This is a genomic window from Sphaerisporangium sp. TRM90804 (assembly GCF_029846175.1).
Classification (GTDB): Bacteria; Actinomycetota; Actinomycetes; order Streptosporangiales; family Streptosporangiaceae; genus Sphaerisporangium.
On sequence record NZ_JARWAC010000001.1, the window covers coordinates 115,344 to 173,014 of the forward strand.

Here is a 57,671-nt window from a genome sequence, read left to right on the forward strand (position 1 = left end):
GCGACGCCGACGGTCGCCCACGCCTGTGCCGTGCGGTGGAACTTCTCGTAGTGGAAGCCCCAGCCGTCGCCCAGCTTGGGCACGCGGATCTCGGTGATGATCTCGCCGGGCGCGAGCGCCGTCTCCAGGTAGTCGACGAAGAAGTCCCGCGCCGCGACGATCCGCTCGCCGGAGGAGGAGCGGATGACGAACTCCATGTCCAGCGCGACCGCCACGGCCGGCAGGTCGCCGGCCGGGTCGGCGTGCGCCAGGGAGCCGCCGAACGTGCCCCGGTGCCGGACGGCCGGGTCGGCGACGGTCGCCGTGGCGAGCGCGACCAGCGGGCACTCGGCGTTGACCAGCGGCGACCTGACGACCTCGTCGTGCGTGGCGGCGGCCCCGATGGCGAGGTGGCCGCCCTCGTCACGGATGCCGCGGAGCTCCTCCAGCCGGCCCACGTCGACCAGCACGCTCGGGTAGGAGAGCCGCATCCGCAGCAGCGGGAGCAGCGACTGCCCGCCCGACAGCACCTTGGCCTCCTCCCCGGCGCCGTCGAGGGCAGCGACGGCCTCCTCCAGCGAGGCCGGGCGGACGTAGTCGAACGACGCCGGGATCACGAGCCACCTCCGTGTACTGCGCGCCACACCCGTTCGGGGGTGCACGGCATGGGAACGTCCTTGACGCCGAACGGCCGCAACGCGTCGACGATCGCGTTCACCACGGCCGGCGTCGAGGCGATCGTCCCGGCCTCGCCCACTCCCTTGACGCCGAGCGGGTTGCTGGTCGCCGGGGTCTCGGTGCGGTCGGTGGTGAACTCGGGCAGGTCGGCGGCCGACGGCAGCAGGTAGTCGGCCATCGTCGTGGTGAGCAGGTTGCCCTCGGCGTCGTACACCGCCTCCTCGAACAGCGCCTGCGCGACGCCCTGGGCGATGCCGCCGTGCACCTGACCCTCGACGATCATGGGGTTGACCACGTTGCCCACGTCGTCCACGGCGACGTACTCGCGGATCCTCGTCGCGCCGGTCTCGGTATCGACCTCCACCGCGCACAGGTGGGTGCCGTGCGGGTAGGAGAAGTTCTCGGGGTCGAACGTCGCCTCGGAGTCCAGGCTGGCCTCGACGCCCGGCGGCAGGTCGTGGGCGGCGAACGCGGCCAGGGCCACCTCCTGGATCGTCTTGGCGGCGTCGGTGCCGCGCACCCGGAACGTGCCGCCGGCGAACTCGACGTCGTCGGGCGACGCCTCCAGCATGTGCGCGGCGATGTGCCGGGCCTTCTCCTTGACCTTGTCGCACGCCTGGACGACGGCGATCCCGCCCACCACGAGCGAGCGCGAGCCGTAGGTGTCCATGCCCTTGTGCGAGGAGGACGTGTCGCCGTGGATCACCGACACGTCGTCGAACGGGACGCTGAGCGCGTCGGCGACGATCTGGCTCCAGGCGGTCTCGTGGCCCTGCCCGTGCGGGCTCGTGCCGGTGACGACCTCGACCTTCCCGGTGGGCAGCATGCGCACGGACGCGTGCTCCCAGCCGCCGGCCCCGTAGCTCAGCGAGCCCAGCACCCGGCTGGGCGCCAGGCCGCACATCTCGGTGTAGGTGGACACGCCGATGCCGAGCTGCACCGGTTCGCCGCGCTCGCGCCGGTCGGCCTGCTCGGCCCTGAGCTTGTCGTAGCCGAACACCGCGAGCGCCCGGTCGGTGGCGGCCTCGTAGTTGCCCGAGTCGTAGGTCAGGTTCGCGACCGTGGTGTAGGGGAACTCCTCGTGGCCGATCCAGTTGCGCCGCCGCAGGTCGACGGGGTCGAGGGACAGCTCGTCGGCCAGCTCGTCCATCAGGCGCTCGATCGCGAACGTCGCCTCCGGACGTCCGGCGCCGCGGTAGGCGTCGGTCGGCATCTTGGTGGTGAACACGCCCGTGCACGTGAAGTCGTAGGCGTCCATCTTGTAGATGCCGTTGTACATGAACGCGCCGAGGATGGGGATCCCCGGCGTGACCAGCATGAGGTACGCCCCCATGTCGGCCAGCAGGTCGACCCGCAGGCCCCTGAGCCGGCCGTCGGCGTCCGCCGCGAGCGCCAGGCGCTGGATCTGGTCGCGGCCGTGGTGGACGGTCAGGTTGCCCTCCGAGCGCGACTCGGTCCACTTGACCGGCTTGCCGAGCCGCCTGGCCAGGAGCAGCAGGATGACCTCCTCGGCGGTCACCTGCAGCTTGGAGCCGAACCCGCCGCCGACGTCCGGGGCGACCACGCGGAGCTTGTGCTCGGGGATGCCGGTCACCTGGGCCAGCATGATGCGCAGGATGTGCGGGATCTGCGTGGAGGAGTGCAGCGTGAAGAAGTCGCCGTCGGTCTCGGCCACCACGGCGCGCGGCTCCATCGCCGAGGGGATCAGCCGCTGCTGCACGTAGGTGCGTTCGATGACCACCGGCGCGTCGCGGAACGCCGCGTCCACGTCGCCGGTCCCGAACTTCCACACGTACGAGCGGTTGCCCGCCTCGTGCACCTTCGGGCTGCCTTCTTCGAGGGCTTTCACCATGTCGAGCACGGCCGGGAGCGGCTCGTAGTCGACCTCGACCGCCTCCAGCGCGTCGGCCGCCTTGTACCGGTCGGTGGCGATGACGCAGGCGACGGCCTCGCCGGCGTACCGCACCTCCTCCACCGCCATGGGCGGGTGGTCGGGCAGGACGATGTCCTCGGTGACCGGCCAGGCGCACGGCAGGCTGCCCTGCTCGCCTGCCAGGTCGGCGCCGCTCAGCGCGGCGACCACGCCGGGCATCGCCCGCGCGGCCGAGGTGTCCACCCTGGTGACGCGCGCGTGCGCCATGGGGCTGCGCACGAACGCCACGTAGAGCATGCCGGGGAGCTGGATGTTGTCGGTCCACCTCGTGCGCCCGGTGACCAGGCGGGCGTCCTCCTTGCGCCGCCGCGCCGCGCCGACCTCGTTCCTGCCGGGGGCCGGTTCGCTCAGGTCGCCGTCCTCGGCGATCCGGCGCGCCACCATTCCGGCGTCGATCTCCTCCGTCATAGCTCCTCCGCCGATCGTGCGCCCGCCGCTGCCGCCTCGGGGTCCTGGCTCATGCTGTGCGCGCCGCGGCGTACGGCGCGGACGATGTTGGTGTAGCCGGTGCACCGGCACAGGTTGCCCTCAAGGCCCTTGCGTATCGCCTCGTCGGAGGGGTCGGGGTCGTCCTTCAGCAGGTCGATGGCGGCCATGATCATCCCGGGCGTGCAGTAGCCGCACTGGAGGGCGTGCTCCTCGTGGAAGGCCCGCTGCATCGGGTGCCAGTCGGTGCCGCCTGAGGCCAGGCCCTCGACGGTCACGATGTCCTGGCCGTCCACCTGCACGGCCAGGACCGAGCAGCTCTTCACGCTCCGGCCTTCGAGCATGACCGTGCAGGCGCCGCAGTTGCTGGTGTCGCAGCCGATGGGGGTCCCGGTCCGACCCAGCCGATCTCGCAGCAGATGGACGAGCAGCAGGCGTGGCTCGACGTCCTCCTCATAGGTGACGCCGTCGACGGTGACGTTGATACGAGTCATTCGTCCCTCCATGCGCGCGGGCTGGCAGGCTCGGTGGCGTGCGCCGGCCGTGCGGGCCTCGCGGAGGCGGAACGTGCGTCAGAGGGGATGGTGACGAGGCGAGCGCACTGACGGCTGTGGTGTGAGTGGAGTGAGAACCGACAAATGCGAAAGTACGCCCCTGATGTACGGGGTCAACCCCCGTGGCGCCAAAACACGGCCGCCTTTCACCGCGGAGACGCGCCGGGTCAGCGCCTGCGGATGGCCTTGGCGATGATGGCGACGAACCCGGCCAGGCCCAGCCCGAAGACCAGGATCAACCCCATCACCAGCGTGTCGGGGGGGTCGTCGACCAGGTAGCGGATGCCCAGGCCGATGAACAGCAGGCCCGCGAGCAGCGACAGCCAGTCGGTCCTATGCGGCACGGCGCACCTCGACGTCCCCGATGCCGGCCTTGAGGTGCAGCTCGATCACCGGCGCCCCGCCCGGCGGCGGCCCGCCCCGCGGTGTCACGTCCGGTTCGAGCACGGCGATGTGCTCGATGTCGGTGCCGCCCTTGACCTTGTGCTCGATCTTCACCTCACCCACCCGCGTGTAGCCGGAGACCTCCACGCGGGCCGACCGCGGCACGATCACCTTCAGCTGGCCGACCGACACCGAGGCGTCGAACCGCGTGCGCGAGCCGGGGACGAACAGGGTGTCGCCGAGATCGAGCGTGCCGTCCCCGATGTCCACCGAGTAGGTGCGTACGGCCTGCGCGGCGTCCATCGGGTGCCAGACGTAGGTGCCGACGTTGCGCGGCAGCCCGGTCGTGGCGGCGGTCGTCCCCGCGGCCGCCACCAGCACGAGCGCGACGACCGTCCCCGCGGCCACCAGGCCCGTGCCCCGCCCGAACCAGGTCGCCACGAGCAGCCCGGCCCCGATCAGGATGAGCACCACCCCGCCGACCAGCGGAAGGCTGGCCGATGTGGGTGGTGACTGCGTGGCGACCATGATTCCTCCGACCACGAACGCGATGAGAAGCGTGATTCCCCCGATGCGGGGCCCCGGCCGCCTCTCGCTCGCCGCCCCCGCCGTGCTCTCCTCGGGAACTCCCGGCCGCCTCCACGGGTAGGGCTGTGGGGCGTACGCCCGGCGAGAGCCGTCCGGGTCGTGGCCGGGTGGCCTGCTGTACGGGCCGCGGGGGGCGAACGGCTCCCCCGAGGAGTCGAAACCGGCCGGGCCGTACGGCCCCCGGCCGTACCCTCCCTGGTCTCGCTCCGGCTGGTCCTGGATCCGGGTGTTCGGGGTCCGGGAGTCCATGCGGTTGTGGGCCGCCTCGATGAGGTCCGACAGGCGCCGGTACTCCGAGGTGGGCGGTGCCGCCCCCGCGTCCGCGAAGGGCCTCGTCTCCGCGTCGCGGGGGGTCTCCATGGCCGGGCCCGTCGCGGCCGGCGCGCCGGCCTGGGCCGGCGTGTCCACGGGCGGGGAGGTGTCCGCGTGCGCTGGCGCGCCGGGGGGCGAGAAGGTGCTCGGGCCGGTGGCGGGTGAGAAGGCGCCCGGGCCGGCTGGTGCGGTGAACGCGGCCGACGGGGCTCCCGCCCGGGGGTCGAACGGCCGGTACTCGCCGGCCGGCGACGCCGCCTCCGCGGAGCCGAACGGCTGGTGGGCGCCGGCGACGCTCGCCCTCTTGATGCGCTCGGGCAGCGTCTTGGCCAGCTCCAGCAGGTCGGCGCCCCGGGCGTGCGCCGCGAGCAGGGAGACCGCCAGCAGCGTGCCGACGATCACGGTGGCGGTGCTGATGCCGCCCGCCGCCAGGTTGACGATGAGGCCGAACGAGAAGACCGCGGCCAGCAGCCCCAGGACCGTGTCGGCGTCGAAGAGCCGGCGGGTCCACTGCTCGACGTAGCCGGGCCCGCCGTCGGTGGCCCGCATCAGCAGGATCGCCGCGATGTACAGCATGATGCCGATGCCCGAGCCGACGACCAGGGCGGCGAAGCCCACCCGGAAGATCACCGGGTCCATCCCGGTGTAACGGCCCAGCCCGGCGCACACGCCCGTGAGCATGCGACCGTCGCTACTACGCTTGAGTACGCGCTCCTCATCCACGGGAGCGAACGTACCCGGTGCCGACGTGGTGCCGGCTTCGCCCGCTTCGGTCATGTTCTCATCGTGGCCGTGGGCGTCCCGTCCCGCCATCCGGGACACCCCTGACTCTTCCCCGACCGGTCAGGGCAGGAGTCAGGGAGCGCCCTGATGCGCGAAGGCCCGTTCACGTGTGACGATGCGAGAGATGTCTGAGTCCCCGACCCTTCCCGAGGCGTTCCCCCGGATGATGCGGCCCATGCGAGGCCGGCTCGTCGCGGGCGTCGCCCAAGGCGCCGCCGCCCAGCTGAGGCTGGATCCCGTCGTGCTGCGCCTCGCCTTCGTGCTGCTCAGCGTGCTCGACGGCCTCGGCCTGCTCGCCTACGCCGCCCTGTGGATGTTCACCCCGCGCGAGGCGCACGAGGGCCCGGCCCCGGGCCGCGACTGGGGCCAGGTGACCGCGTACGCGGTGCTCGGCATGGCGCTGACGGCGTTCGGCTGGCTCACGGGCGCCTCCACCGGCGGGGTCGGCACCTGGTCGATCGCCGTCGGCGGCATCGGCACCCTCATCCTGTGGCAGCAGGCCGAGCCCGGCCGGCGCCAGCGCTGGATGACCGACGCCGTCCGGCAGGTGCGGCGCTCGTGGGTGCGCACCGCCATCGGGCTGCTGCTCGTGGTGGTCGGCGCCATCGGCTTCCTGGCCGCCCAGGGGCAGCTCGCCGACGCCCGCCCGGGCCTGGTCTTCACCGCCGTCGTCGTCGGCGGCCTGGTGCTGATCGCGGCCCCCTGGCTGACGGCCCTGTGGAAGGAGCTCCAGAAGGAGCGCAGGGAGCGCATCCGGCAGGAGGAGCGCGCCGAGATGGCCGCCCACGTGCACGACTCCGTGCTGCACACGCTGACGCTCATCCAGCGCAACGCGCAGGACCCCTTCGAGGTGACCCGCCTGGCCCGCTCCCAGGAGCGCGAGCTGCGCAACTGGCTCTACCAGCCCAAGGCCGACGCCGACGCCTCCATGGCCGCCGCCGTGCGGCGGGTGGCCGCCGAGATCGAGGACGAGCACGGCATCCCCATCGAGATCGTCTGCGTGGGCGACTGCGAGCTGGAGGACAACCTGCGCGCCATGCTGCAGGCGGTGCGGCAGGCGATGGTCAACGCCGCCAAGTACGCCGGAGCGCCGGTGATCTCGGTCTACGCCGAGGTTGAAGCGGACGAGGTTACCCTTTTCGTCCGAGACCGCGGCAAGGGGTTCATCATTGACGATGTTCCGGAAGACCGCATGGGTATCAGCCAGTCGATCATCGGCCGGATGGAGCGCCACGGCGGCTCGGCGCGGATCAAGACCGCGCCGGGCGAGGGCACGGAAGTGATGCTGACGATGAGGCGGGAGAAGTCGTGATGGTCTGTCCGAGGTGTGAGGCGACGTGAACATGGTCAAGGTCCTGATCGTGGACGACCACCGGCTCTTCCGGTCGGGGGTGCGCGCGGAGCTCGGCCCGCGGATCGAGGTGATCGGCGAGGCGGAGGACGTCGAGTCGGCGGTGTCGGCGATCGCGGAGCTGAAGCCGGACGTCGTCCTGCTGGACGTCCACATGCCCGGCGGCGGCGGCCAGGAGGTGCTGCGCCGGGTGCTCGGCGCGGGGGCCCCGGTGCGCTTCCTCGCGCTGTCGGTCTCCGACGCCGCCGAGGACGTCATCGGCGTGATCCGCGGCGGCGCGCGCGGCTACGTCACCAAGACGATCAGCGGCACCGAGCTCACCGACGCGATCGTCCGGGTCTCCGAGGGCGACGCGGTCTTCTCGCCCCGGCTGGCCGGCTTCGTGCTCGACGCGTTCTCCTCCACCGAGGCGCCGTCCATCGACCCCGAGCTCGACTCGCTGACCACCCGCGAGCGCGAGGTGCTGCGGCTCATCGCCCGGGGGTACGCCTACAAGGAGATCGCCAAGGAGCTGTTCATCTCGGTCAAGACGGTCGAGACCCACGTGTCCTCGGTGCTGCGCAAGCTCCAGCTCTCCAACCGCCACGAGCTGTCCCGCTGGGCCACCGCCCGCCGGCTGGTGTGACCGTCCCCCGCCGGGGCGTCGTCCCTCGCGGAGGGACGGGCCCGCGCGCGCGGCGGTGCGGTCCGCCAGGATGAGGGGGTGACCCGACGCGCCCTCCTGCCGCTCGTGCTCGCAGCGGTGTTCGCCGCGAGCTGCTCCTCCCTCGACTACTGGAAGGACCAGTTCTCCGCCCCCAGCCCACGCACGCCCTCCGAGGGGGGCTCGGCCGAGCCCGCCGGGCAGACGTTCGAGGAGGACGTCGAACTGGCGCGTGCGCTCACCGAGGACTACTGGCGGCAGACCTTCCAGGCATCGGGCAGGGAGTACCGGCCCCTGCAGCGGTTCGTGCCCTACTCCGGCCAGGACGGGCCCGACTGCGGCGGCCAGCCCGCCGTGCCGGAGAACGCCTTCTACTGCCCCGTGGGCCACTTCGTCGCCTACGACCAGGAATGGATGCGCAAGCTGTACGAGGAGCTGGGGGACGGCTCGGTCTACCTGATCATCCCGCACGAGATCGGGCACGCCGTCCAGGCGCAGCTCCAGTCCGGCTTCGACCTCAGCATCCAGCGCGAGCTGCAGGCCGACTGCTACGCCGGCGGCGCGCTCAGCGGGCTCATGAAGAGCAACCGCATCGAGGCCGAGAGCGGCGACGAGGCCGAGCTGCTGGCCAACCTGGCCGCGGCCGGCGACCCCACGGAGGCCTGGTGGCGCGAGGACGCCCACGGCACGCCCGCCCAGCGCCAGGAGGCGTTCGCCGGCGGCTACAACAACGGGGTCGACGCGTGCTGAGGCGGGGGAGGTCCGGGCCGCGCGGCATGCTGGTGCCGGCCGTCGCCGTGCTGGCGGCGGCGAACGTCGTCAACAACCGGGTCGCCCCGCGGCTGGGGCCGGTGACCTCCGCGGCCGCCACGGGCGCGCTTGTGCTGCTGGCCCGGCGGTCGGGGCTGTCGTGGGCCGAGATGGGCTTCGAACGCCGGCGGCGCGGCGCCGTGATCGGCGGCGCCCTCGCGACGGCGGTCGCCGCCGCCTACGCCGGGGGGCTGGCGACGTCGCGCACCCGGGCCCTGCTGCTCGACGACCGGGCTCTGGCGCTGTCACGCGCCCGGCTGCTTGAGGAGATCCTCGTCCAGGTGCCCATCGGCACGGTGCTGCTGGAGGAGGTCGCCTTCCGGGGCGTGCTCCCGGCCGCGCTGGGCCGCGCCTACGGGCCGGTGGCGGCGGTCGCGGGGTCCTCGGCGCTGTTCGGGCTCTGGCACATCCTGCCGTCCCTCGACATGGCGGACGCCAACCCGGCGCTCGGCCGGCTCACCGCCGGGGAGAGCCCGGGCCGGGCGACGGAGACGGCCCCGCCCGGGGAGGCGGGGACGTCCGGCGGGCGGGGGGTCCCCGCGGCGGCCGTGGTCGTCGGCTCGGTGATCTCCACGGGCGTGGTGGGCGTGTTCTTCCAGGAGCTGCGCTGGCACGGGGGTCTGCTGGCGCCGTCCCTCACCCACTTGGCGACCAACTCGCTCGGGTACGTCGCGGCGCGCGTCGCCCGGCGCGTCTCCCGCGCGAAGGAGGGGAAGGCGGCGCAGGCGAAGGCTCAGGCCGTGGTGACGACCTGGAACGCCTCGGCGTAGGCGCCGTCGGGCAAGCCCGCTGCCTTGGCGTTCGTGCCGAGGAAGGCCTTGACGAACTTCTCCAGGCCGTCGTCCATGTGCGAGGTCTGCGTGACGTGGGCCCGCAGCGCCGCGAGCTTGCGGTCCAGGGTGGCGGTGACGTCGACGTAGTGGTCCGACGCCTGGCCCCCGGTCAGCCACACCTCGCGCACCGTCCAGGCATCGAGCCCCTCGTCGGCCAGCAGCTCGGGGAAGGCGTACGGGTTGCGGGCGTCGGGATAGACCGCGTCGAGCGTGGCGGAGCCGACGGCCCGGTGGTCGGGGTGGCTCGGCCCGATGCGCGCGTAGTTGCGCTCCGGGGTGGAGGTGATCACCCGGTCGGGGCGCACCTGGCGGATCACGCGGGCGATGTCGCGGCGCAGGCCCAGGGTCGGCTCCAAGGTGCCGTCCCCGTAGCCCAGGAACCGCAGGTCGAAGACGCCGACCCGCTTGGCGGCCTCGGTCTGCTCGGCGCGGCGCAGCGTCGCCATCGAGCCGTTGTCGACGCCCCGGTCGAACCCTCCGGCGTCACCGTCGGTGACGACGCAGTACACCACTTCGATACCCTTGTCGGTGAACGTCGCGACGGTCCCCGCCGCGCCGAAGTCCACGTCGTCCGGGTGCGCGGTCACCACGAGCACTCGACTGATCTGTGAGTCGTCCAGCGCGGTCACGATTGTCCTCCTCGGTTCACAGGGCGGTGAACAAAGGGCATTGTCTCGATATTTCCACCCGGACGCCGTCCGGCCACGCCGGTCGGCCCGGCCCGCCCGGCGGCCCGGTGCCCCGGTGGCGCCGAAGAGGCGCCCACTGTCGGTGGCGCGCCATAACCTAGGGGCGTGTCGAGCCGCGCCGTGAACCCCACCGTTGATCACCCCCTCCTCGACGGCCTCAACCCGCAGCAGCGGGACGCCGTCGTCCACGAGGGCACCCCGCTCCTGATCGTCGCGGGCGCGGGCTCGGGCAAGACTCGGGTGCTCGCCCATCGCATCGCCTACCTGCTGGCCGAGCGCGCCGCGCAGCCGCAGGAGATCCTGGCGATCACCTTCACCAACAAGGCCGCCAGAGAGATGCGCGAGCGGGTCGAGCGGCTGGTCGGCCCGAGGGCCAAGGCCATGTGGGTGCTCACCTTCCACAGCGCCTGCATCCGCATCCTGCGCCGCGAGGCCAAGCGGCTGGGCTTCACCCCGAGCTTCTCGATCTACGACCAGGCCGACTCCCAGCGCCTGATGGCGATGGTCTGCCGCGAGCTGGAGCTCGACCCCAAGCGCTACCCGCCGCGCTCGTTCTCGGCGCAGGTCAGCAACCTGAAGAACGAGCTGATCGACTACGAGACGGCGGCCGGCAAGGCGCAGACCCACCTGGAGCGCACGCTCGCCGAGGCCTACCGCACCTACCAGCAGCGGCTCACCGAGGCCGGCGCGATGGACTTCGACGACATCATCATGCTGACCGTCACCCTGTTCCAGCTCTTCCCCGACGTCGCCGAGCACTACCGGCGCCGCTTCCGGCACGTGCTCGTCGACGAGTACCAGGACACCAACCACGCGCAGTACATCCTGATCCGCGAGCTCGTCGGCCGTCCCGAGCTGCGCACCGCCGACGGCGACCTCGTGCGGCCGGGCACGGTCGCCCCGGCCGAGCTGTGCGTGGTGGGCGACGCCGACCAGTCGATCTACGCCTTCCGCGGCGCGACGATCCGCAACATCCTGGAGTTCGAGCGCGACTACACCGACGCCCGCACCATCCTGCTGGAGCAGAACTACCGCTCCACCCAGACCATCCTGTCGGCCGCCAACGCGGTGATCGCGCGCAACGAGAGCCGCAAGCCCAAGAACCTCTGGTCCGACCAGGGCGCCGGGCCCAAGATCATCGGCTATGTCGGCGACAACGAGCACGACGAGGCGATGTTCGTCGCCCAGGAGGTCGACCGCCTCACCGACGAGGAGGACGTCACGCCGGGCCAGGTGGCCGTGTTCTACCGCACCAACGCCGCCTCCCGCGTCTTCGAGGAGATCTTCATCCGCACCGGCCTGCCGTACAAGGTGGTCGGGGGCGTGCGGTTCTACGAGCGCAGGGAGGTCCGCGACCTGCTGGCCTACCTTCGTGTGCTCGCCAACCCCACCGACACCGTGTCGCTGCGCCGCGTGATCAACGTCCCCAAGCGCGGCATCGGCGACCGCGCCGAGGCCATGGTCGAGGCCTTCGCGGCCCGCGAGCGCGTCCCGTTCTGGGAGGCCATGCGGCGGGTGGAGGAGGTCCCCGGCATGGCCACCCGGTCGGTGAACGCCATCCGCGAGTTCGTCACGCTGCTCGACGAGCTGCGCGGAAAGGAGCTGCAGATCTCCGAGGTCGCCGAGGAGGTGCTGGCCGCCACCGGCTACCGCACCGAGCTGGAGACCTCCGGCGACCCGCAGGACGAGAGCAGGCTGGAGAACCTCAACGAGCTGATCTCGGTCGCCCAGGAGTTCGAGGAGGCCAACCCCGACGGCACGCTGGTCGACTTCCTGGAACAGGTCTCGCTGGTGGCCGACGCCGACCAGATCCCCGAGGGCGAGGATCACCAGGGCATGGTCACGTTGATGACGCTGCACACCGCCAAGGGGCTGGAGTTCCCGGTGGTGTTCCTCACCGGCCTGGAGGACGGCGTGTTCCCGCACATGCGCTCCCTGGGCGAGCCGCGCGAGCTGGAGGAGGAGCGCCGGCTGGCCTACGTCGGCATCACCCGCGCCCAGCAGCGCCTGTACGTCTCGCGCGCGGCGGTGCGCAGCTCGTGGGGCGCCCCGGCGTTCAACCCGGCCTCCCGGTTCCTCGCCGAGGTCCCCGCCGACCTGCTCGACTGGCGCGGCGACCCCGCGAAGACCGCCTGGGGCGCGGCCACCTCCCGCCAGAGCCGCGCCTCCGCCCCCGCCCCGAAGAAGACCGGCGGCCGGGTGATCCCCAACCTCACCCCCGGCGACCGCGTCTCCCACGACTCCTTCGGCCTGGGCACCGTCGTCACCGTGGAAGGCATGGCGGAGAAGACCAAGGTCAAGATCGACTTCGGCTCCGGCGGCGAGAAGACCCTCCTGCTCGCCTACGCCCCGCTCGAAAAGCTCTAGGCGAACCACCTGCCCACCCGCCTGCGAATGGTGCCTTCGGCGCAGCCTTATCAAGGGCGACCCCCTCGCTCGCCTTCCACCCCACCGTCGCGCAGGCAACCGCCTCAGCCACCCTCCACCTGCACGGTCCCTGTTATCGGCGCCGCGTCGGTGGGAGGTAGTGCGGCGAGTACGGCGCCGCCGTACGGCGCGCAACCCTGCGAACGTCCGGGCTGCCAGGGGACGCCCATGGATCCAGCGAGGATCCGCGGGCTCACCCCAGCGGTGAGCGTCGGCCCTCCGCCCGCCTGCGAAATGGTGCTTTCGGCGCAGCCTCACCAAGGGCGACCCTCACCGGCCCAACTCCCACCATCGCGCGCACGACCGCCCGCAGCCGTTCACCGGGTTGCGCGCCGTAGGAAGGCGCCGACTTCGCCGCACTACTTCTCACCGACGCGGCGCCGCAAGGCACTCCATCGGGCGGGGAGGGTGGTGCAGGGTGCGGGTGGGTGGCCCCGGTGTCGCGCGCCGTGTGGCGGCGCCGTTTTGGCCGTGCTACGTCTCACCGACGCGGCGCCGCAAAGGACACTCCATCGGGCGGGGGAGGATGACGCCGGCTGCAGGTGGGGGGTCCCGTTGTCGCGTGGTGAGGAGCCGCGGCCACTCAGGGGGTAAGACGAATCAATCGCCCTGCCTCCCTGCCCTTCAGCGGCTTAGGACAGCCACTCGCGCCACCATGGGGGACCGGGCCCGAGGGGGCCCTTGAGAAAGCGCGCCGAAGGCACCATTTCCTCGGCGGTGGCGATTTCCTCGGCGGCGGTGGCGAGTCGGCGGCAGCGGTGACGAACCGGCGGCAGAGGCATCGTGAGCCGTGCTGACATGAGGATCATCGTCGGCCGGACATCTTCGAGGCCGACCCCGAGGGCGCTTGGATCCGATGCCTGGGAAGCGGGCGCCGTCGTAGGGAGGCTTGCTCGGGGCGTTCAGGTGGGGGCAGGGGGAAGCCCCGGGCTCAGGCGGGAGCCCGGGGCTTTGGCGGGGGAGTCAGAGGCGGGTGGTGAGGACGGAGTCGGGGGTGATGACGAAGGTGGGGTCGGCGGGCGGGGCGTCCTCGGGGAGGTCCTTGATGTCGATCACGTCGGCGGGGGTCTTGATGGCGACGCTGGAGCCCCAGCCGCTGTAGGTGGAGGTGTTCGACACCCGCACGTCGCCGAGCGACTCCACCCGCGCGTCGTGGGCGGTGGAGAAGCGGCGGGGGAGCAGGTCGCGCCCGAGCCAGAGGCTCCAGGCGACCTTGGTCGCGGAGGCCGACCGGCTGAGCCCGTCGGCCTTCCCGCGCAGGGCCGGCGTCAGCCCGTACAGCTTGCCCAGGCTGATCGTGCCGGAGTAGCGCGTCGTCGAGGCGCCGCCGACCGTGCCGCCGGCCCTCTTGGACGCGGCGGTGGCGAGCAGCCCCTGGTAGGCCGTGCGGACGGCCAGGTCGATCTCGGGCGCGAAGGACCTCTGGCCGAAGAGCACCCCGCCGTCGAGCTTGACCCACCGCACGCCCGGAGGGATGCGCGCGTCGTAGGAGCCGCCGTGCGCGTAGGTCGCGTCGCCGGCGGCGATGCGGCGCACCGGCTTCAGGCCCGGCTGCTCGGCCACGAGCGAGCGGGCGACGAGGTCGGAGGTGACGACGCCCGAGCGGTCGAACCCGAGCTTGCCGGAGATCGCGCTGCCGCCCACGACCGCGCCGTCCTTGGCGATCGTCGAGCTGTGGCTGATCTTGACTCCGTGGCCGGCGACGAACTGCCGCGCGAGCGCGGAATGGGCTCCGGAGGGCGCGGCGTCGGCGCTCGCCGCCGGAGCGCCCGGAGCGATCAGGGTGGCGGCCACGACGCCGGTGATCGTGGCGATCCATCGCCTCATTTGGGGGGTCCTCCTTGTCGGGCCCCCGATGCGGGGCCAGGGTGCACGCGAGCTGGAGGTTACCGGGTTCTCCATGGGGCTATGGGGACTTTTGAGGCTTTTGGCGAACTTGGTGGAATTTGCCGTACCCCATTGCCCCGCCGCACGGAGTACGGCCCCCCCGGCGGCCGTTGTCGGTCCTGGTGGCGGCTAGGCTTCTGGGGCCAGGTTTCCGGTCGAGTGCGGGCACTCCGAGGCCTGGTCCTCAACGTAGAGAAGAAGCAAGCCGGACAAGCAAGGACGGACCCTCGTGGACCTGTTCGAACATCAGGCGAAGGAGCTCTTCGCGGAGTACGGCATCCCGGTGCCGCGCGGCGTGGTCGCGCACACCGTGGATGAGGCGCGCGCGGCGGCCGAGGAGCTGACCGGCCGCGTCGTCGTCAAGGCCCAGGTCAAGACCGGGGGCCGCGGCAAGGCGGGCGGCGTCAAGCTCGCCTCCGACGCCCCGGACGCCGAGCAGAAGGCGACCGAGATCCTCGGCATGGACATCAAGGGTCACACGGTCCACAAGGTCCTGGTGGAGGAGGCCAGCGCGATCGCGGAGGAGTACTACTTCTCCTTCCTGCTCGACCGCGCGAACCGCACCTTCCTCGCCATCTGCTCCGCCGCGGGCGGCATGGACATCGAAGAGGTCGCGCACACGGCGCCCGACAAGGTGGCCAAGGTGCCGGTCTCCCCGCTGACCGGCGTCGACCGCGAGCACGCCCGCGAGATCGCCAAGGCGGGCGGGCTCCCGGAGGCCGCGCTCGACGGCGCCGCCGACCTCATCGAGAAGCTGTGGGCCGTCTTCGTCGACGAGGACGCCACCCTGGTCGAGGTCAACCCGATGATCCTCACCGCCGACGGCGAGGTGAAGGCCCTCGACGGCAAGGTCACCCTCGACGACAACGCCGGCTTCCGCCAGGCCGAGCACGAGGGCTACGCCGACAAGGCCGCCGAGGACCCCCTGGAGGCCCGGGCCAAGGAGAAGGACCTCAACTACGTCAAGCTCGACGGCTCGGTCGGCATCATCGGCAACGGCGCGGGCCTGGTCATGTCCACGCTGGACGTCGTCGCCTACGCCGGCGAGCAGTTCGGCGGGCAGAAGCCGGCCAACTTCCTCGACATCGGCGGCGGCGCCTCGGCGGAGGTCATGGCCAACGGCCTGGAGATCGTCCTGTCCGACCCCAGCGTCAAGTCGGTGTTCGTGAACGTCTTCGGCGGCATCACCGCCTGCGACGCGGTGGCCAACGGCATCGTCTCGGCGTTCAAGCTGCTCGACGAGCGCGGCGAGACCGTCACCCACCCGCTGGTCGTCCGGCTGGACGGCAACAACGCCACCCTCGGGCGGCAGATCCTCTCCGACGCCGCGCTGAGCGGCGTCGAGCTCGTGGACACCATGGACGACGCGGCCAAGCGTGCCGCCGAACTCGCGGCGGTGGGTGCGTAATGGCTATCTGGTTGACCGAGAACAGCAAGATCATCGTGCAGGGCATGACGGGTTCCGAGGGCTCCAAGCACACTCGCCGCATGCTCAAGGCGGGCGCCAAGGTCGTCGGCGGCACCAACCCCCGCAAGGCCGGCACGACCGTCGACTTCGACGGCGTGGAGCTGCCCGTGTTCGCCACCGTGGCCGAGGCCATGGCGGCCACGGGCGCCGACGTCACCGTGATCTTCGTGCCCCCCGCGGGCACCAAGACGGCCGTCATCGAGGCGATCGACGCCGGCATCCCGCTCGCCGTCGTCATCACCGAGGGCGTGCCGGTGCACGACAGCACCGAGTTCTGGGCGTACGCGGAGTCCAAGGGCAACGCCACCCGCATCATCGGCCCGAACTGCCCCGGCATCGCCTCGCCCGGCGCCTCCAACGCCGGCATCATCCCGGCCGACATCACCTCCGCGGGCCGCATCGGCCTGGTGAGCAAGTCGGGCACTTTGACGTACCAGTTGATGTACGAGCTGCGTGACGTCGGGTTCTCCACGGCGGTGGGCATCGGCGGCGACCCGGTGATCGGCACGACGCACATCGACGCGCTGGAGGCGTTCCAGAACGACCCCGGCACCGAGGCGATCGTGATGATCGGCGAGATCGGCGGGGACGCCGAGGAGCGCGCGGCGGCCTACATCGAGAAGCACGTCACCAAGCCGGTCGTGGCCTACGTCGCGGGCTTCACCGCCCCCGAGGGCAAGACCATGGGGCACGCCGGCGCGATCGTGTCCGGCTCGGCCGGCACCGCGCAGGCCAAGAAGGAAGCGCTGGAGAAGGTCGGCGTCCGCGTCGGCAAGACCCCCAGCGAGACCGCCCGCCTCATGCGCGAGGTCATGCGCTCCCGCTGACCGCGAGCCTCACCCCTCCGGGGCCGCCCAGGCGGCCCCGGAGAGGCGCTCGTCGTCCGGGCATCCGGGTCGTCCGGCCGCTCCTGAGGGACAAAGAGGGCGACACGCGGGCGGGGTGTGCCCGTGCCGGGCGGGGATGCTGAGAACATCGACTACTGTGACGGCCCTTTTCGACCAGCTCCGGGCGGCCCCCCGCTCCGTGCTCAGCCGCATCCCCCTCACCGGCGCGGGTGACGACGACGAGGCGCGCCGTCCGCTACCCGTCTCCGGGATGCTCGCCGCCGCCTGGACCCTCGGCGTCGGCATCGCCGTCCTGACCACCATCACGCTGATCGGCTGGATCGCCGCGCCGCGCGGGGCGTTCGGCCAGGGCATCCCCGGCGTGTTCCGGGCCGCCTGCCAGGTGTGGCTCGCCGCCCACCACGCGGGCTTCGCGATCCCCGGCGGCCGCATCGGCCTGCTCCCGCTGGGCCTGATGGTGCTGCCCGCCACCCTGCTGTACCGCGTCGCGCTGTGGATGGCCCGCGACGCCGACCTGCGCCTGCGCCTGCCCGCCCGGCTGCCGAAGGGCAGCACCAAGGACCTCGCCAACGCCCGCCGCCGCGCCCAGCTCGTGCTCATCGCCCAGGCGGGCATCTCGCTGGCGGCGCCGTACGCCCTGCTGGCGGGCGTCATCGCGCTCGTCGCCCGCAACAACCTCACCCAGCCGTTCGTCGGCGAGGCGCTGGTGAGCCACTTCCTGCTGGCGTTCGTCGCCGGTTCGGCCGCCACCGCCCGCACCATCGGCCCCTGGCGGTCGATGGTGCGGCTGATCCCGCAGCGGCCGAGGTCGGTGGTCGCCGGCACCGGGGTCGCGCTGCTGACGCTGCTGGGTGGCGGGCTGGTGCTCGTCCTGGTGGCGGTCGCCACGAACCTGGAGCAGATCCAGCGGCTGTCGGAGCCGCTGGCCCCGGGCTTCGTCGGCGGGCTGCTCCTGCTGCTGGTGCAGGGGCTCTACCTGCCGAACTTCGTCGTCTGGGGCATGTCCTACCTCAGCGGCCCGGGTTTCGCGCTCGGCACCGGCACGCTGGTCGCGCCCACCGGCGTCCAGCTCGGCACGATGCCCGCCCTGCCGGTGCTGGGCGCGCTGCCCGGGTCGGGGGTGACGTCCCCGTGGCTGATGAGCGTGCTGGCGCTGCCGTTCCTCGCGGGCGCGATCGCCGGGGTGGTGGTGGCGCGGGTCGCCCCCACGCCGCAATTCGAGTCGGCGCCGCTGTGGGGCTTCGTCTGCGGCCTGGCCACCGGCCTGTCGGCGGGGCTGCTGGCCGCGCTCGCGAGCGGCCCGCTCGGCGGGGCCCGCCTGTCGGCGGTGGGGCCGTCGGCCTGGGAGGTGGCGCTCTCGGTGGCGCTTGAGGTCGGCGTCGCCGCCGGCATCTCGGCCGGGCTGGCCAACTGGTGGCTGATGTACCGCGGCGCCCGCGCCCCCGCCCCCGTGTGGAGGGCCGGTGAGGCGATCGTCAAGGCTGCGGCCAAGGTCAAGCCGGCCGCCGCGCCCGCCGGCGGCCTTCCCGGCCACTGGATGGACGCCACGGAGGCCGACACCCAGCCCATCCCGGTGGTCCGGGCCGACTGGAGCGACGAGCACGCCTCGGCCGTGGAGACGTTCGACCCGGCGCCCGGCCCGCGGAGGGCGGCGGCGTCCCGGGCGGCGGCCGGCAGGGCCGGGGCCCCAGGCGCCGGGACGCGCCGCGACATCGTCGACGAGACCGACGACCGCGGCGGTCACGTCATCTACGTGGACCCCTACGCGTGGGACCGCGATCCCTGACCGCTGGGCGACGGCTCCAGCAGCAGTTGGTCGGGGTAGCACCACGCCCAGTCCTCGCCGGGCTCGAAGGACTCGGCGAGGGGGTGGGCCTCGGTGGCGTAGTGGCCGCTGGCGTGCCGGTTCGGCGAGGAGTCGCAGCAGCCGACGTGCCCGCAGGTGAGGCAGGTGCGCAGGTGGACCCAGCGTGACCCCATGGCGAGGCACTCGTCGCAGCCGATCGGGTTGCTGGGCTGCACGTCTTTGACCAGTTCGAGGTGGTTGCAGGTCACAGGTATCTCCTTGAGCTTCACGGGCGGATGCGGGGACGCTCGCGCGTCCCCGGGCGAGGTGCCAGGGCCCGACATCGACATGTCTGCTTACCAGCAGAGATATGTCCGTTGTTGCTGGTTACATTCCCTGGTCAGGGTGCGAAGGGCAGGCGCAGGCTGTTCGGCGGGATGAACGGGAGCTTGCGCTCCATCGCCCGTTCGAGCTCGCTCAGGCACACCTGCTGGGACGTGGTGGTGCCCGCGCCCTTCATGCACTCGGTGTACCGGGTCAGCTCGCCGCCGAAGTAGCTCTGGAACCACGTGACCGCGGCCGCCAGCACGATGGACACCACGGAGACGAGGAACCCCGTGATGGGCATGATGATCGGCATGCGCCTGCTCGACAGCGCACGCCACGCGCGCACGCTCACGACCGCCGCGACGACCCCCAGGGCCAGCCCCATGACCGGCACCAGCATGGTCAGCGCCAGGGCGCCGATGGAGAGCAACAGCGCCCGGCGCCCGATCTCGACCCCCGATGTCTCGGCGGGTGGTAGCACCTGACCTCCTCTGCGTCGTGGAGCGAGAGCGGGCCGATACGCTGACAGCCGTACCCGTCAACATCGCCCGAAGGAGAGCAGCCCTGTCGGCTCGGCTCGTGGTCCTCGTCTCCGGTTCGGGGACCAACCTACAGGCCCTCATCGACGCCGCCGCTGATGAGGCATACGGTGCCCGCATCGTCGCGGGCGGCGCCGACCGCGACGGCATCGAGGGCCTGGCGCGGGCCCGCCGCGCGGGGATCCCCACCTTCGTCGTCCGGCTGGCCGACCACCCCGCCCGGGCCGCCTGGGACGAGGCGCTGCGGGCGGCCATCGCCGCCCACGAGCCCGACCTCGTGGTCTCCGCGGGTTTCATGAAGATCCTCGGCGCCGGGGTGCTGGCCGCCCACCCCGTCGTCAACACCCACCCGGCGCTGCTGCCGTCCTTCCCCGGCGCCCACGCGGTCAAGGACGCTCTGGCGTACGGCGTCCGGGTGACCGGCTGCACGGTGCACCTGGTCGACGCGGGCGTGGACACCGGCCCCGTCATCGCCCAGACGGCGGTGGACGTGGAGGATGGGGACGACGAGGGGTCGCTGCACGAACGCATCAAGATCGTGGAGCGCGGCCTGCTCGTCGAGGTCGTCGGCCGCATGGCGCGCGAGGGCTGGGCCGTCAGCGGCCGTCACGTCCGCCTCGGCCACCGGCCCAACGGAGAGTCGCGACCTCCGGGTCGTCACGAAAGCACGGACGGTCCGGATACAGGGAGGAGCACGAAGTGACCCGCATCGCCATCCGGCGCGCGCTGATCACGGTTTATGACAAGTCCGGGCTGGAGGAGCTGGCCCGGGCTCTGGACGCCGCCGGCGTCGAGATCGTGTCCACGGGCGGCACGGCGTCGAAGATCGCCTCGTTCGGTGTGCCGGTGACCCCGGTGGAGTCGCTGACCGGCTTCCCCGAGTGCCTCGGCGGCCGGGTCAAGACCCTGCACCCGCGCGTCCACGCGGGCCTGCTGGCCGACGGGGCCAACCCCTCCCACGTCAAGCAGCTCGAAGAGCTGGAGATCGAGCCGTTCCAGCTCGTCGTCGTCAACCTGTACCCGTTCCAGCAGACGGTCGCCTCCGGCGCCTCCCCGGACGAGTGCGTGGAGCAGATCGACATCGGCGGCCCCGCCATGATCCGCGCGGCGGCCAAGAACCACGGCACCGTCGCCGTGGTCGTCGACCCGCGCGGGTACGGCCAGGCGCTCACCGCGATCGCCGAGGGCGGCTTCACCGAGCAGGAGCGCCGCCGGCTCGCCGCGACGGCCTACGCGCACACCGCGTCGTACGACACGGCGGTGGCCTCCTGGTTCGCCAACGTCTACGCCCCCGAGGAGGACACCGCCTGGCCGTCCTTCATGGGCGCCTCCTGGGAGCGCCGCGCCGTGCTGCGGTACGGCGAGAACCCCCACCAGCGGGCCGCGCTGTACTCCGGCGGAACCGACGGCCTGGCCAACGCCGAGCAGCTGCACGGCAAGGAGATGTCCTACAACAACTACGTCGACGCCGACGCCGCCTGGCGCGCCGCGTGGGACTTCGACGAGCCCGCCGTCGCGATCATCAAGCACGCCAACCCGTGCGGGGTGGCGGTCGGCGCGGACGTCGCCGAGGCGCACCGCAAGGCGCACGCCTGCGACCCGGTGTCGGCGTACGGCGGCGTGATCGCCGTGAACGGCGAGGTCACCGCCGAGCTCGCCGAGCAGATCGCCCCGGTCTTCACCGAGGTGGTGGTCGCGCCCTCCTTCGCCCCCGAGGCGCTGGAGGTGCTGACCGCCAAGAAGAACATCCGGCTGCTGCGCTGCCCGTCGGGCCCGTCGAACGCCGCCGAGTTCCGCCGCGTGGACGGCGGCCTGCTGGCCCAGACCGTCGACCGGGTGGACGCGCCCGGCGACGACCCGTCCTCGTGGGAGCTCAAGGTGGGCGACCCCGCCTCCCCGGAGGTCCTCGCCGATCTCGCGTTCGCCTGGAAGGCATGCCGCTCGGTGAAGTCCAACGCGATCCTGCTGGCCGCCGGCGGCGCCACCGTGGGCGTGGGCATGGGCCAGGTCAACCGCGTCGACTCCGCGCGCCTGGCCGTGGCGCGCGCCGGCGACCGCGCGGCCGGCTCGGTGGGGGCGTCCGACGCGTTCTTCCCGTTCGCCGACGGCCTCGACGTGCTCGTCGAGGCCGGGGTGAAGGCGATCGTCGAGCCGGGCGGCTCCGTCCGCGACGAGGAGGTCGTCGAGGCCGCCGCCAAGGCGGGGATCACCCTGTACTTCACCGGCACCCGCCACTTCTTCCACTAGAGCCGCGCGGGGGGACGGCGGCGCCTGCCGCCGCCCCGCGTGCCGCCGCCCCGCGTGCCGCCGCCCCGCGTGCCGCGGGGCCGCCGGGGTGCGGCGTTCGGGAGTAGTACGCGGCACGCCGGGGCGTCACCCGCCGCCGCCCGGCCTGGGCGGGGTGTGGAGCCGGGCGAGCACCGGCGGCACCCGGCGGCCGTCCGCCTTCACGCTGCTCACCCCGTGCGCGGAGCGCTTTCACGGCCCTCACCCCGCGCGGAGCGCTTTCACGTTGCTCACCGCGCCCAGAGCGCTTCAACGCCGCTCACCCCGCACGGAGCGCTTCCACGTTGCTCACCGCGCCCAGAGCGCTGCCACGGCGCTCACCCGGTGCGCGGAGCGCGATCGGACCCGGGTGTGCCGCCCCCCGCCCCCGCCCCCGCCGGGTGAGTGACCCACACCGCGGACGTTCGCCGTACCGACAGGTGCCTATCCCGCTTTTTCCGTACACATACGGATGTCACTACGGATGTTCAACCACTGAGGGCGGTTCTAGCGTCACGGCAGGCCGGTTCACCCGTCCCCTTCGCCCCAGGAAGGAGCGCCCGCACGTGACCTCTCCCGACTCACCGCCGTAGCGGCTTTCCGGCTCTCGGGTAAGTCCCGCCGGATGACCGGGCCCTCTCCCTGGCCCGTGACGGCGCCAGCACCACTCGTTTCTCTTCTCTCACCACCCCCCGATCCCACCGTGCCCGCCGACGGACCCCCTCCGCGGCGAGGCCGCCGCACCCCGCACACCCCGGCGGAACGCGGCGTGGGAGGCAGAGAAAGGAAGACGCCCATGAGGCGCAGAGCACTCCTGATGGCGGCAGCCGTCGTCACCACCGTCGCCGTGGTGGCACCGGCCACTCCCGCGGCCGCCAAACCACCGCCCGGCGCCGAACGCGTGCAGGCCACCATGGCCGACCCGCCGCAGGCCGCGGCGCTGGCCGCCGACCGCGCCGTCGCGAGCGGCCTCGACGACCTTCGCAAGGGCCCGAGCGAGAGCTACCGGCGCACCGGCGTGAACTCCGGCACCGGCGGCATGTTCTACGTCACCTACGAGCGCTCCTACAAGGGCCTGCCCGTGGTCGGCGGCGACGCGGTCGTCGTCACCGACGGAAGCGGCAACGTTCGCGACACCACGGCGGCCTCCGGCGCCATCGCCGACGGCGTGCCGACCGCGCCCACCGTCACCGCCGAGCGCGCCACCGAGACGGCGAAGACCCGGCTGGCACGGGTCGACGACACCGCCGCGCCGCGCCTGGTCGTCCTGGCCTGGGGCGCTCAGCCGCGCCTGGCCTGGGAGGCGACGGTCTCCGGCATCGCCGCCGGCAAGCCCAGCATCCAGCACGTGTTCGTCGACGCGCGCACCGGCGAGATCGCCGACGCCTACGACGACGTGCGGGCCGGCACCGGCACCGGCTTCTACAACGGCCAGGTCACCATCGCCACCAGCGGGTCCGGCTCCTCGTACTCGATGACCGACCCCACCCGCACCGGCGTGCGCTGCGGCGGGCAGAACGGCTCGGCGTACACCGGCACGGACGACGTCTGGGGGACCGGCTCCGGGACCAACCTGGAGACCGCGTGTGTGGACGCGCTCTACGCCGCCCAGCGCGAGTGGGACATGCTTCGCGACTGGCTCGGCCGCAACGGCTTCAACGGCAACGGCGGCGGCTTCCCCGCCCGCGTCGGGCTGTCCGACGTCAACGCGTACTGGAACGGCAGCTACACCAACTTCGGCCGCTCGCAGGACGGCGCCCGCCAGGCCACGCCGATCGACGTCGTCGCCCACGAGTACGGCCACGCCATCTTCCAGACCACGCCCGGCGGCGCGGGGTCCGGCAACGAGAACGGCGGCATGAACGAGGCCGCGGGCGACGTGTTCGGCGCGCTGACCGAGGCGTTCACCAACAACCCGAACGACCCGCCGGACTACCAGGTCGGCGAGGAGGTCAACCTGGTCGGCGACGGCCCCATCCGGTACATGTACCAGCCGTCCCTCGCCGGTGACCCCAACTGCTGGTCCACGTCCATCCCGAGCACCGAGGTGCACGCGGCGGCCGGGCCGTTCAACCACTGGTTCTACCTGCTGGCCGAGGGCTCCTCGCCCGGCGGCGGCAAGCCGAACAGCCCCATCTGCTCCGGCGGGCCGTCCTCGGTGACCGGCATCGGCATCCAGAAGGCCGGACGGATCTTCATGGGCGCGCTGCTGCGCAAGACCTCCTCCTGGCGGTACGCCAACGCCCGCTCGGCGTCCCTCGCCGCGGCGGTCGAGCTGTACGGCGCGGCCAGCGTCGAGTGCGCCACCACGAAGGCCGCCTGGAACGCCGTGAGCGTTCCGGTGCAGTCGGGCGAGCCGACCTGCAACGCGTCGGGCAACGACTTCTCCCTGTCGCTGAGCCCGACCGCCGGTTCGGTACAGCCGGGCCAGTCGACCACCGCCACGGTCGGCACCGCGACCACCTCGGGCAGCGCGCAGACGGTCACCCTGTCGGCGTCCGGCCTGCCCTCGGGCGCCACGGCCAGCTTCAGCCCGGCCTCGGTGTCCTCGGGCTCCTCGTCCACGCTGACGATCAGCACCAGCTCCTCCACCCCGACCGGCACCTACACCGTGACGGTCACCGGCTCGGCCACCTCCGGCTCGCACACGGCGACCTACTCGCTGACGGTCGGCACCTCCGGCACGCGGACCTTCCGCAACGACACCAACTACACGATCAACGACCTGAGCACCGTCACCAGCCCGGTCACCTCCACCGCGACCGGCACCGCGACGTCCCCCGTGCGCGTCACCGTGACGATCTCCCACACCTGCGCGGAGGACCTGCGAATCCGCCTGCGCGGCCCGAGCGGCACCTGGTACACGCTCGACACCGCCGGCGGCTCAAGCTGCACCTCCTACGGCACCAGGAACTACACGGCCACCGTCAGCCAGCAGGCCGCCGGCACCTGGACCCTTGAGGTCTACGACGCCTACCGCCTCGACACCGGCTTCCTGGACTCCTGGAGCATCACCGTCTAACCGCCTGACCGTCTGCCCCGCCCAAGGGCGCGAGCACGACCCCGACCCCCGGGACCACCGCCCCACGGTCCCGGGGGTCCCTCATGCCCCCACCGCGGTATGGACCGCCGAGGGTCGCCCTGAAGAAGCGCGCCGAAGGCACCATGGGCGGCGGGTGGGGTCAGGCGGGGGGTGCTACCTGGGTGCGGGAGCGGACGCCCAGTTTGCGCAGGACGGTGGCGACGTGGCTCTCGACCGTGCGGGTCGACAGGAAGAGGACGTCGGCGATCTCGCGGTTGGTGCGGCCCAGGGAGACGAGGCGGGCCACCTCCGTCTCGCGCTGGGACAGGGCGCCGGCGGTTCGCGCGCGGGCGCGGGGGACCTGGTGTTCCAGGCCGATGTCCCTCAGGACGCGGCGGCAGCGGGCGGCGTCGTGGGTGGCGCCGAGCCGGCCGAAGCGCTCGGCCAGCTCGGCGAAGGCCGGCGGGGCGCCGCCGTCGCCCAGGGCGAGCCTGGCGCGTGCCTCGCACTCGCCCGCCCTGGCCGCCGCGTACGGCTGGGGCAGCGCGGCGTACGCCCGGCGGGCTCGGCCGAAGGAGCAGGCGGCGTCGGCGTGCCGTTGCTCGGCGGCGGCCAGCGCGCCCCTGGCGGCGTCCAGGGCGGCGTGCGCGGCGGGCGCGACGCGGCCGGCGATGCCCCGGGCGTAGTCGGCCACCAGCCCGGCCGCCGCCCGCACGCGCCCGGCGCAGGCCAGGGCGGTGACGGCGGACGGCACCAGGTGCGCCCCCCACACCCACACGCCCTTGCGCCGCAGCCGGGCCGCCGCCCGTTCGGCCTCCACGACCGCGCCGTCCATCGCGCCGCGCGCCAGGTGCAGGTCGATCAGCCCTCCCGCCGCGGCCAGCATGATCGGGACGTACCGGGTGTCGGGCGCGTCCATGCCCGCGCTGTGGAAGTGCTTGACGGCCTCCGCCCACTCGCCCGTCGCCAGGGCAAGCCCTCCCAGCACCAGCCAGACGTCCATCGCGATCAGCGGCGTCTCGGTGGCCAGCCCGCCCAGGGTGGCCGCGCGGGCGCCGAGGGACTCCCACCGCCCGGTCAGCCAGTCTCTGCGCACCGTGGACACGTCCAGCAGGTAGGCCGGGTACTCCGCCCCGGTCTCCAGGGCGAGCCGTCTGCCCTCCTCGGCGAACCGCTCGGCGGCGGCGTAGAGGCCGAGTGTGGTCGCCGAGTCGTGCAGGTTGCAGTACGCCCGCGCCACCTCGCGCCGGACGCCCGCGCGCGGGTCGTCCACCGGCAGCCTGGCGGCGATCGCGAACGCCTCCGGGGAGCCGGTCGTCATCTCCAGGGAGGCCCGGTTGGCCAGCACCGCGACCGCCAGCTCCGGCGTGTCGGCGCCCACCACCAGCGCCTCGGCGCGGGCCATCCACGTCCGGTGCTCCGCCAGCGACTCGGTGCCCCACTCGGGCATGGCCAGGCTGGCCCAGCCACGGGCCGCCTGTGTCGGGCGGTCGCTCAGCTCGGCGAGCGCCGCCCTGATCTCCGACCGCCCGGCGGCGGTGTCGCCCGCCTGGTTGGACAGCACGACGCCGAGGTTCAGCCGCGCCTCGCCGCGCGCGTCGGGGGACAGGAACCCGTCGCGCAGCACGTGGCGCAGCAGCCGCACCACCCGCTGGTAGGACAGGCCGGTCGCGGCGAAGCGGCTCAGCGTCAGCGCGAGCGGCCCGCGCTCGGACGCCGGCAGCCCGGGGTCGTCCAGCATGCCGCCGATCACCTCGATGGCCAGGGCGGTGTCGCCCAGCGCCGCGGCCTGGTGGGCGGCGGCCGTGCCGTGCCGCAGCCAGGCCTCGACGTCCCCGGCCTGCCGGGCATGGAACGCGAGCTGGACCAGGGGCGGCGCGTCCGTCTCGCCGAGCGCGGCCATCGCCCGCTCGTGCGCCGAACGGCGGTCGGGGCCGGGGATGGCGTCGTAGACCGCCTGCTGGGCCAGCGCGTGGCGGAAGCCGTACCGGTCGCCGGGGTGCTCGTGCAGCACCCCGGCGCGCAGCGCCTCGCCCAGCCCCGCGGGGTGGCCGCCCACGGCGGCGATCAGCCGCTCGGCAGCCGGGAGCCGCAGCACCGCGGCCGCGTGCACGGCGCTCACCCCCGCCTCCGACAGGGACGTCATGCGCTCGGCCATCGCCTCGCGCAGAAGCGCCGGCACGCCCGCGCGGTCGAGGGCGTCGGGCTCCTCCGCCTCGGCCAGTGACCGGACGACCTCCTCGACCACGAACGGGATGCCCGCCGTGCGCTCGTGCAGCCGGGCGACGAAGCGAGCGGGCAGGTCGGAGCGCTCCAGGAGCGCGCCCGCCAGGCTGCCCACGTCGGAGACGTCCAGCGGCGCCAACGGGAGCACCATGTGCGTGGTGTCGGGCTGATGGCGGTATGCCCGGCCCAGCAGGGCGGGGGCGGCGTCGTGGCTCTCCCGCCGGTACGTCACCACCAGCGCCAGCCCGGCGGGCGGCTGGTGGGCCAGGAAGCGCAGCAGGTCGCGGGTGCCGTCGTCGGCCCAGTGCAGATCCTCCAGCACCAGCACCGCGGGCCCGACGGCGGCGAGCAGCGCGCGGATGGCCCGGAACACCCGATGCCGCTCGGCGCGCGGATCGTCCAGCGGCTGTGGCGCCGGGGGCAACGCCCCGCCCAGCTCGGGAAGGTAGCCGCGAAGCGCGCCGGTCACGGGGTTGAGCTCCCGGGCCACGGGTAACCGGCCCTCGATGTCGCGCAGCGCCTCGAACACCGGCCCGTACGGGAAGGGCTCGCGGATCTGGTGGCAGTAGCCGAGCAGGACGGTGCGGTCGCCGGAGGGAAGGCGCCCGAGCGCCGCCCGGACCAGCCTGGTCTTCCCGATGCCCGCCTCGCCCTCGACCAGCACGACCGCCGGAGGACGTGTCATCGCGTCGACCAGCGAGCGAAGCTCAGAGGCGCGACCGACCACGGCGGGCGAGGACACGCTGCTCATCCACAGCTCCAAGGTACGGCTGGCAGGAACCCCAGCCACAGTTATCCTCGCCCCGCCGCCCAGGGTCAACCCTCACACGTAACAGGCATGTTGCGGGTCCAGTCAACCCCGCACACCCCAGGCGAATTCCGAATGCTCAGCAGCCGTATGACACGCGGAGTGACGGTATGTTTACTCTGTGATTACCAACGTTTACGTGGACGGGTTCAACCTGTACTACGGCTGCCTGAAGGGAACGCCGTACAAATGGCTCGACCTAGAGGCGCTCGCCGTGCGGTTGCTCCCGCATAACCGGATCAATCGCATTCGCTACTACACCGCGTGCATAGCTCCGCGTGAGGAGGATCCGGCCCAGCACCTTCGCCAGGAACTCTATCTCCGGGCCTTGGCGGCCAATCCGGTGGTGAGCATTCACCTCGGCCGTTTCCAGGTCACGACGGCCCGCATGCGACTGGCCCGCCCCCCGGTCACCGGCCCCAAGACCGCGGAGGTCCTCAAGGTCGAGGAGAAGGGCTCGGACGTGAACCTCGCCACCCACCTCCTCGCCGACGCCTTCAGAAAGGACTGCCGGGCGGCGGTGGTGATCAGTAATGACGCCGACCTGGCCGAGCCCGTTCGTCTCGTATGCCACGAACTCCGACTGCCGGTGGGAATCGTCAATCCACACCGTGTCCACCGGCGTAGCGTAAGCCTGGAAAGGGTGTCTCCCACGTTTTTCCGGCAGATCCGCCCTAGCGTACTGAAAGCCTGTCAGCTTCCCGAGAAGGTGATGGACGGGCAAGGCGCGATCTGTCGTCCAGAAAGCTGGTAGAAAAAATGCAAGGCCCCGCCCGAGGGCGGGGCCTGCTCCCACAAGCGCGTGGCCGGTGGGGCGATTGGTTCTAGTAAACCGTTTCGCAGCGTGTCTGTCAACTCACTTGGGGTGAGCGGTCGGGGCTCCTGAATGCACGGCCTTCAGGAGCCCCTTCGGGGCACCTGGGCACGGTAGGCCTCCAGGCGGTCGGCGAGTTCGCGGGGGCGCGACAGCATGGGGAGGTGGCCGGCGGCGATCTCGTCGGGGACGATGCCCAGGCGGTCGCGGACGACGCGGCGCATGAAGGCGGGCGGGAAGAAGAGATCCTCCGAGCAGAGCAGGAACCTGGTCGGCACGTCGGGCCAGGCGTCCAGCGGCCAGGGCTTCTCCATCGGGGTGCCCGACTGGTCGCGGGGCCTGCTTCTCAACCCCGCGGCGAGCTCCGGCGGCACGTCGTTGTAGAACAGCTCGTCGAAGTCGTCGCTCTCGTACGCACCGGTGTCGTCGCGCTCACGGTGCTCGCGCATCGCCTCCTGGTAGCCGGTGTTGGCCCACCAGTCGCCCGGCGGCTCGCCCGGGAGGGGCGGCATCGCCTGCAGCATCACCAGCAGGTCGACCGGCAGGCGCGCGCAGACCAGCGGGCCGGTGAACCCGCCCAGCGAGTGGGCGACCACGATCAGGCCGGTGCGGTCGCCGACGGCGGCGACCGCCGTGTCGACGTACTCGGGCAGCCCCGCTGCGTCGTCGTCGCACGGCAGGTCGACCGCGACGACGTCGTGACCGCGATCGCGTAGTTCGCCTTCGAGCAGGTGCCAGTACCAGGGGCCGCATCCGGCGCCGGGAATCAGGACATAGGTCGCCATGCTCAGCGCTCCCCGTGACGAAGCGCGCGGAACGGCAGGCCCCGGGATTCCGGCTGATAATCGAACATACGATCGATCCTAACGCAGTGCCGCGCGCGGGGGCGGCGGGTCGGGCGTTCTCGCGGCCTGTCCTGGCGCCGTTCCCGGCGCCCTCGCCGTCCGCCCTCTGTGACGCGGACTGGTCCGCGCCTTGCGTGAGCCCGCAACGACTCGTGACGCTACTTGCAAGAATTTACGGTCCACTCGCAGCTAAAGAACAAGGTTACGAAACTATTTCGCAGGAGCCTTGTGGAACGAGGCACGAGAGTCCTACTGTCACCTCACTCTCATGGCGTTTGCTCCGCCTCGAGCGTCTTCAGATGTTCACCCCCCGAGAGAAACGAGCATTCGATGTCACGGAGCATCACAGGAGCTGGGGCGAGGTGGCCGAGAAGGGCCGCGGCGACGCTCGCGGCGGCGGCCCTCGGTCTCGGGGTCGCGCCCGCCGGCCCGGCCGTCGCCGAGACGGGCGCGAAGCGCGCCGCGGCGCCCGTCGTGACGCGCGCCGGCCTCGACCCGTCGCTCGTCGCCGGCCGGGGGGCGAGCGTCAGGTTCCTGGAGCAGGAGGCGGAGAACGCCGCGACGAACGGCACGGTGATCGGCCCCGACCGCAGCGCCTACACGCTGCCCGCGGAGGCGTCCGGCCGCAAGGCGGTCAGGCTGACGCCGGGCCAGCACGTCGAGTTCACCCTGCCGGCCGCGGCCAACGCGATCACCGTGCGCTACAGCATCCCGGACGCCCCGGACGGCGGCGGCATCACCGCGCCGCTCAACGTCACGGTGAACGGCGCCGGCAAGAAGACCATGACGCTGACGTCGCAGTACGCCTGGCTGTACAACCAGTATCCGTTCTCGAACGACCCGAACGCCGACCTGCTGCACCCCGACTGGTGGATCACCGAGTGCGCCTGCGTGCCCAGCGCCACGACGCCGGCCCCGGTGATCACCAAGCCCTTCCGCCCGAACCACTTCTACGACGAGCAGCGTCTGCTGCTCGGCAAGACCTACCGCGCGGGTGACAAGGTGCGGCTCACGGTCCCCGCCGGCAGCAACGCCGCCTGGACGGTGGTCGACCTGCTCGACTCCGAGCTCGTCGGCGCGCCGCACGTGCGGCTCGTCGCCGCCAACGTGCTCGCGTTCGGCGCCGACCCGTCCGGCCGGCGCGACTCGGCGGGCGCGATCGACAAGGCGATCGCCTTCGCCAAGCGCAGCCGCCTCAAGGTCTACATCCCGCCGGGCACCTACCAGGTGAACCGCCACATCATCGTCGACGACGTGACGATCGAGGGCGCGGGCAACTGGTACACGATCATCAAGGGCCGCGAGGTCGCCCTGCCCGCCCCGGCGCCCGACGGCTCGGTGCACACCGGCGTCGGCTTCTACGGCAGGGACGCCGCCGACGGCGGCAGCCGCGACGTCCACCTCTCAGGCTTCGCGATCGAGGGCGACGTCCGCGAGCGCGTCGACACCGACCAGGTGAACGGCGTCGGCGGGGCGATGAGCGACTCCACGATCGACGGCCTGTACATCCGCCACACCAAGGTGGGCCTGTGGTTCGACGGGCCGATGAGCAACGTGCGGGTCACGAACAACATCATCGTCGACCAGGTCGCCGACGCCCTCAACTTCCACACCGGCGTCACCGACTCGGTCGTGGCCGGCAACTTCGTCCGCAACACCGGCGACGACGGCCTGGCCATGTGGTCGGACAAGACCGCCAACGCCCGAAACACCTTCGACCGCAACACCGTGCAGTCGCCGGTCCTCGCCAACGGCATCGCCATATACGGCGGCACCGACAACACCGTCTCGGGCAACCTGGTCGCCGACCCGGTCCGCGAGGGCAGCGCCATCCAGGTGGGCTCCCGCTTCGGCGCCGAGGCGTTCACCGGCGGCATGGGGATCAGGAACAACACGACGGTCCGGTCCGGCACGTACGAGCTGAACTGGAACATCGGCCTGGGGGCCATCTGGTTCTACGCGCTGGAGAAGAACATCGAGGCGAACATCCAGGTGGTCGGCAACCACTTCCTCGACAACACCTACAACGCGATCATGCTGGTCAGCGAGTGGGGCGTGAAGGACCTGTACTCGATCTCCAACGTCCACTTCAAGGACATCAGGGTCGACGGCACCGGAACCTCGGTGGTCAGCGCCCGCGTGAAGGGCTCCGCCACCTTCGAGAACGTGGACGCCCGCAACGTCGGCGCCGTGGGCGTCAACAACTGCGGCGCGTTCAACTTCCCGCCCACCGGCTCGGAGTTCTCGTTGACCGACCTCGGCGGCAACGACGGCGGCTGGCTCGCCCCGTGGCTGCTCCCCAACACCATCACGTGCGACGACCGCCCCCCGGTCGTCCCCCCGCCCGTCCCGTCCACCTGGTAAACGCTCAGCTAGGCCGTCCACCCGCCACCCCGACCGATCGGCTGCCCGGCAGAGCCCGGGCGGCCGATCACGGCGGCTCAGAGCCTCTCGATCTCCGTGAGATCGATGTCGATCTCGAAGGGCACTGTGAGCTGCAGCTTGTCGTGGTAGATGCCCATCGGGACGTACACCAGAGTGGCGGGGTCGAGTTCGTACACGTAGACCGTCGCCCGGTCGGCGTCCTGCTCCACCCGCCAGAAATGCCGAATCCCCGCTTTCGCGTACAGCTGCGGCTTGCGTTCCCGGTCGCGGATCTCGGAATCGGGGGTGACGACCTCGATCGCGATGACGACATCGGCCGCCTGGTACGCCGTGACCATCGGCCCCAGATCGGCTGTCGCACGGATGACGACCACGTCAGGCTGCGGACATTGCCGAGGCCCCAGGGCGACGCTCATCTCCCGGCGGAGCCGCAAGTCCTCTGGCAGGTTTCTGCGTAGTCCGTTCTCCAGAACGTAAAGCAACAGTGTGTGGAAGGAGGCTTGTGGGCTCACGAACACCAAGCTTCCATCGAGCAACTGTGTGTGTGCGGGCAAATCCGGAAAGTGGTCGAGGTCGCCGGCGGTGAAGCCCTCCGGCGGAGGTCTCAACCATCCGGCGCGTGCCGTTCTGTAGTGGTTTCGCTCCGGACTGTCATGGCTTCACGCTAGCAACAACGTCGGCTTCAGCCGGCGGGTTCGGCGGCATGTGTCCGGCGTCGTCGGACGCGTGAATCTCCCGGTCGGCCCCGGTTCCGCCGGGGGCCCGGCTGAGCGCTCCCGGGATCAGGCGGTGTGGAGGGCTGCGCGGACGGCGGGGGCCACCTCTTCGGCGAAGAGGCGGGACTGGCGTTCGCGGTCGCGGCCGGGCCAGTAGACGAAGGTGTTCATGCCGTAGGTGGTGTACAGGGTGGCTAGGGTCTCCACCCACAGTTCGGCGGGGCCGTTGAACATGTCGCGGCCGGCGGGGTCGATGAGGCCCATCACGTTGTAGAGGCGGACGATGCGGGACGGGTCGCGGCCGGCCTGCTCGGCCGACTCGGTGATCAGGTCGTTCAGCTCGGGGAGCCGCTGCGGGGGGACGTACGGGGCCGAGACCGACCAGCCGTCGGCCTTGGCGCCGACGAGACGCGCGGAGCGGGGGCCGGTGACGCCCAGCCAGACGCCGATGTCGTGGGCCGGCCTCGGGCCCGGCTTGACCCCGGGCAGCGTGTAGTGCTCTCCCTCGTAGGCGAAGGGCTCGCCCTTCCAGCTCGCCCGCAGGACGTCGATCGCCTCCGAGAGCGCGGCCCGCGCCTGCCCGGTGGTGCGCGCGGGCCCGCCCATGCCGTTGATCGCGTCGGCGAACGCGCCCGAGCCCAGGCCTAGCTCGAACCGGCCGCCGGAGAGGGCGTCCACCGTGGCCGCCTGCTTGGCGAGCATCGCGGGCGGGCGCAGCGGGAGGTTGGCGACGTTGGTGAAGAACCGCACGTTCGACGTCCTGGCGGCCAGCCAGGTGACGAGCGTGAAGGTGTCGTAGAAGCCGCCGTTGTAGGGGTGGTCCTGGACGCCGGCGTACTCGATGCCGGTCTCGTCGGCGATCTTGCTGATGCGTTCGGCGAACGCCAGGCCGCCCACGTTGGGGTCGACGTTGAGGCCGAACTGGACGGGTCGGGTCATGAGCCTTTCCTCTGGTCTGGCGGCGTGGCGATGCGGTCGAGCATCGCGGTGAGGCTGTCGTGCTCGGCGGGGGAGAGCTGGTCGAGCAGCGCGTCCTGGATCGTGCGCGAGTGCACCGGGACGGCGCGGCGGAACAGCTCGCGACCGGCGTCGGTGATGGCGACGAGCACCCCCCGCCCGTCGGCGGGGTCGGGCTCCCTGCGCAGCAGGCCCTGCTGCTCCAGCCTGATGATCATGCGGCTGAGGGACGGCTGCGTCAGCCGCACCGCCGGGAGCAGGTCGGCCGGCCGCAGTTCGGGCGGCTCCGCCTGCTCCAGCCGGAGCAGCACCTCGAACTCGTTGATGCTCAGCCCGCAGGCCCGCGTCAGCGCCGTGCCGAGGCGCTCGGTGATCAGCGCGTGCGCCGCGGTCAGCGCGGACCAGGCGCGGGCGCAGGCGTAGAGGTCGGTGTGGTCGGCCATGCCTCAGTGTCCAGGGATGTGCGTCATCGTGCGCAGGGTGCCGGAGATCTGCTCCTCCTCGTACCGCAGGTGGGCGAGCAGGTCGGCGGCGAGAGCCCGCAGCCCGCGGCCGAGGCGGTCGCGGTTGGCGGGGGAGTCGTCCCGGTAGAGCCCGTCGGCCGCGGCCTCGACCTCGTCGAGCTGGTCGGACACCTTCAGGTGGTCGGCCTCCAGCTGATCGACGACCGGGCCGAGCGCCGGGTTGCGCTCCCGCAGGGCCGGGAACAGCGACTTGCTCTCCAGCCGGTGGTGCAGGTGGACGAAGTTGCAGTACTGCAGGCAGTTGACGCGCAGCTGCCACAGGGGGCCGTTGGTGGCCAGCGACCGGAGCCCTTGGCGCACCTCGCTCGGCGGCAGGCCGTCGACCACCTGCTCGGCCATGGTGCTGACGGTACGCAGATCGCGTCTGATCATGTCGTGGACCCAGGTGAGCTGTGCCACCAGTGCCTCGCCCGCCGGGTTGGGAGCCCCAGAGTGTTGATACATGCGCATGTATATATCTTACAACAGTGGTGAGGCGCGACGGGACACGGGGGTTCGTGGGCGCCCCCGGGACCTCGGGACACGCCTAATATCGGCACGTGGAATGCCACCTACGGCGCCGGCCGGGCCTGTGAGGTGCGCCGGCCCGGCCGGGCCGCCGAAGCGGAGCGCGCCGGCGCTACGAAGCGCGCCGGTTGGCGGTCTGGGGCGGGGACTCGCCCGGCCCCGCCGTACGCTGCGGCGGCACCACGGGGGTCGGACGCACCAGGCCCAGGGCCACCACCTCGTTGGCGAGGCGGGTGCGGCGGTTGATGCCCTCCGGGATGCGGAACTTCTGGTACAGGCGCAGCAGGTGCTGCTTGACGGCGGCCTCGGTGACCACCAGGTCGTCGGCGATCTCCCGCGCCGTCGCCGGGGCGACGAACGCCTCGTCCGACAGGGCCGGGCGGCACAGGGACGTGAGGACGTCGACCTCCCGCCGGGTCAGCTCGGGCGCCGCCGCGCGGCGCAGCTCCACCTCGGGCGTGAAGTCCTCCCGGGGGATGCCGCCTACCCTGCACCTGGCGGCGCCGAAGGAGACGACGTCGCCGTCGTCGAGAACCCTCCGGGCGATCGGCCTGCCGTTCACCCGGGTGCCGTTGCGGGACAGGCCCAGATCAACGACATACAGGTACGGCCCGCGGCGGATGAACTCCGCGTGCAGTCGCGACACGCTCGGATCAGCCAGCCTGACGTCCACGCCCCGGCCTCGGCCGATCGTGGTGATCTCGGGGCGCAACGGGACCACCTCACCGGTGTCCTCGACGCGTATGAACGGCCCCTCCACGGCAGTTCCTCCCCAGGTAGCCCGCCGTTACTTCCGCTACAGCTCCGGCTTACCCAAACGAGGGGTTGGGGAATCGCCTTTGCCGTAACGAGAATCACTGCAGAAATTGGTCTGGACCTCCGCGGCCGGTTTTACCAGCTCACAGGTAGACTTCTGACGAAGATAAGCGGAGGAAACTACACATGGCGGACAACCCCACCAAAGGTCTCGCCGATGTCGTCGCCGCGTCCACAGCGCTGAGCGACATCGACGGCAAAGCCGGACGCCTCTTCTATCGTGGCTACGACATCCATGATCTCGCCGGCCGGACGAGCTTCGAAGAGACCGCCCACCTGCTCCAGCACGGCAGGCTCCCCTCACGCCGGCAGCTCGCCGACTACGGGGCCGAGCTGGTCCGCGGCCGCACGCTCGCGGCCCTGGTCGAGGCGAACATCGCCGAGATCGCGGAGAAGCAGGCCCCCATGGAGGCGCTGCGCACCCTGGTCTCCCTCGCCGGCGGCGAGGATCCCGACAAGGACTCCAACGAGGCGGACGCCAACTGCCGCAAGGCCGCGCGCCTGACCGCGCAGCAGCCCATCCTGGTCGCGCGCTACCAGGCGGCCCGCACCGGCGGCACCGCCCGCGAGCCCGACCCGTCCCTCAGCATCGCGGCGAACTTCCTGATGCAGATCACCGGTCGTGTCCCCGACCAGCACGAGGTCGACGTCTTCGACGCCTGCCTCGTCCTGCACGCCGACCACACCATGAACGCCTCGACGTTCGCGGCGCGGGTGTGCGCGGCCACCCTGTCGGACATGCACTCGGCGATCGTGGGCGCGATCGGCACGCTGAAGGGCCCCCTGCACGGCGGCGCCAACGAGCAGGTCATGCGGACGCTGGAGAGCATCCCCTCCGACGGCGTGGCCCGTGTCGTGCGGGAGAAGCTGGCGAACGGCGAGAAGATCATGGGCTTCGGCCACCGGGTCTACAAGACCGAGGACCCCCGGGCGACCCACCTGCGCAAGATGTCGCGGGAGCTCGGCGAGGCCCGTGGCGACGACACCTACTATCGGATGTCCAAGGAGATGGAGGAGGTCGTCTTCGCGGAGAAGGGTCTGTACCCGAATGTCGACTTCTACGCCGCGACGGTCTACCACTACCTTGGCATTCCGACGGATCTGTTCACCCCGGTCTTCTCCGTGAGCAGGATGGCCGGCTGGACGGCTCACGTGATCGAGCAGCACGCCGACAACCGGCTGATCCGTCCCGACAGCGAGTACATCGGCGAACGCGACCAGAAGTGGACACCGATTGACGAACGGTAAGGCGTGGTGGCCGTACCTGCTGGTCCTGGCGGGCGCGGCCGTCGGCCTCGGATCGATCGCGATGGGCCTGCCCGCATGGGCGGGCTCATTGATCGTTGCCGTGGCGGTGCTGGTCGGCGCCCTGCTGCGCCTGGTGACCCCGGGCCACCACGAGAGCATGCTCGCCATCCGGCGCCGGCGCACCGACGCCGTGACGTACGGGCTGCTCGGCACCGTGCTGGCCCTGGTGGCCGTCAGCCTGACCGTGCCCCGGATCTTCGGGTAGGCGGAGGGCGTCCGGGCCGCGTCGGGTAGCCTCAACCGCCACCGACTTCGCAAAAAGGATTGTCTGCTCAGTTGTAGAAGGGGAACCCCAAGCATGCCCAAAATCAAGGTAGCGGGTCCCGTCGTCGAGCTTGACGGCGACGAGATGACCCGGATCATCTGGCAGTTCATCAAGGACCAGCTGATCCTGCCCTACCTCGACGTCGACCTGAAGTACTACGACCTCGGCATCGAGCACCGGGACGCCACCGACGACCAGGTGACGATCGACGCCGCCAACGCCATCAAGGAGCACGGCGTCGGCGTGAAGTGCGCCACCATCACCCCGGACGAGGCCCGCGTCGAGGAGTTCGGCCTCAAGAAGATGTGGCGGTCGCCGAACGGCACGATCCGCAACATCCTCGGCGGCGTGGTGTTCCGCGAGCCGATCATCATGTCGAACGTGCCGAGGCTGGTGCCCGGGTGGACCAAGCCGATCGTGATCGGCCGTCACGCCTTCGGCGACCAGTACCGCGCCACCGACCTCAAGGTGCCGGGCGAGGGCAAGCTCACCCTGACCTTCACCCCGAAGGACGGCTCCGAGCCGATCGAGCTGGACGTCTACGACTTCCCCGGCCCCGGTGTCGCCATGGCGATGTACAACGTGGACGAGTCGATCCGCGCGTTCGCCCGCGCCTCGATGCGCTACGGCCTCGACCGCGGCTTCCCGGTCTACCTCTCGACCAAGAACACGATCCTGAAGGCCTACGACGGCCGCTTCAAGGACATCTTCGCCGAGGTGTACGAGAGCGAGTTCAAGGCCGACTTCGAGGCCGCCGGCCTGACCTACGAGCACCGGCTCATCGACGACATGGTCGCCGCCGCGCTGAAGTGGGAGGGCGGCTACGTCTGGGCCTGCAAGAACTACGACGGCGACGTGCAGTCCGACACCGTCGCGCAGGGCTTCGGCTCGCTGGGGCTGATGACCTCGGTGCTCATGTCGCCCGACGGCCGCACGGTCGAGGCGGAGGCCGCCCACGGCACGGTGACGCGTCACTACCGCCAGCACCAGAAGGGCAACCCGACCTCCACCAACCCGATCGCCTCGATCTTCGCCTGGACGCGTGGCCTGGCCCACCGCGGCAAGCTGGACAACCAGCCCGAGGTGACGGCGTTCGCCGAGACGCTGGAGCGGGTCTGCGTCGAGACCGTCGAGGGCGGTCAGATGACCAAGGACCTCGCCCTGCTCGTCGGCGGCGACGCCAAGTGGCTCACCACCCAGGACTTCCTCGCCGCCCTGGACGAGAACCTGAAGAAGAAGATGGCCGTCTGACCGGCGCGGACATCGTTCGGGCCGCCCTGCCGGGTCGATCGGCGGGCGGCCCTGTCGCGTCACGCGGGCACGTCCGCCGCCCCGCCTGCGCCGGCCCGGGGGCCGGGCGCGCGGAACCGGAGGTCACGGCGTGGTCTCGTATCCCTGCGGGACGGCAAAGGCCCCGTAAAGTTCTACTGGTCGAGACTCACGGAATCACGGGGACAGGGATGCCGGAACTCGGGCCGCTCGGACGGGGTGATCCGAGGCAATTGGGCCCCTTCCGACTCACCGGCCGCATCGGGGAGGGCGGTCAGGGAGTCGTCTACCTAGGCGAGGACGACGCCGGAGAGCGTGCCGCGGTCAAGCTGCTGCACGTCAAGTTCTCCGGCGACCTCACCGCGCGGTCGCGCTTCGCGCGCGAGCTCAAGGCGGCCGAGCGGGTCGCCTCGTTCTGCACGGCCCGGGTCATCGCCGCCGACCTGGAGGGTGACACGCCCTACATCGCCAGCGAGTACATCGACGGGCGCTCGCTGCGCGACACCGTCGAGGCCGGCGCGCCGTTGTCGGGCGCCCGGCTGGAGCGCCTGGCGGTCGGCACGGCCACGGCGCTGACGGCCATCCACCACGCGGGCATCGTGCACCGCGACTTCAAGCCCGACAACGTGCTGATCGCGGCCGACGGGCCGCGGGTGGTCGACTTCGGGATCGCGCGCCTGCTCGACTCCACCGGCACGATCACCAGCAGGGCCGTCGGCACGCCCGCGTACATGGCGCCCGAGCAGATCTCCGGCGGCGAGGTCGGCCCGCCCGCCGACGTGTTCGCCTGGGCCGCGACCGTCGTGTTCGCCGCCACCGGCACGGTGCCGTTCGGCGGCGGCTCCATCGCGGTGGTCCTCAACCGCGTGCTCAACCACGAGGTGGACGTCGCCGCGCTGCCCGAGCCGCTGCGCGGCGTGGTGCGCGCCTGCCTCGACAAGTCGCCGGCCGCGCGGCCCACGGCCGACCAGATCCTGCTGCGCCTGCTCGGCCGCCCGGACGACCTGGGCGCGTCCCGGGCGGTGCTGAGCGAGGGCGCCGAGCTGGCCGGCCGCGAGACGCTGGGCCGATCGGCGCAGGCCCCGGCCGGTCGGGCCGGGGGAGCCGCCGTCCGCCCTCCGCACGCGACCGGCGTACCCGCCGGGCCCGGCGGGTACGCCGGCCCCTCCGTGCCGGGCGGGCCACCCCACGCGTCCGCCCAGGGCCCGGGGTCGCACCCGGCCGGCGCCGGGCTCGTCGCCGGCCCGGGTGCCCCCTTCCGGCCGGAGCCGGCGGCCACCGGCGTCCCCACGGCGGTCGCCGTCGACGGCGCCGCGCCGCGCCGTCCCCGCAGGCGCGTGTGGGTCGTGGCGGCGGCGCTGGTCGCGACGCTGCTCGCGGGGGTGGGAGCGGTGGCGCTGCTGCGGCCCGACCTGTGGCCGCAGGGCGTGCGCGGCGGCGTCGACAGCGCGAGCGTGCCCAGCCGCGGACCGGTGGACACCCCCACGTACTCCTCGCTGGTCGACAAGGTGGCGGCCGCCGGGAGCCTGACCATCGCCATGCGCGACTACCTGCCGGGCGTGGCCCTGGACGACACCGACGGCTGGCAGGGGTTCGAGGTGGACGTCGCCACCTACGTGGCCGAACGGCTCGGCGTCCCCCGCGGCCGCATCTCCTTCCGGGCCACCAGCAAGGCCGAACGGCTGGGGCTGCTCGACTCTGGCGAGGTCGACCTGGTGATCGCGACGTACTCGATGAACGCCGACGACCCGGTGACGTTCGCCGGCCCGTACTACCAGGCCCATGTGGACGTGCTCGTGCGTGACGGCGACCCCATCACCAAGCTGTCCGACCTGCGGGGCCGTGTCCTGTGCTCGCCCGCGTCCAACGCCTCGGTGGGCATGGTGCAGGACGCCGTCAAGGTGCGGGTGGTCGCCGCGGAGAACTACTACGAATGCATGGTGAAGCTGGGGCAGGGCCTCGTGGACGCCGTCCCCGGGGACGACCTGCTGCTCGCGGGCTTCGCCAACCGGGAGAACATCCGCTACAAGGTGCTGGGCGCCGAGCTGAGCGACGAGCGGTACGCGGTGGCGGTCCGCAGGGGGGACGTCAGGGCGTGCCGGGCGATCAACGACGCCATCACCGGCATGTACGAGGACGGCACGGTCGCGGGCCTGCTGAAGAAGCACTTCGGCAAGGTCGGCTTCCGGGCGGAGACCAAGCGGCCCGCCCCGGCCAGGTGCCGTTGACCGGGTAAATACTTTTTTGCCCGTCACTGGGATTGGCCTTCACCGGGGGGCGCGTGTCGGGATGGGCGCGCCGCGGCGGCCCGGGCGTTCAATTGAGCTCGAACGCATGGGGGTCGCACATCAATGGGTCTGTTCACGGCGGGCACGGCCGCCGGCCTGGTCACGGTCTTGGTCTTCGCCGGCGCCGCCGCGCCGGCGGTCGCGCGCACCGCGCCGCCGGGCGGGTGGGGAGGGGCCGACCTGTCGGTGAGCGTGGCCGCCTCGCCCCCGGTGGCCCAGCCGGGGCAGTGGCTGTCGTACCGCGTCGAGGTGCGCAACTCCGGGCCCGGTGACGCGGTGATGCCCGTGCTGACCGTACGCGTGCCGGGCGAGGTCGACATCGTCGACGTGGACGTCTCCTCCTGTCACCCGGGGACGTCGCGCCGGGTGGTGGTCTGCCCGTCGGCGTCGGACATCCGGCCGGGGGACGCCGGGTTCCTCACCGTCGTGGGCGTGGTGCGCACGGCCGCGCGCGGGCCGTTGCACGCCGTCGCACGCCTGTCGTCGGAGGTGGTCGACGACAACGAGGCCGACAACCGCGCCGAGGTGGTCACCCGGGTCGACGAGGGCGCCGACCTCGCCGTGCGGCTGTCGCGCCCGGCGGGCGGGGCCGGGCCGGGGCGGCGCCTCACGGTGCGCGCGTCGGTGCGCAACAGCGGCCCGCGGACGGTGCGGGACGGGCGCCTGGACCTCACCGCCGGGAAGGCCCGCCTCCTCACGGCGCGCGGCGCGCGGTGCCGGGCACGCCGGGGCGCCGTGGGCTGCGCCCTGCGGCCGATCAGGCCGGGGGCGGACGGGACGCTCAGCCTCGACTTCCGCATGCCGAGCCGTGGGACGTCCGAGGTGAAGGCCGAGGTGTACTCCGTACACCTGGGTGACCGCCGCCCGGCCAACAACCGCGTGAGCCTGCGCGTCGCCCCGTGAACCCGGGCCGCGCCTGCGTTCCCGGCCGGGTTCTCACGTCCCGCCCCCCGTCCGGGTTCGCGGGAGGACTACGGCGCGCTCGCGGTGCACACCGGGGGAGCGGGCTCGCGGCCCGTCGTGGTCGTGGCGAACCCCGCGCCGACCGCCCCCAGGGCGGCGGCCAGCACGATCAGGCCGCCCAGCGCCACCTTCACCACCAAAGGTGAGAAGTTTCCAGCTTTGACCACGGGGAGATCTCACCATAGATGACGCAGAGAGAGGGCCCTTTCGCAGAACGTGATTCCAATTCGCGTCCGGCGGCGGGCCGCGCCGGCCGGCTAGCGGTTCATCGCGGCCCAGGCGTCGGCGACGATGGACCGCAGGCCCGAGTGCTCGGGCTTCCAGCCGAGCTCGCGCTGGATGCGGTCGGAGGAGGCCACCAGCACCGCCGGGTCGCCGGCCCGGCGCCCGCCGACCACGGCGGGGACGGGGTGGCCGGTGACCTCCCGGCAGGTCGTGATGACCTCCTGCACCGAGAAACCGCTGCCGCTGCCGAGGTTGTAGATCGTGTGCGCGCCCGGACGGCAGGCGTCCAGCGCCAGCAGGTGGGCCCGCGCGAGGTCGCTGATGTGGATGTAGTCGCGCACGCAGGTGCCGTCGGGGGTGGGGTAGTCGGTGCCGAAGACGTTCACCGACTCCCGCAGCCCGAGCGCGACGGCCAGCACGTTGGGGATCAGGTGGGTCTCGACGGTGTGGCGCTCGCGGTAGACGCGGCCGTCGGCGCCGGTGTGGGCGCCGGCCACGTTGAAGTAGCGCAGGCTGACCGCGCCGAGGCCGTGCAGGCCGGCGTAGGCGGTGAGCGCGGTGTCGACGGCGAGCTTGGAGGCCCCGTACGGGTTGGTCGGCCGGGTGGGGTCGGTCTCCACGATCGGCGTGCTCTCGGGCTCGCCGTAGGTGGCGGCGGTGGAGGAGAACACGATGCGGCCCACGCCCGCCGAGCGCATGGCGTCCAGGAGCGCGAGGGTGCCGCCGAGGTTGCTCGCCCAGTAGAGGCCGGGCTTCTCGACCGACTCGCCGACCAGCGACTTGGCGGCGAAGTGCAGCACGCCGTCGAAGCCCTGCTCCAGGACGCCCGCCGCCTCGGTGATCGAGCCCTTGACGAACGCGGCCTCCGGGGGGACGGCGTCGGCGTGACCGGTGGAGAGATCGTCGAGGACGGTGACATCGTGGCCGGAGTCGACGAGCTGTGCCGCGACGGCGCTTCCGACGTAACCGGCTCCTCCGGTCACCAGCAGCTTCACGTTTCTCGCACCTTTCCGTTCGGTTGTGTTTGATCCTGTTCGAAGTTGTTCGTCCGCTGCCCAGCTTACGCGCCTCTGAGTGAACCGGTGGTGGGCACCAGCCGGTACCCTGTCAGATCATCCTGTGACCTCACGCGAACGGACATCACCGACGTGCCCAACGTCGCCGCGAACATCGCCCTGGTCCTCGTCTTCGTCCTGATCGGCGGCTTCTTCGCCGCCGCCGAGATGGCCATGGTCTCCCTGCGCGAGAGCCAGGTGCGCCGGCTGGCCGAGCAGGGCCGGCGCGGTGCGTACGTGGCCCTGCTCGCCCGCGACCCCAACCGGTTCCTGTCGGCCGTCCAGATCGGCGTGACGGTGGCCACCGCGCTGTCGGCCGCGGTCGGCGCCGACACCCTCGCCCGCCAGCTCGAACCCGTCCTCGCGGGCACGGTGCCCGCGAGCCTCAGCCGGCCGCTCTCGCTGGTGCTCGTGACCCTCGCGATCTCCTACGTCACCCTCGTGCTCGGCGAGCTGGTGCCCAAACGGCTCGCCCGGCAGCGCGCCGAAGGGCTGTCGCTGATGGTGGCGCCGTTCCTCGACTGGGTGGCCCGCCTGTCGCGGCCGCTGATCTGGGTGCTGTCCAAGTCGACCGACGGGGTGGTCCGCCTGCTGGGCGGCGACCCCGACGCCGACCGCGCCGCGATGACCACCGAGGAACTGCGCGACATGGTGGTGGGCCACGAGGACCTGACCCAGGACGAGCGCGACCTGATCAACGAGGTGTTCCAGGCCGGCAAGCGCCACCTGCGGGAGGTCATGCTGCCGCGCACCGAGGTGGAGTTCATGGCCATGGACACCCCGCTGGCCGAGGCCGCCGTGCTGGCGGCGGCGATGCCGCACTCGCGCTTCCCGGTATACCGCGACGGCTACGACGACATCGTGGGCTTCGTCCACGTCCGCGACCTGCTCGACCCGGTGCTCATCGGGCGCATCGAGCCGATCAGCGAGCTGGTGCCCATCAGGCCCGTCAAGCTGCTGCCCGCGACCAAACGCGTGATCGCCACGCTGACCGAGATGCGCGACGACGGCCAGCACCTGGCCATCGTCGTCGACGAGTACGGCGGCACCGCCGGCATCGTCACCATGGAGGACCTGGTCGAGCAGCTCACCGGCGACATCCGCGACGAGTACGACACCGACGGGCAGTCGGTGCGACGCGTCGCCGGGGTCGTGGAGATCGAGGGGCTGGTCAACCTCGACGCCTTCGCGTCCGAGACGGGCATCCAGCTCGACGAGGGCCCCTACGAGACGCTCGGCGGCTACGTCATGGCCGCGCTGGGCCACCTTCCCGAGGTCGGCGAGCGGGTGCAGCGGCCGGGGTACACGCTGGTGGTCACCGAGATGGACGGCCGCAGGGTCGCCCGGGTGCGGGTGATCAGGACGGCGCGCGCCGAGCCGTCGGCCGACCCCGCCGCCGAACCCCCGGCGAAGTCGCCGACGACCCCCGAGTCCTGACAGAATCGGGAGCTATGGCCCGACCCCGTGTTCTCTCCGGCATCCAGCCGACCGCCGACTCCTTCCACCTCGGCAACTTCCTGGGCGCCGTACGCCAGTGGATCGGCATGCAGGAGACGCACGACGCGTTCTACTTCATCGCCGACCTGCACGCGATCACCGTGCATCCGGCGCCCGCCGAGCTGCGCCGCCGCACCCGCGTCTCGGCCGCCCAGCTCTTCGCGGCCGGCCTCGACCCCGAGCGCAGCACGCTGTTCGTGCAGAGCCAGATCCGCGAGCACAGCGAGCTGGCCTGGGTGCTGATCTGCAACACCGGCATGGGCGAGGCCGCGCGCATGACCCAGTTCAAGGACAAGTCGGCGAAGTTCGGCGAGAGCTCGGCCGGGGTGGGGCTGTTCACCTACCCGATCCTCCAGGCCGCCGACATCCTGATGTACCAGGCCGACCAGGTGCCGGTGGGCGCCGACCAGAAGCAGCACCTGGAGCTCACCCGCGACCTCGCCCAGCGCTTCAACAGCCGGTACGGCCCGACCTTCACCGTCCCGTCGCCGTACATCCCCAAGGAGGTCGAGAAGATCGCCGACCTCCAGGACCCGCTGGCGAAGATGTCGAAGTCCTCCTCCAGCCCGCAGGGCATCCTGGAGGTGCTGGAGGAGCCGCGCGTGCTCACCAAGAAGATCATGCGCGCGGTCACCGACACCGGCACCGAGGTCGTGGCCGATCCCGAGAACAAGCCGGGCGTCACGAACCTGCTGCGCATCCAGTCGGCGCTGAGCGGCACGCCCGTCGCCGAGCTGGAGGCCCGTTACGTCGGCCAGGGCTACGGCGCCCTGAAGAAGGACGTCGCCGAGGTCGTCGTGGACGCCTTCGCGCCCATCCGCGAGCGCACCGAGAAGCTGCTGTCCGACGAGGCCGAGCTCGACCGCCTGCTCGCGGTCGGGGCGCGCCGCGCGGCGGCCGTGGCCCGCGAGACCATGGAGGCCGTCCGCGACCGCGTCGGCTTCCTGCCCGTGCCAAGCCGCCCCGAGAGCGACGTCTGACCCACCCCCCGGCGGCCCGCGAGGGCGCGGCCGGCTCCGTGCTCCTCAGCGCCCGCCCCGGCCCGCGCCGTGACCGTTCGGTGCCCGGGGTGGTCGCATGCTTCCTACCTGGCGGGTAGGTGGGCAGCATGGGAAGCGTGTGGGCGTCGGTGGCGCGGTACGTCGAGGTCGTCAAGGCGTGGGGCCGTAACCGGACCGAGCACTTCCGGGTGCGCTGGCCGTGGTTCGACCACCTGCTCCGCACGGTGCACCGCTACCAGACCCGGCACGGCGACCGGCTGGCCGGCGCGGTCACCTACTTCGCGTTCCTGTCGTTCTTCCCCGTGCTCGCGCTCGGCTTCGCCGTGGCCGGGTACGTCGTCTCGATCAACGCCGCGGCGGAGGAGACCCTGATCGCCGCGGTGAACCAGCAGCTTCCCGGGCTCGCCGACAGTCTGAACATCAAGGAGCTCTCCGACGCCCGCGCCGGTGCCGGGGTCATCGGCCTGCTGGGCCTGCTGTACGCGGGGATCGGCGCCGTGGACGCGCTGCGCGAGGCGCTGCACGACATCTCCGACAGCCGCGAGGCGCCGACGAACTGGTTCGCCGGCCGCGGCCGCGACCTGGTCGCGCTCGTGCTGATCGGCCTGACGTTCGTGCTGTCGGTGTCGGTCGGCGGCTTCGCCAACGCGGCCACCAGCACGGTGCTGGGCTGGTTCGGGCTGGCCGCGACGCCGCTCGCCGTCTTCCTGGTCTGGGTGGCGGGCCTGCTGATCAGCATCGCGGCCGACATGCTGGTGTTCCTGGTCATCCTCGGCTGGCTGGGCAAGGTCGGCAAGTCGCTCAAGACGCTCCTGCGGGGCGCGCTGGTCGGCGCGGTGGGGTTCGGCGTGCTGAAGCTGGCGGCGACCCTGCTGCTCGCTCACACGCTCACCAACCCGGTCTACGGCGCGTTCGCCCTCGTGGCCGGCCTGCTGCTCTACATCAACTTCTCCGCGCGCTGGATCATGTACACGGCGGCGTGGACGGCGACCGCCGAGGGCGCGCCGCCGCCCGAGCCGTCGCCGGTCCCCACCAGCGAGTACGTCTGAGCGGCCTCAGTCGGGGCCGGGGGCGGCCGGGGTGGGCGCGGCGTCGCGCCCGGCGCGCGCCCGGCGGCGCATGCCGTACATCAGCCAGGCGGCGCCGCCGAGCGCGCCGACGACCAGCACCAGGATCCCGGTGTCGAGCCCGGTCCTGCCGGCCGCCAGCGGCTCGGGCGTGCTCACCGGCGCGGGGGTGGCGGGGCCGCCGACCGGCTTGGTGGGCTTGGCCTTGGGCACCGGGCCGACGAGCGTCCCGACCGGCGCCACCTGCCCCCGGGCGGCGAAGCCCCAGTCGAGCAGGTCCTTGACCTCGTCCCAGAACGAGCTCTCGTGGCGCATGACCGAGACGATGATCGTGTGGCCGTCGCGTCTGGCGGCGCCGACGAAACTGCCCATGGCCTTGCTGGTCCAGCCGTTCTTCACGCCGATCATCCCGGCGTAGCGGCCCAGCAGCCTGTTGTGGTTGGCCATCTCGTAGTGCTTGCCGCCCGGCGCGGGGAACTTGGCCGTCTTGGTGCCGACGTACTCGCGGAAGTCGCCGTTCGCGAGCCCGGCCCGCGCGATCAGCGCCAGGTCGTAGGCCGAGCTGCTCTGCCCGGGCTTGTCCAGGCCGTTGGGGGTCTTGGCCACGGTGTCGAGCGCTTGCAGCCGCCTGGCCTCGGCGTTCATGTCGGCGAGCGTCTTGGCCACGCCGCCGTTGGTCTCGGCGAGCGCGACGGCGGCGTCGTTGCCCGAGACCATCATGAGCGCCCTGAGCAGGTCGTGGACCTTGTAGATGCGGCGCGGGGTCAGCCCGACCGCGCTGCCCTCGACGTTGCAGGCCTCCTGGCTGGGTTTGACGATCTTGTCCTTGTCGAGCTTGGGGATGAGCGTGAGGGCCGTCAGCGCCTTGAGCGTGCTGGCGGGAAGGTAGCGGCCGTGTGGGTCCTTGGCGGCCAGCACCTGGCCCGTGTCGGCGTCGGCGACCACGAAGGAGGACGCGCCGGCCTTGGGCAGCGGCCGGGCGCCGGGGGCCACCACGACGCCGCGCTGGCCCATCAGCGGCCCGCCGACCGGGGCGGTCTCGTGCTCGGAGGCACGCGCGGCACCGGGAGCCATGAATGTCAGGCTCCCGGCCAGCGCGACCGCGCTGAGGGCTGTTACGCGCTTCATCACCATAGGGAACTCAGCGTAACTTTGTCGCTTTTCAGGTGGGGCAAGACACGACAAAGATCGTGAATGTGCTGGTCAGTAAGGCGAGCGGTAGCATGGAGGAGGTGATGATGACAAGACGCGTCGCGGGGTTCCTGCTGGCCCTGGCGGCTTTCATGGTTTTCGAGTGGATCAATCTCGGATACAACCTCGCCGACGGTCACCCGACGTCCTTCTACGTGGTCCACGGCATCCTCATCGGCGTCAATCTCGTCCTCGCCTTGCTGGTAGGGGGGCTGGGCTGGCGGGCCTGGCGTGCCGCGCGGCGCGCCGACCGCATATAAGCCGCCGCTCCTGGGCAGTGATGGTAAACGACCGTTTTGAGGTTCGCCATGCATGCGTGGGCGCCATCTCCCCTTTGGCGCCGAGAGGGCGGAAAGCCAGCTGCCTGGCGTACTGAGGGGGCCGTACGGGTTGGCCGGTTACGCCGCGAAGCGGAAACTCGGCCTGAGAGTATTGCGGTTGGAGGCATGCTGTGGCGATCGAGTTCAATCCATCTCGCGGCCCCACGCTGGGCGTGGAATGGGAACTCCAGCTTGTCGACACCCGCACCCGCCGCCTCCGGCAGGACGCCCGCCAGGTGCTTGAGGCGGTCCCCGAGCTCAGCGAGGTGCCCCGGCCCAAGGTCATGCACGAGCTCATGCAGTCGCAGCTCGAAGTGATCACCGACGTGAGCCACACCGTCTCGGAGGCCGTGAACGACCTCCGGACGACCATCGGCAGGCTCCGCGAGGCCGTCCAGCAGCGCGGCATGGCCCTGGCCTGCACGGGCACGCACGCGATCAGCGACTGGCGCGAGGCGGTGTACGCCCCGGTCCAGCGGTACACCGAGCTGATCGAGGAGATGCAGTGGCTGGCATGGCGCATCCAAACATTTGGCGTACATGTGCACGTCGGCGTGCGGGAAAGGGATAAAGTCATCCCCATCGTCAACGCCCTCGCGGCCTACCTGCCGCACTTCCTGGCGCTGACGGCCTCCAGTCCATACTGGGGCGGGCAGGACACCGGCCTCGCCTCCAGCAGGGCAATCGTGTTCGGCGCGCTGCCTACAGCCGGTCCGCCGCAGATGCTGGCTGACTGGGCCGAGTTCGAAGAGTACATGGACACCCTGAAGCGGGCAGGCACCATCAAAAGCATCAAAGAGGTGTGGTGGGATATCCGCCCGCATCCCGACTTCGGCACGATTGAGATTCGAATGTTCGACGGTATACCGACCCTGAGAGAGGTCGGGATGGTGACGGCGTTGTCGCAGTGCCTGGTCCAGCAGTTCGACCAGCAGCTCGACCGCGGGTACCGGCTTCCGCATCCCGCTCCCTGGGTCGTGCGCGACAACAAGTGGCGGGCCACCCGCTACGGGCTGGACGCCTTCGTGATCACCGACGACCACGGGTCGACGGCGCCCGTCCGCGACCTGCTGTACGAGCTGACACGCGAGCTGGCGCCGATGGCCGAGCGCCTGGGCTGTTCCGACGAGCTCGCGGTCGTCAACGACGTCGTCGAGCAGGGCAACTCCTGCGAGCGCCAGCGAGCCATACTCTCCGGAGGCGGCAGCCTCGACGACGTCGTGGACGCGACCATCGCCGAGCTGGAACACGACCGCTTCGTCACCACCAACCTGAAGACGTCGAACGGGGCGATAGGTCATGCCGGCACGTGATCTGCGGGACTCGCTGGGCGCGTTCCTGGCGCTGCACTCCGAGTCCCTCATCGGTTTCCGCCGCGACCTGCACGCCCACCCCGAGCTGGGATTCGTGGAGCACCGCACCACCGAGCGCATCGGCGAGCGCCTCACCGCCATCGGCCTGTCGCCGGCCGTCCTGCCCCGGGGCACCGGCCTGATCTGCGACATCGGCAGCGGTGACGGCCCCACCGTCGCGCTGCGCGCCGACATCGACGCGCTGCCCCTGCAGGACGAGAAGGAAGTCCCCTACCGCTCCACCGTCGCCGGGGTGTGCCACGCCTGCGGCCACGACGTCCACACGGCGATCATCCTCGGCACGGGCATGTTCCTCGCCCAGCAGGCCGCGCTCGGCCTGCTGCCCGGCCGGATCCGGCTGATCTTCCAGCCCGCCGAGGAGGTCATGCCCGGCGGCGCGCTGAAGGTGCTGGAGGCCGGCGGCATCAGCGGCGTCGACCGCATCTTCGGCCTGCACTGCGACCCCCGCATCGAGCTCGGCCAGGTCGGCCTGCGCGTCGGCCCCATCACCGGCGCCTGCGACAAGGTCAGCGTCCGGGTCGCCGGCCCCGGCGGCCACACCGCGCGTCCGCACCTCACCGCCGACCTCGTCTTCGCGCTCGCCAAGATCGTCACCGAGCTGCCCGCCGCGCTCAGTCGCCGCGTCGACCCCCGCTCGTCGCTGTCGCTGGTGTGGGGCCGGGTCCAGGCCGGTTCGGTGGCCAACGCGATCCCCGACGACGGCCTGGCCGAGGGCACGATCCGCTGCCTGGACGAGCAGGCCTGGCACGAGGCGCCCGACCTGTTCAAGGCGCTGCTCGACTCGGTGGCCGTCGCCTACGGCGTCGAGGCCGAGATGAACTACATCCGCGGCGTCCCGCCCACGATCAACGAGGTCACCAGCGTCCAGATGCTCCGCGACGCCGCCGAGGAGATCCTCGGCCCCGACTCCACCGTCCCCACCCCGCAGTCGCTCGGCGGCGAGGACTTCGGGTGGTACCTGGAGTCGGTGCCCGGCGCGTACGCCCGGCTGGGCGTGCGTACGCCGGGGGACACCAGCAGGCTCGACATCCACCAGGGCACCTTCGACGTCGACGAGCGGTGCATCGCGGTGGGCGTCAGCGTGATGGCGGCGACCGCCCTCACCGCCCTCTGGGACGGCCGCATCACCGCCGCCGACGCCGGGGCCGTCCACCCCGTGGGGGCATGACGGGCGGTTTCGCAGGTCACGAGGCGGCCTGAGCTGCATAACGGACCTATTGCGGAGCCTGTTGCCGTTTGGGCCAGCACCGGTCGAACAACTATCTTCCGTGCAGGGTTGCCGTGCGTTTCTCTTCGCGCGTGCACACGAGATGGACGGCGAAGGCACGGAAGGAGTCACCTTGCTGCGCACTCACGCAAGCAAGCTGGCCGCCACCACCGCGGTTGGGGCCATGCTCATGGCTCTCGCGGCCTGTGGCGGGGACAGCGGTTCGAGCGCGGCGACGCCGGCGGCGTCGGGCGCGTCCTCGGCGGCGCCCGAGGGCGCCAAGGTCGGGCTGGCGTACGACATCGGCGGGCGCGGTGACCAGTCGTTCAACGACGCCGCGGCCGCCGGGCTGGACAAGGCGAAGAACGAGCTCGGCCTGGCCGAGCCCAAGGAGCTGGAGGCCGGCAACGGCGAGACCGGCGCGCAGAAGGAGCAGCGGCTCCGCCTGCTCGCGCAGAGCGGGTACAACCCGGTCATCGCGGTGGGCTTCGCCTACTCCGAGGCGATCAAGAAGGTCGCGGCCGAGTTCCCCGACACCAAGTTCGCGATCGTCGACGACGCCGCGGAGGGCCCGAACATCTCGAACCTGGTCTTCGCCGAACACGAGGGCTCCTTCCTGGTCGGCGCCGCCGCGGCGCTGAAGACCAAGAAGGACCACATCGGCTTCGTCGGCGGTGTCCAGGTTCCTCTGATCAAGAAGTTCGAGCTCGGCTACACCAAGGGCGCGCAGTCCGTGAAGCCCGACATCAAGATCGACGTGAAGTACCTCAGCCAGCCGCCGGACTTCGGCGGCTTCAACGACCCGGCCAAGGGCAAGACCGCCGCCGAGGGCATGTTCGACTCCGGCGCCGACGTCGTCTACCAGGCGGCGGGCGGCTCGGGCGGCGGCGTCTTCGAGGCGGCCAAGGCGGCCAACGGCCTGGCCATCGGCGTCGACTCCGACCAGGCGCTCACCGCCGACGAGTCGGTGCGCGGCGTCATCTTCACCTCCATGCTCAAGAAGGTCGACGTCGCGGTCTTCGACTTCCTCAAGAGCTTCGCCGACAACACGGTCAAGGCCGGTGCGACGACCTACGACCTCAAGGCGGGCGGCGTCGACTACTCCACCACCGGTGGCCAGGTCGACGACATCAAGGCCAAGCTCGACGAGTACAAGCAGAAGATCATCGACGGGGAGATCACCGTTCCCGCCGAGTGACCAGGAATGCGAAGGGCCCGGAGGCCATCCCACCGGGCCTTTTGCATTAATGTCAGGTGACCGCCCCCGCTCACGAGGCTCCCCGCCGCGGCCCGCTCAAGGCCCGTCGTCGCCTCGGAGGCGGGGGTCGTCGCGCCCCGAGGGTCACCCCAGTTCCGCCGGCGAGCCGGTTGCCGCGCCCGCGGGCCCGTCAGCAGCCAACGACGCCGTCCGCACGCAGGAGGACGCCATCAGCACTCCGCCTTCCCCTGAAACCCCCGCCGAACCCGCCGTCGAGCTGCGGGGGATCACCAAGCGATTCCCGGGGGTCGTCGCCAACCGCGACATCGCCCTCAGCGTGCGGCACGGCGACGTGCACGCCATCGTCGGCGAGAACGGCGCGGGCAAGTCCACGCTCATGAAGATCCTATACGGCATGCAGCGGCCCGACGAAGGGGAGATCCTGGTCAACGGCTCGCCGGTGGCCTTCCGGTCGCCCGCCGACGCCATCGCCGCCGGCATCGGAATGGTGCACCAGCACTTCATGCTCGCGGACAACCTGACGGTGCTGGAGAACATCATCCTCGGCAGCGAGCCGCGCGCGGGCGGGGTGGGCATCGACTTCCGGGCGGCGCGCCGGAAGATCAAGGAGATCTCCGACGCCTACGGCCTGGGGGTCCGTCCCGACGTCATGGTCGAGGATCTCGGCGTCGGCGCCCGGCAGCGCGTGGAGATCCTCAAGGTGCTCTACCGCGGCGCGCGCATCCTGATCCTGGACGAGCCCACCGCCGTCCTGGTGCCGCAGGAGGTCGACGAGCTGTTCGACAACCTGCGCGGCCTCGTCCGCGAGGGCCTCACCATCATCTTCATCTCCCACAAGCTCGACGAGGTGCTGTCGGTCGCCGACGCCATCACCGTCATCCGGCGCGGCACGACCGTCGCCAGCGTCAAGCCCGGCGACGTCACCGCGCGGCAGCTCGCCGAGCTGATGGTCGGCAGCGAGCTGCCCAGCCCGGAGACCCGGGAGTCCACGGTCACCGGCGAGGTGGCCCTGGCCGTGCGCGGCCTCACCGTGCGCGGCGCCGACGGACGGGCGGTCGTGGAGGACGTCTCGTTCCAGATCCACAAGGGCGAGGTGCTCGGCGTCGCCGGAGTAGAGGGCAACGGGCAGGCCGAGCTGGTCGAGGCCATCATGGGCATGCGCCCGTCCGACGGCGTCGTCACGCTCGGCGACGCCGACGTCTCCGCCTGGCCGACCCTGCGCCGCCGCGAGGGAGGCATCGGCTACATCCCCGAAGACCGGCACCGGCACGGGCTGCTGCTGGAGGCCCCGCTGTGGGAGAACCGCATTCTGGGCCACCAGACGCGCAGGCCCAACGTCCGCGGGCCGTGGATCGACCGGGCCGGGGCCCGCGCCGACACCCAGCGCATCGTGGACGCCTACGACGTGCGCACCCCGGGCATCGACGTCGACGCGGCCGCGCTGTCCGGCGGCAACCAGCAGAAGCTGATCGTCGGCCGTGAGATGAGCGGCGACCCCGTCGTGCTCGTCGCCTCTCACCCCACGCGGGGCGTCGACGTGGGCGCGCAGGCCGCCATCTGGGACCACCTGCGCGCGGCGCGCGCCGCCGGGCTCGCCGTGCTGCTGATCTCGGCCGACCTCGACGAGCTGATCGGCCTGTCCGACTCGTTGAAGGTGATCCTTCGCGGCCGCATGGTCGCCGACGTCGACCCCCGCTCGGTCACCCCGGAGCGGCTCGGCTCGGCCATGACCGGCGCCGGCGACGACACGCCCGTGCGGCGCGGCGGCGCGGCGCCCTCCGCGACCGGCGCGCGAGACGACGCCGGGCCGTCCCCCGACCAGCACGGCGCGGCCGGATCCCGCGCCGGGGAGGAAGCATGAGCTCCACGTTCGCCGACCGGCTGCTCGGCAGGGTCAGGCTCGGCGGCCTGCTCGCCCTCGCCGCGCCGCTGCTCGCCATCGTCTTCGCCGCCCTGGTGACGTCGATCGTCCTGGTGCTCACCGGCAGCCCGCCGCTGGGGACGCTGGCGCTGCTGGTCGACTACGGATCCCAGCCGCGCACGATCGTCATGATCGTCAACCTGGCCACGACGTACTACATCTCCGCGCTCGCCGTCGCGATCGGGTTCCGCATGAACCTGTTCAACATCGGCGTCGACGGCCAGTACCGCCTCGCCGCCCTGATCGCCGCAGCGGTCGGCGGCGCGCTGGTGCTGCCCGCCCCGCTGCACATCCTGGTCATCGTCCTGGTGGCGGTGGCCGTCGGCGGGCTGTGGGCGTCGCTGGCGGGCCTGCTGAAGGTCACGCGGGGCGTCAGCGAGGTCATCTCCACGATCATGTTGAACGCCATCGCCACCGGCTTCGGCGCGTGGCTGCTCACCACCGACCGGCTCGCCGTGGCGGTGTCGGGCAGCAACAACATCGGCACCAAGCCGATCCCGCCGTCCGGGCAGTTCCCCGGCTTCTCGCTGGTCCCCGGCACCCAGGCCAAGGTCTTCGGCTTCGTCGTGATCGCGGTGGTGCTGGGCGTGGCCTACCACGTGCTGTTCAACCGCACCCGGTTCGGCTTCGACATGCGGGCCACCGGTCAGTCCGAGGCGGCCGCCGTCGCCAGCGGGGTGAACGTCAAGAAGATGGTGCTGGTCTCCATGATCCTGTCCGGGGCCGTCGCGGGGCTGGTGGGCATGCCGCAGCTCCTCGGCGCCTCCTACTCCTACAGCCTGGACTTCCCCACCGGGCTCGGCTTCACCGGCATCGCCATCGCCCTGCTCGGCCGCAACAACCCGGTCGGCATCGCGATCGGCGCGCTGCTGTGGAGCTTCCTGGACAACTCCTCGGACATCCTGGACCTCGAAGGCATTCCCAAGGAGATCGTGATCATCATGCAGGGCACCATCGTGCTCTCGGTCATCATCGCCTACGAGCTGGTCCACCGTTACCGCCTGGCGGCCGAGCAGCGCCGGGTGAGCCGCGAGCTGTCCACCGCGGCGCCCGCACCGGAAGGAGCCGGCGTATGACGACCGTCGCCCCGGCCGCGGTGGCGCGGCCCGCGCCCCCGGCCGGCCGCCGTTTCCGCCTGAACTGGCGCGTCGCCCTGCTGGGCGTCCTCGGCCTGCTGGTCATCATGTCCCTGGCCCGGGTGGTCACCGGCGCCGACGACATCACCTCCGCCGGCACGATCGGCGCCGCGCTGGGGCTCGCCGTCCCCATCGGCCTGGCCGCCCTCGGCGGCCTGTGGTCCGAGCGGGCCGGCGTGGTCAACATCGGCCTCGAAGGCATGATGATCCTCGGCACCTGGTGCGGGGCCTGGGGCGCGATCGTCTTCGGCAACCCGTGGGCCGGCGTGATCGCCGGGGCCGTCGGCGGCGCCCTGGGCGGCCTGCTGCACGCCCTGGTGACCGTGACGTTCGGCGTCGACCACATCATCTCCGGCGTCGCCATCAACATCCTGGGCCTGGGCGTCACCCAGTACCTGTCCAAGCTGGTCTTCACCGAGATGCAGGGCGGCGGCGAGACCCAGTCGCCGCGCATCCCGGCCATCCCCGAGGTCGGCGTCCCGGGCGTCGGCGGGCCGCTGGAGAGCCTGGAGCGCACCCACTGGTTCCTGCTGTCCGACATCGCCGGCGTGCTGCGCGGCGTGACGCAGGGCGTCTCGCTGTTCACCGTCGTGGCGCTGCTGCTGATCCCGCTCAGCTTCTACGTGCTGTGGCGCACGCCGTTCGGGCTGCGCCTGCGCTCGTGCGGCGAGCGTCCGGTGGCCGCGGAGTCGCTGGGCGTCAACGTGTACTTCCACAAGTACGTCGCGGTGCTGGTGTCCGGCGCGCTCGCCGGGCTGGGCGGCGCGTTCCTGTCGATCGTGGCCTCGGGCATCTACCGCGAGGGCCAGACCGGCGGCCGCGGCTTCATCGGCCTGGCTGCGATGATCTTCGGCAACTGGCGTCCCGGCGGCCTGGCCGGCGGCTCCCTGCTCTTCGGGTACACCGACGCGCTGCAGCTGCGCCAGGGCGGCACGTCCGTCCACGCCCTGCTGCTGGTCGTGGCGATCCTGCTGGCCGCCGTCGCGGTCTACCAGCTCACCCGCCAGGGCAGGCACCGCGCGGCGCTGCTGAGCGGCGGCTTCGCGGTCGCGGTGTTCCTGGTGTTCGCGATGACCGACACCGTGGCCGAGCAGTTCACCTCGTTCACGCCGCACCTGACCACGCTGCTGGTGCTGTCGCTGGCGTCCCAGCGGCTGCGCATGCCGGCCGCCGACGGCGTCCCCTACCGCAGGGGGCAGGCCAAGTGACCGGGCCCGGCATGGACGCCGCGGGCGTCGACTGGGAGGCGCTGCGCGAGGCCGCCGTCGCGGCGATGCGGCACGCGTACGCGCCCTACTCGCGGTTCCCCGTCGGCGCCGCCGCCCTGGTGGACGACGGGCGCGTGGTGAGCGGCTGTAACGTGGAGAACTCCTCCTTCGGCGTCGGCCTGTGCGCCGAGTGCGGCCTGGTGTCGGCGCTGCACGCCTCGGGCGGCGGCCGCCTGGTGGCGTTCACCTGCGTGGACGGCAAGGGCGTGCTGCTCATGCCGTGCGGGCGCTGCCGGCAGCTGCTGTTCGAGCACGGCGGGCCCGGGCTGCTCGTGGAGACGCCCGAGGGGCCGTGGCGGCTGTCGGAGCTGCTCCCGTTCGCCTTCGGCCCCGACGACCTGCTGCGCTGACCCCGCGGCGCGCGCCGCCGCTTCGACCCGCGCCCCCGCCGGGGGCGACCGACGACCTGTGCCGGGAGCTGGAGAAACCATGGACGCGATCGACGTCATCGTCGCCAAGAGGGACGGCCGCGAGCTGTCCGGCGAGCAGATCTCGTGGGTGGTCGACGCCTACACCCGCGGCGCGATCGCCGAGGAGCAGATGGCCTCGCTCGCCATGGCCATCCTGCTCAACGGGATGACCCGGCCCGAGATCGGCCGGTGGACCGAGGCGATGATCCGCTCGGGCTCGCGCATGGACTGGTCGGGCCTCGACCGGCCGACCACCGACAAGCACTCGACGGGCGGCGTCGGCGACAAGATCACGCTGCCGCTGGCGCCGCTGGTGGCGGCGTGCGGCGCGTACGTCCCCCAGCTGTCCGGCCGCGGCCTCGGGCACAGCGGCGGCACGCTGGACAAGCTGGAGTCCATCCCGGGCTGGCGGGCGTCCCTGTCGAACGACGAGATGCTGGGCGTCCTGCGCGCGGCCGGCGCCGTCGTATGCGCGGCCGGCGACGGGCTCGCGCCCGCGGACAAGAAGCTGTACGCGCTGCGCGACGTCACCGGCACGGTGGAGTCGATCCCGCTGATCGCGTCGTCGATCATGTCCAAGAAGATCGCCGAGGGCACGGGCGCGCTGGTGCTGGACGTCAAGGTCGGGTCGGGCGCGTTCATGAAGGACGTCGAGCACGCCCGGGAGCTGGCCCGCACGATGGTCGACCTCGGCACCGACCACGGCGTCACCACGGTCGCGCTGCTCACCGCCATGGACCGCCCGCTCGGGCTGGCCGTGGGCAACGCGCTGGAGGTGCGGGAGTCGCTGGAGGTGCTGTCCGGCGGCGGCCCGTCCGACGTCGTGGAGCTGACCGTGCGGCTCGCGCGCGAGATGCTCGAGGCGGCAGGGGTGACCGGCAGGGACCCGGAGGACGCGCTCAAGGACGGGTCGGCCATGGACGCCTGGCGGCGCATGATCGCCGCCCAGGGCGGCGACCCCGACGCCGCGCTTCCGGAGGCCGCCGAGACCCTGGAGGTCACCGCGCCCGCCTCGGGTGTGCTGTCCAGGCTGGACGCGTACGGGGTGGGCGTGGCGGCGTGGCGGCTGGGCGCGGGCCGGGCCCGCAAGGAGGACTCGGTGTCCGCGGGCGCGGGCGTCACCCTGCACGCCAAGCCCGGCGACACCGTCCGGGAGGGGCAGCCGCTGATGACGCTGCACGCCGACGAGGCCGCCCGGTTCGAGCGCGCCCTGGCGGCCCTGGAGGGCTCCTACGAGGTGGGGGAGGCCGCCGACCCCGGCATGCTGCCGCTGGTCGTCGACCGGATCACCGCCTGACCGGCCCTACCGGCGGCCCGGCCGTCGTCAGGACCAGGCCGGCCGGCTCGGCCGTCGTCAGGAGGGGGACGACGGCTGGGCCATGGAGCCGTTCAGGACGGCCCGGTGGGTGGGCCGGGCCTCGGCGTGCCGCTCGCGCCCGGTCTCGGTGATCTGCACGAAGACGCCGCGCCTGTCCTCCACGCACATGTTGCGGCACACGAGGCCGGCCTTCTCCAGGCGGGAGATCAGGCGAGACAGCGCGCTCTGGCTGAGGTGGAC

49 protein-coding genes and 1 pseudogene (2 of these 50 cut by a window edge) are annotated in these 57,671 nt (G+C 72.0%); 30 read left to right on the top strand and 20 right to left on the bottom strand.

Annotated features, from left to right (window positions below; all coding sequences use genetic code 11):
• The 5 genes from PYR91_RS00530 to PYR91_RS00550 all read right to left on the bottom strand — a co-directional run.
• Positions 1-596: the 5' portion of a xanthine dehydrogenase family protein subunit M gene (locus PYR91_RS00530; protein WP_279776841.1), read on the bottom strand. It extends 409 nt beyond the left edge of the window; only the first 596 of its 1,005 coding nucleotides appear in the window; it begins with the start codon at positions 594-596; its stop codon lies beyond the left edge, outside the window.
• Positions 593-2,998, bottom strand: coding sequence for a xanthine dehydrogenase family protein molybdopterin-binding subunit (locus PYR91_RS00535; RefSeq protein ID WP_279776842.1), 2,406 nt, complete (start codon positions 2,996-2,998; stop codon positions 593-595). Before PYR91_RS00535 ends, PYR91_RS00530 begins: the two co-directional genes overlap by 4 nt.
• Positions 2,995-3,510 (bottom strand): 2Fe-2S iron-sulfur cluster-binding protein, encoded by a 516-nt coding sequence (locus PYR91_RS00540; RefSeq protein ID WP_279776843.1) that lies wholly within the window; start codon positions 3,508-3,510, stop codon positions 2,995-2,997. The genes PYR91_RS00535 and PYR91_RS00540 overlap by 4 nt, the downstream gene beginning before the upstream one ends.
• A 227-nt stretch (positions 3,511-3,737) precedes the next feature.
• Entirely contained in the window at positions 3,738-3,914 is a 177-nt protein-coding gene (locus PYR91_RS00545; RefSeq protein ID WP_279776844.1) for a hypothetical protein, read from the bottom strand.
• Positions 3,904-5,667 carry a PspC domain-containing protein gene (locus tag PYR91_RS00550; protein ID WP_347942810.1) on the bottom strand — a complete coding sequence of 588 codons (1,764 nt, stop codon included), beginning with the start codon at positions 5,665-5,667 and terminating at the stop codon, positions 3,904-3,906. Before PYR91_RS00550 ends, PYR91_RS00545 begins: the two co-directional genes overlap by 11 nt.
• A gap of 94 nt (positions 5,668-5,761) precedes the next feature.
• Between PYR91_RS00550 and PYR91_RS00555 the strand changes: the two genes are divergently transcribed.
• From PYR91_RS00555 to PYR91_RS00570, 4 genes and pseudogenes are all read left to right on the top strand, one after another.
• On the top strand, positions 5,762-6,949 hold the full coding sequence (locus tag PYR91_RS00555) for an ATP-binding protein (RefSeq protein ID WP_279776846.1): 1,188 nt from the start codon (positions 5,762-5,764) through the stop codon (positions 6,947-6,949).
• Positions 6,950-6,980: 31 nt separating this feature from the next.
• The gene (locus PYR91_RS00560; RefSeq protein WP_279777087.1) at positions 6,981-7,613 is read left to right on the top strand and encodes a response regulator transcription factor; all 633 of its coding nucleotides are present in this window, start codon (positions 6,981-6,983) and stop codon (positions 7,611-7,613) included.
• Positions 7,614-7,673: 60 nt separating this feature from the next.
• Positions 7,674-8,381 (top strand): annotated as a pseudogene (locus PYR91_RS00565) (neutral zinc metallopeptidase); the annotation flags it as partial.
• A complete protein-coding gene (locus tag PYR91_RS00570; protein WP_279776847.1) occupies positions 8,375-9,211 on the top strand; it encodes a CPBP family intramembrane metalloprotease in 837 nt (278 codons plus the stop codon). The pseudogene PYR91_RS00565 and the gene PYR91_RS00570, both read left to right, overlap by 7 nt.
• Here PYR91_RS00570 and PYR91_RS00575 read toward each other — a convergent pair.
• On the bottom strand, positions 9,175-9,906 hold the full coding sequence (locus PYR91_RS00575; protein ID WP_279777088.1) for a PIG-L family deacetylase: 732 nt from the start codon (positions 9,904-9,906) through the stop codon (positions 9,175-9,177). The two genes, PYR91_RS00570 and PYR91_RS00575, sit on opposite strands and share 37 nt — an antisense overlap.
• 162 nt (positions 9,907-10,068) lie before the next feature.
• Between PYR91_RS00575 and pcrA the strand changes: the two genes are divergently transcribed.
• A complete protein-coding gene (gene pcrA / locus PYR91_RS00580) occupies positions 10,069-12,330 on the top strand; it encodes a DNA helicase PcrA (protein WP_279776849.1) in 2,262 nt (753 codons plus the stop codon).
• Positions 12,331-13,353: 1,023 nt separating this feature from the next.
• Here the strand turns inward: pcrA and PYR91_RS00585 are convergent.
• On the bottom strand, positions 13,354-14,217 hold the full coding sequence (locus tag PYR91_RS00585) for a hypothetical protein (RefSeq protein WP_279776850.1): 864 nt from the start codon (positions 14,215-14,217) through the stop codon (positions 13,354-13,356).
• Between the two features lie 289 nt (positions 14,218-14,506).
• Between PYR91_RS00585 and sucC the strand changes: the two genes are divergently transcribed.
• From sucC to PYR91_RS00600, 3 genes are all read left to right on the top strand, one after another.
• Positions 14,507-15,685: an ADP-forming succinate--CoA ligase subunit beta gene (gene sucC / locus PYR91_RS00590; RefSeq protein WP_279776851.1), complete on the top strand. Its 1,179-nt coding sequence runs from the start codon at positions 14,507-14,509 to the stop codon at positions 15,683-15,685.
• Positions 15,685-16,572 carry a succinate--CoA ligase subunit alpha gene (gene sucD, locus PYR91_RS00595; protein WP_279776852.1) on the top strand — a complete coding sequence of 296 codons (888 nt, stop codon included), beginning with the start codon at positions 15,685-15,687 and terminating at the stop codon, positions 16,570-16,572. The genes sucC and sucD overlap by 1 nt, the downstream gene beginning before the upstream one ends.
• A gap of 157 nt (positions 16,573-16,729) precedes the next feature.
• Positions 16,730-18,379 carry a DUF6350 family protein gene (locus PYR91_RS00600; protein ID WP_279776853.1) on the top strand — a complete coding sequence of 550 codons (1,650 nt, stop codon included), beginning with the start codon at positions 16,730-16,732 and terminating at the stop codon, positions 18,377-18,379.
• Here PYR91_RS00600 and PYR91_RS00605 read toward each other — a convergent pair.
• Together PYR91_RS00605 and PYR91_RS00610 are read right to left on the bottom strand one after the other, a co-directional pair.
• A complete protein-coding gene (locus tag PYR91_RS00605) occupies positions 18,355-18,648 on the bottom strand; it encodes a UBP-type zinc finger domain-containing protein (RefSeq protein WP_279776854.1) in 294 nt (97 codons plus the stop codon). The genes PYR91_RS00600 and PYR91_RS00605 overlap by 25 nt on opposite strands.
• A 131-nt stretch (positions 18,649-18,779) precedes the next feature.
• On the bottom strand, positions 18,780-19,187 hold the full coding sequence (locus PYR91_RS00610) for a hypothetical protein (RefSeq protein ID WP_279776855.1): 408 nt from the start codon (positions 19,185-19,187) through the stop codon (positions 18,780-18,782).
• 83 nt (positions 19,188-19,270) lie between these two features.
• On the opposite strand from PYR91_RS00610, the gene purN reads away from it, so the two are divergent.
• From purN to PYR91_RS00625, 3 genes are all read left to right on the top strand, one after another.
• Positions 19,271-19,948, top strand: a complete 678-nt coding sequence (purN, locus tag PYR91_RS00615; protein ID WP_279777089.1) for a phosphoribosylglycinamide formyltransferase — start codon at positions 19,271-19,273, stop codon at positions 19,946-19,948.
• Complete coding sequence (purH, locus tag PYR91_RS00620) at positions 19,945-21,492, top strand: bifunctional phosphoribosylaminoimidazolecarboxamide formyltransferase/IMP cyclohydrolase (protein WP_279776856.1); 1,548 nt, start codon at positions 19,945-19,947, stop codon at positions 21,490-21,492. Before purN ends, purH begins: the two co-directional genes overlap by 4 nt.
• A gap of 814 nt (positions 21,493-22,306) precedes the next feature.
• Positions 22,307-24,532, top strand: coding sequence for a M4 family metallopeptidase (locus tag PYR91_RS00625; protein WP_279776857.1), 2,226 nt, complete (start codon positions 22,307-22,309; stop codon positions 24,530-24,532).
• A gap of 160 nt (positions 24,533-24,692) precedes the next feature.
• Here PYR91_RS00625 and PYR91_RS00630 read toward each other — a convergent pair whose 3' ends face one another.
• The gene (locus PYR91_RS00630; protein WP_279776858.1) at positions 24,693-27,509 is read right to left on the bottom strand and encodes a LuxR family transcriptional regulator; all 2,817 of its coding nucleotides are present in this window, start codon (positions 27,507-27,509) and stop codon (positions 24,693-24,695) included.
• A 178-nt stretch (positions 27,510-27,687) separates the two neighbouring features.
• On the opposite strand from PYR91_RS00630, the gene PYR91_RS00635 reads away from it, so the two are divergent.
• A complete protein-coding gene (locus PYR91_RS00635; RefSeq protein ID WP_279776859.1) occupies positions 27,688-28,320 on the top strand; it encodes an NYN domain-containing protein in 633 nt (210 codons plus the stop codon).
• Between the two features lie 143 nt (positions 28,321-28,463).
• Here PYR91_RS00635 and PYR91_RS00640 read toward each other — a convergent pair whose 3' ends face one another.
• The gene (locus PYR91_RS00640; protein ID WP_279776861.1) at positions 28,464-29,165 is read right to left on the bottom strand and encodes an alpha/beta hydrolase; all 702 of its coding nucleotides are present in this window, start codon (positions 29,163-29,165) and stop codon (positions 28,464-28,466) included.
• Between the two features lie 390 nt (positions 29,166-29,555).
• Here PYR91_RS00640 and PYR91_RS00645 point away from each other — a divergent pair, with 390 nt between their 5' ends.
• Positions 29,556-31,589, top strand: coding sequence for a glycosyl hydrolase family 28-related protein (locus tag PYR91_RS00645; RefSeq protein WP_279776862.1), 2,034 nt, complete (start codon positions 29,556-29,558; stop codon positions 31,587-31,589).
• Positions 31,590-31,666: 77 nt separating this feature from the next.
• Here PYR91_RS00645 and PYR91_RS00650 read toward each other — a convergent pair whose 3' ends face one another.
• From PYR91_RS00650 to PYR91_RS00670, 5 genes are all read right to left on the bottom strand, one after another.
• A complete protein-coding gene (locus tag PYR91_RS00650; protein ID WP_279776864.1) occupies positions 31,667-32,218 on the bottom strand; it encodes a Uma2 family endonuclease in 552 nt (183 codons plus the stop codon).
• Between the two features lie 174 nt (positions 32,219-32,392).
• A complete protein-coding gene (locus tag PYR91_RS00655; protein ID WP_279776867.1) occupies positions 32,393-33,265 on the bottom strand; it encodes an LLM class flavin-dependent oxidoreductase in 873 nt (290 codons plus the stop codon).
• Positions 33,262-33,726: a MarR family transcriptional regulator gene (locus PYR91_RS00660; protein ID WP_279776868.1), complete on the bottom strand. Its 465-nt coding sequence runs from the start codon at positions 33,724-33,726 to the stop codon at positions 33,262-33,264. The genes PYR91_RS00655 and PYR91_RS00660 overlap by 4 nt, the downstream gene beginning before the upstream one ends.
• Positions 33,727-33,729: 3 nt before the next feature.
• Positions 33,730-34,251: a hemerythrin domain-containing protein gene (locus PYR91_RS00665; protein WP_279776869.1), complete on the bottom strand. Its 522-nt coding sequence runs from the start codon at positions 34,249-34,251 to the stop codon at positions 33,730-33,732.
• Positions 34,252-34,426: 175 nt separating this feature from the next.
• A complete protein-coding gene (locus tag PYR91_RS00670; RefSeq protein ID WP_279776870.1) occupies positions 34,427-35,074 on the bottom strand; it encodes an FHA domain-containing protein in 648 nt (215 codons plus the stop codon).
• Positions 35,075-35,256: 182 nt separating this feature from the next.
• On the opposite strand from PYR91_RS00670, the gene PYR91_RS00675 reads away from it, so the two are divergent.
• The 5 genes from PYR91_RS00675 (at position 35,257) to PYR91_RS00695 (ending at position 41,163) form a co-directional block, all read left to right on the top strand.
• On the top strand, positions 35,257-36,378 hold the full coding sequence (locus tag PYR91_RS00675; RefSeq protein ID WP_279776871.1) for a citrate/2-methylcitrate synthase: 1,122 nt from the start codon (positions 35,257-35,259) through the stop codon (positions 36,376-36,378).
• The gene (locus PYR91_RS00680) at positions 36,365-36,643 is read left to right on the top strand and encodes a DUF3017 domain-containing protein (protein WP_279776872.1); all 279 of its coding nucleotides are present in this window, start codon (positions 36,365-36,367) and stop codon (positions 36,641-36,643) included. The genes PYR91_RS00675 and PYR91_RS00680 overlap by 14 nt, the downstream gene beginning before the upstream one ends.
• Positions 36,644-36,736: 93 nt before the next feature.
• Positions 36,737-37,954, top strand: a complete 1,218-nt coding sequence (locus PYR91_RS00685; protein ID WP_279776873.1) for an NADP-dependent isocitrate dehydrogenase — start codon at positions 36,737-36,739, stop codon at positions 37,952-37,954.
• Between the two features lie 251 nt (positions 37,955-38,205).
• Positions 38,206-40,200 (top strand): serine/threonine-protein kinase, encoded by a 1,995-nt coding sequence (locus tag PYR91_RS00690; RefSeq protein ID WP_279776875.1) that lies wholly within the window; start codon positions 38,206-38,208, stop codon positions 40,198-40,200.
• 123 nt (positions 40,201-40,323) lie between these two features.
• Positions 40,324-41,163, top strand: a complete 840-nt coding sequence (locus PYR91_RS00695) for a hypothetical protein (RefSeq protein WP_279776876.1) — start codon at positions 40,324-40,326, stop codon at positions 41,161-41,163.
• 68 nt (positions 41,164-41,231) lie between these two features.
• On the opposite strand, the gene PYR91_RS00700 is transcribed toward PYR91_RS00695, so the two are convergent.
• Together PYR91_RS00700 and galE are read right to left on the bottom strand one after the other, a co-directional pair.
• On the bottom strand, positions 41,232-41,357 hold the full coding sequence (locus tag PYR91_RS00700) for a hypothetical protein (protein ID WP_279776878.1): 126 nt from the start codon (positions 41,355-41,357) through the stop codon (positions 41,232-41,234).
• A 123-nt stretch (positions 41,358-41,480) separates the two neighbouring features.
• Complete coding sequence (galE, locus tag PYR91_RS00705) at positions 41,481-42,443, bottom strand: UDP-glucose 4-epimerase GalE (protein WP_279776879.1); 963 nt, start codon at positions 42,441-42,443, stop codon at positions 41,481-41,483.
• Positions 42,444-42,596: 153 nt separating this feature from the next.
• On the opposite strand from galE, the gene PYR91_RS00710 reads away from it, so the two are divergent.
• From PYR91_RS00710 to PYR91_RS00720, 3 genes are all read left to right on the top strand, one after another.
• The gene (locus tag PYR91_RS00710; protein ID WP_279776880.1) at positions 42,597-43,940 is read left to right on the top strand and encodes a hemolysin family protein; all 1,344 of its coding nucleotides are present in this window, start codon (positions 42,597-42,599) and stop codon (positions 43,938-43,940) included.
• Positions 43,941-43,954: 14 nt separating this feature from the next.
• Entirely contained in the window at positions 43,955-44,980 is a 1,026-nt protein-coding gene (trpS, locus tag PYR91_RS00715; RefSeq protein WP_279776881.1) for a tryptophan--tRNA ligase, read from the top strand.
• Between the two features lie 128 nt (positions 44,981-45,108).
• A complete protein-coding gene (locus PYR91_RS00720; RefSeq protein WP_279776884.1) occupies positions 45,109-46,050 on the top strand; it encodes a YihY/virulence factor BrkB family protein in 942 nt (313 codons plus the stop codon).
• A 6-nt stretch (positions 46,051-46,056) separates the two neighbouring features.
• On the opposite strand, the gene PYR91_RS00725 is transcribed toward PYR91_RS00720, so the two are convergent.
• On the bottom strand, positions 46,057-47,196 hold the full coding sequence (locus tag PYR91_RS00725; protein WP_279776885.1) for a D-alanyl-D-alanine carboxypeptidase: 1,140 nt from the start codon (positions 47,194-47,196) through the stop codon (positions 46,057-46,059).
• A gap of 110 nt (positions 47,197-47,306) precedes the next feature.
• On the opposite strand from PYR91_RS00725, the gene PYR91_RS00730 reads away from it, so the two are divergent.
• The 9 genes from PYR91_RS00730 to PYR91_RS00770 all read left to right on the top strand — a co-directional run bounded on the left by PYR91_RS00730 (position 47,307) and on the right by PYR91_RS00770 (position 57,410).
• Positions 47,307-47,519: a hypothetical protein gene (locus tag PYR91_RS00730; protein WP_279776886.1), complete on the top strand. Its 213-nt coding sequence runs from the start codon at positions 47,307-47,309 to the stop codon at positions 47,517-47,519.
• A 191-nt stretch (positions 47,520-47,710) separates the two neighbouring features.
• Complete coding sequence (locus PYR91_RS00735) at positions 47,711-48,892, top strand: glutamate--cysteine ligase (protein WP_279776888.1); 1,182 nt, start codon at positions 47,711-47,713, stop codon at positions 48,890-48,892.
• Positions 48,879-50,120 carry an amidohydrolase gene (locus tag PYR91_RS00740; RefSeq protein WP_279776889.1) on the top strand — a complete coding sequence of 414 codons (1,242 nt, stop codon included), beginning with the start codon at positions 48,879-48,881 and terminating at the stop codon, positions 50,118-50,120. Before PYR91_RS00735 ends, PYR91_RS00740 begins: the two co-directional genes overlap by 14 nt.
• A gap of 172 nt (positions 50,121-50,292) precedes the next feature.
• Positions 50,293-51,357 (top strand): BMP family ABC transporter substrate-binding protein, encoded by a 1,065-nt coding sequence (locus PYR91_RS00745; protein ID WP_279776891.1) that lies wholly within the window; start codon positions 50,293-50,295, stop codon positions 51,355-51,357.
• A 229-nt stretch (positions 51,358-51,586) separates the two neighbouring features.
• Positions 51,587-53,239, top strand: a complete 1,653-nt coding sequence (locus PYR91_RS00750) for an ABC transporter ATP-binding protein (RefSeq protein ID WP_279777090.1) — start codon at positions 51,587-51,589, stop codon at positions 53,237-53,239.
• Positions 53,236-54,375, top strand: a complete 1,140-nt coding sequence (locus tag PYR91_RS00755) for an ABC transporter permease (protein ID WP_279776893.1) — start codon at positions 53,236-53,238, stop codon at positions 54,373-54,375. Before PYR91_RS00750 ends, PYR91_RS00755 begins: the two co-directional genes overlap by 4 nt.
• Positions 54,372-55,643 carry an ABC transporter permease gene (locus tag PYR91_RS00760; protein WP_279776895.1) on the top strand — a complete coding sequence of 424 codons (1,272 nt, stop codon included), beginning with the start codon at positions 54,372-54,374 and terminating at the stop codon, positions 55,641-55,643. Before PYR91_RS00755 ends, PYR91_RS00760 begins: the two co-directional genes overlap by 4 nt.
• A gap of 11 nt (positions 55,644-55,654) precedes the next feature.
• A complete protein-coding gene (locus PYR91_RS00765) occupies positions 55,655-56,053 on the top strand; it encodes a cytidine deaminase (RefSeq protein ID WP_279777091.1) in 399 nt (132 codons plus the stop codon).
• 79 nt (positions 56,054-56,132) lie between these two features.
• Entirely contained in the window at positions 56,133-57,410 is a 1,278-nt protein-coding gene (locus PYR91_RS00770) for a thymidine phosphorylase (RefSeq protein ID WP_279776897.1), read from the top strand.
• 57 nt (positions 57,411-57,467) lie between these two features.
• Here the strand turns inward: PYR91_RS00770 and PYR91_RS00775 are convergent, their stop codons facing one another.
• Positions 57,468-57,671: the 3' portion of a MarR family transcriptional regulator gene (locus tag PYR91_RS00775; RefSeq protein WP_279776898.1), read on the bottom strand. Its footprint extends 183 nt past the window's final position; the window shows 204 of its 387 coding nt (coding positions 184-387); the start codon falls outside the window, past its right edge; it ends in the stop codon at positions 57,468-57,470.

Bases quoted from the DNA above. Each gene is read 5' to 3' on its own strand.
- PYR91_RS00535 (WP_279776842.1), bottom strand. From the start codon at position 2,998: ATGACGGAGGAGATCGACGCCGGAATGGTGGCGCGCCGGATCGCCGAG.
- PYR91_RS00540 (WP_279776843.1), bottom strand. From the start codon at position 3,510: ATGACTCGTATCAACGTCACCGTCGACGGCGTCACCTATGAGGAGGAC.
- PYR91_RS00550 (WP_347942810.1), bottom strand. From the start codon at position 5,667: ATGGCGGGACGGGACGCCCACGGCCACGATGAGAACATGACCGAAGCG.
- PYR91_RS00555 (WP_279776846.1), top strand. From the start codon at position 5,762: ATGTCTGAGTCCCCGACCCTTCCCGAGGCGTTCCCCCGGATGATGCGG.
- PYR91_RS00560 (WP_279777087.1), top strand. From the start codon at position 6,981: ATGGTCAAGGTCCTGATCGTGGACGACCACCGGCTCTTCCGGTCGGGG.
- PYR91_RS00585 (WP_279776850.1), bottom strand. From the start codon at position 14,217: ATGAGGCGATGGATCGCCACGATCACCGGCGTCGTGGCCGCCACCCTG.
- sucD (WP_279776852.1), top strand. From the start codon at position 15,685: ATGGCTATCTGGTTGACCGAGAACAGCAAGATCATCGTGCAGGGCATG.
- PYR91_RS00625 (WP_279776857.1), top strand. From the start codon at position 22,307: ATGAGGCGCAGAGCACTCCTGATGGCGGCAGCCGTCGTCACCACCGTC.
- PYR91_RS00630 (WP_279776858.1), bottom strand. From the start codon at position 27,509: ATGAGCAGCGTGTCCTCGCCCGCCGTGGTCGGTCGCGCCTCTGAGCTT.
- PYR91_RS00640 (WP_279776861.1), bottom strand. From the start codon at position 29,165: ATGGCGACCTATGTCCTGATTCCCGGCGCCGGATGCGGCCCCTGGTAC.
- PYR91_RS00645 (WP_279776862.1), top strand. From the start codon at position 29,556: ATGTCACGGAGCATCACAGGAGCTGGGGCGAGGTGGCCGAGAAGGGCC.
- PYR91_RS00655 (WP_279776867.1), bottom strand. From the start codon at position 33,265: ATGACCCGACCCGTCCAGTTCGGCCTCAACGTCGACCCCAACGTGGGC.
- PYR91_RS00660 (WP_279776868.1), bottom strand. From the start codon at position 33,726: ATGGCCGACCACACCGACCTCTACGCCTGCGCCCGCGCCTGGTCCGCG.
- PYR91_RS00665 (WP_279776869.1), bottom strand. From the start codon at position 34,251: ATGTATCAACACTCTGGGGCTCCCAACCCGGCGGGCGAGGCACTGGTG.
- PYR91_RS00675 (WP_279776871.1), top strand. From the start codon at position 35,257: ATGGCGGACAACCCCACCAAAGGTCTCGCCGATGTCGTCGCCGCGTCC.
- PYR91_RS00685 (WP_279776873.1), top strand. From the start codon at position 36,737: ATGCCCAAAATCAAGGTAGCGGGTCCCGTCGTCGAGCTTGACGGCGAC.
- PYR91_RS00695 (WP_279776876.1), top strand. From the start codon at position 40,324: ATGGGTCTGTTCACGGCGGGCACGGCCGCCGGCCTGGTCACGGTCTTG.
- trpS (WP_279776881.1), top strand. From the start codon at position 43,955: ATGGCCCGACCCCGTGTTCTCTCCGGCATCCAGCCGACCGCCGACTCC.
- PYR91_RS00720 (WP_279776884.1), top strand. From the start codon at position 45,109: ATGGGAAGCGTGTGGGCGTCGGTGGCGCGGTACGTCGAGGTCGTCAAG.
- PYR91_RS00725 (WP_279776885.1), bottom strand. From the start codon at position 47,196: ATGAAGCGCGTAACAGCCCTCAGCGCGGTCGCGCTGGCCGGGAGCCTG.
- PYR91_RS00730 (WP_279776886.1), top strand. From the start codon at position 47,307: ATGACAAGACGCGTCGCGGGGTTCCTGCTGGCCCTGGCGGCTTTCATG.
- PYR91_RS00740 (WP_279776889.1), top strand. From the start codon at position 48,879: ATGCCGGCACGTGATCTGCGGGACTCGCTGGGCGCGTTCCTGGCGCTG.
- PYR91_RS00755 (WP_279776893.1), top strand. From the start codon at position 53,236: ATGAGCTCCACGTTCGCCGACCGGCTGCTCGGCAGGGTCAGGCTCGGC.
- PYR91_RS00760 (WP_279776895.1), top strand. From the start codon at position 54,372: ATGACGACCGTCGCCCCGGCCGCGGTGGCGCGGCCCGCGCCCCCGGCC.
- PYR91_RS00765 (WP_279777091.1), top strand. From the start codon at position 55,655: ATGGACGCCGCGGGCGTCGACTGGGAGGCGCTGCGCGAGGCCGCCGTC.
- PYR91_RS00770 (WP_279776897.1), top strand. From the start codon at position 56,133: ATGGACGCGATCGACGTCATCGTCGCCAAGAGGGACGGCCGCGAGCTG.